General features: G+C 57.5%; 51 protein-coding genes and 1 riboswitch (1 of these 52 running past the window's edge). Of the genes, 26 read left to right on the top strand and 25 right to left on the bottom strand.

Annotated features, from left to right (window positions below; genetic code table 11):
- Positions 1-23 precede the first annotated feature (23 nt).
- From G536_RS0118050 to sdaAB, 4 genes are all read right to left on the bottom strand, one after another.
- Entirely contained in the window at positions 24-1061 is a 1038-nt protein-coding gene (locus tag G536_RS0118050; protein WP_051167033.1) for an NAD(P)H-dependent glycerol-3-phosphate dehydrogenase, read from the bottom strand.
- 58 nt (positions 1062-1119) lie between these two features.
- Entirely contained in the window at positions 1120-2529 is a 1410-nt protein-coding gene (locus G536_RS0118045; protein ID WP_026880340.1) for an efflux RND transporter periplasmic adaptor subunit, read from the bottom strand.
- 118 nt (positions 2530-2647) lie between these two features.
- Complete coding sequence (locus tag G536_RS0118040; RefSeq protein WP_022825007.1) at positions 2648-4183, bottom strand: TolC family protein; 1536 nt, start codon at positions 4181-4183, stop codon at positions 2648-2650.
- A gap of 62 nt (positions 4184-4245) precedes the next feature.
- Positions 4246-4926, bottom strand: a complete 681-nt coding sequence (gene sdaAB, locus G536_RS0118035; RefSeq protein ID WP_022825006.1) for an L-serine ammonia-lyase, iron-sulfur-dependent subunit beta — start codon at positions 4924-4926, stop codon at positions 4246-4248.
- 202 nt (positions 4927-5128) lie between these two features.
- Here sdaAB and G536_RS0118030 point away from each other — a divergent pair, with 202 nt between their 5' ends.
- Together G536_RS0118030 and G536_RS31600 are read left to right on the top strand one after the other, a co-directional pair.
- Entirely contained in the window at positions 5129-6106 is a 978-nt protein-coding gene (locus tag G536_RS0118030; protein ID WP_022825005.1) for a tryptophan 2,3-dioxygenase family protein, read from the top strand.
- 23 nt (positions 6107-6129) lie between these two features.
- On the top strand, positions 6130-7320 hold the full coding sequence (locus G536_RS31600; RefSeq protein ID WP_071837750.1) for an acyltransferase family protein: 1191 nt from the start codon (positions 6130-6132) through the stop codon (positions 7318-7320).
- 86 nt (positions 7321-7406) lie between these two features.
- Here the strand turns inward: G536_RS31600 and G536_RS0118020 are convergent, their stop codons facing one another.
- The 3 genes from G536_RS0118020 to G536_RS30895 form a co-directional block, all read right to left on the bottom strand.
- Entirely contained in the window at positions 7407-7931 is a 525-nt protein-coding gene (locus G536_RS0118020; RefSeq protein WP_022825003.1) for a DUF2911 domain-containing protein, read from the bottom strand.
- A gap of 321 nt (positions 7932-8252) precedes the next feature.
- On the bottom strand, positions 8253-9191 hold the full coding sequence (locus tag G536_RS0118015; protein ID WP_022825002.1) for an alpha/beta fold hydrolase: 939 nt from the start codon (positions 9189-9191) through the stop codon (positions 8253-8255).
- A 134-nt stretch (positions 9192-9325) separates the two neighbouring features.
- A complete protein-coding gene (locus tag G536_RS30895; protein WP_022825001.1) occupies positions 9326-10204 on the bottom strand; it encodes an AraC family transcriptional regulator in 879 nt (292 codons plus the stop codon).
- A gap of 282 nt (positions 10205-10486) precedes the next feature.
- A riboswitch (cobalamin riboswitch) is annotated at positions 10487-10681 on the top strand.
- A gap of 185 nt (positions 10682-10866) precedes the next feature.
- Here G536_RS30895 and G536_RS0118005 point away from each other — a divergent pair.
- The 4 genes from G536_RS0118005 to G536_RS0117990 all read left to right on the top strand — a co-directional run bounded on the left by G536_RS0118005 (position 10867) and on the right by G536_RS0117990 (position 13951).
- The gene (locus tag G536_RS0118005) at positions 10867-11277 is read left to right on the top strand and encodes an acyl-CoA thioesterase (RefSeq protein WP_022825000.1); all 411 of its coding nucleotides are present in this window, start codon (positions 10867-10869) and stop codon (positions 11275-11277) included.
- Between the two features lie 194 nt (positions 11278-11471).
- Positions 11472-11753 (top strand): hypothetical protein, encoded by a 282-nt coding sequence (locus G536_RS0118000; RefSeq protein ID WP_157530740.1) that lies wholly within the window; start codon positions 11472-11474, stop codon positions 11751-11753.
- 167 nt (positions 11754-11920) lie between these two features.
- Positions 11921-13498: an NAD(P)/FAD-dependent oxidoreductase gene (locus G536_RS0117995; protein WP_022824998.1), complete on the top strand. Its 1578-nt coding sequence runs from the start codon at positions 11921-11923 to the stop codon at positions 13496-13498.
- Between the two features lie 93 nt (positions 13499-13591).
- The gene (locus G536_RS0117990; RefSeq protein WP_022824997.1) at positions 13592-13951 is read left to right on the top strand and encodes a CoA-binding protein; all 360 of its coding nucleotides are present in this window, start codon (positions 13592-13594) and stop codon (positions 13949-13951) included.
- Positions 13952-14083: 132 nt separating this feature from the next.
- Here the strand turns inward: G536_RS0117990 and G536_RS0117985 are convergent, their stop codons facing one another.
- Both G536_RS0117985 and G536_RS28660 read right to left on the bottom strand, forming a co-directional pair.
- A complete protein-coding gene (locus G536_RS0117985) occupies positions 14084-16807 on the bottom strand; it encodes an exo-rhamnogalacturonan lyase family protein (protein ID WP_022824996.1) in 2724 nt (907 codons plus the stop codon).
- Between the two features lie 76 nt (positions 16808-16883).
- Positions 16884-17666 (bottom strand): DUF6250 domain-containing protein, encoded by a 783-nt coding sequence (locus G536_RS28660; RefSeq protein ID WP_022824995.1) that lies wholly within the window; start codon positions 17664-17666, stop codon positions 16884-16886.
- 208 nt (positions 17667-17874) lie between these two features.
- Between G536_RS28660 and G536_RS0117975 the strand changes: the two genes are divergently transcribed.
- Genes G536_RS0117975 through G536_RS0117965 form a run of 3 tightly spaced genes read left to right on the top strand, consistent with a single transcriptional unit; the run spans position 17875 to position 20459 of the window.
- Positions 17875-18459: an RNA polymerase sigma factor gene (locus G536_RS0117975; RefSeq protein WP_022824994.1), complete on the top strand. Its 585-nt coding sequence runs from the start codon at positions 17875-17877 to the stop codon at positions 18457-18459.
- Positions 18440-19279: a hypothetical protein gene (locus G536_RS0117970; RefSeq protein WP_022824993.1), complete on the top strand. Its 840-nt coding sequence runs from the start codon at positions 18440-18442 to the stop codon at positions 19277-19279. The genes G536_RS0117975 and G536_RS0117970 overlap by 20 nt, the downstream gene beginning before the upstream one ends.
- Before the next feature lie 13 nt (positions 19280-19292).
- A complete protein-coding gene (locus G536_RS0117965; RefSeq protein WP_022824992.1) occupies positions 19293-20459 on the top strand; it encodes an outer membrane beta-barrel protein in 1167 nt (388 codons plus the stop codon).
- A 100-nt stretch (positions 20460-20559) separates the two neighbouring features.
- Here the strand turns inward: G536_RS0117965 and G536_RS0117960 are convergent, their stop codons facing one another.
- Positions 20560-21303, bottom strand: coding sequence for a TrmH family RNA methyltransferase (locus G536_RS0117960; protein WP_022824991.1), 744 nt, complete (start codon positions 21301-21303; stop codon positions 20560-20562).
- A 35-nt stretch (positions 21304-21338) separates the two neighbouring features.
- Between G536_RS0117960 and tamL the strand changes: the two genes are divergently transcribed.
- Positions 21339-23858 carry a translocation and assembly module lipoprotein TamL gene (tamL, locus tag G536_RS0117955; protein ID WP_022824990.1) on the top strand — a complete coding sequence of 840 codons (2520 nt, stop codon included), beginning with the start codon at positions 21339-21341 and terminating at the stop codon, positions 23856-23858.
- A 98-nt stretch (positions 23859-23956) separates the two neighbouring features.
- On the opposite strand, the gene G536_RS0117950 is transcribed toward tamL, so the two are convergent.
- Positions 23957-26053: an alpha-ketoacid dehydrogenase subunit alpha/beta gene (locus G536_RS0117950; protein WP_022824989.1), complete on the bottom strand. Its 2097-nt coding sequence runs from the start codon at positions 26051-26053 to the stop codon at positions 23957-23959.
- Between the two features lie 133 nt (positions 26054-26186).
- On the opposite strand from G536_RS0117950, the gene G536_RS0117945 reads away from it, so the two are divergent.
- The 3 genes from G536_RS0117945 (at position 26187) to G536_RS28655 (ending at position 28442) form a co-directional block, all read left to right on the top strand.
- Positions 26187-26717: a GNAT family N-acetyltransferase gene (locus G536_RS0117945; protein ID WP_022824988.1), complete on the top strand. Its 531-nt coding sequence runs from the start codon at positions 26187-26189 to the stop codon at positions 26715-26717.
- A 196-nt stretch (positions 26718-26913) separates the two neighbouring features.
- On the top strand, positions 26914-27870 hold the full coding sequence (gene hemF / locus G536_RS0117940; protein WP_022824987.1) for an oxygen-dependent coproporphyrinogen oxidase: 957 nt from the start codon (positions 26914-26916) through the stop codon (positions 27868-27870).
- A gap of 14 nt (positions 27871-27884) precedes the next feature.
- A complete protein-coding gene (locus tag G536_RS28655) occupies positions 27885-28442 on the top strand; it encodes a phosphatase PAP2 family protein (protein ID WP_051167007.1) in 558 nt (185 codons plus the stop codon).
- A gap of 70 nt (positions 28443-28512) precedes the next feature.
- On the opposite strand, the gene G536_RS0117930 is transcribed toward G536_RS28655, so the two are convergent.
- The 3 genes from G536_RS0117930 to G536_RS0117920 all read right to left on the bottom strand — a co-directional run bounded on the left by G536_RS0117930 (position 28513) and on the right by G536_RS0117920 (position 30990).
- Complete coding sequence (locus tag G536_RS0117930) at positions 28513-28719, bottom strand: hypothetical protein (protein WP_022824985.1); 207 nt, start codon at positions 28717-28719, stop codon at positions 28513-28515.
- A 124-nt stretch (positions 28720-28843) separates the two neighbouring features.
- Positions 28844-29434, bottom strand: coding sequence for a riboflavin synthase (locus G536_RS0117925; protein ID WP_026880332.1), 591 nt, complete (start codon positions 29432-29434; stop codon positions 28844-28846).
- Between the two features lie 140 nt (positions 29435-29574).
- The gene (locus tag G536_RS0117920) at positions 29575-30990 is read right to left on the bottom strand and encodes a sugar transferase (protein ID WP_022824983.1); all 1416 of its coding nucleotides are present in this window, start codon (positions 30988-30990) and stop codon (positions 29575-29577) included.
- A 208-nt stretch (positions 30991-31198) separates the two neighbouring features.
- On the opposite strand from G536_RS0117920, the gene G536_RS0117915 reads away from it, so the two are divergent.
- The 3 genes from G536_RS0117915 to G536_RS30890 all read left to right on the top strand — a co-directional run bounded on the left by G536_RS0117915 (position 31199) and on the right by G536_RS30890 (position 33421).
- The gene (locus tag G536_RS0117915) at positions 31199-31852 is read left to right on the top strand and encodes a protein-L-isoaspartate(D-aspartate) O-methyltransferase (RefSeq protein ID WP_022824982.1); all 654 of its coding nucleotides are present in this window, start codon (positions 31199-31201) and stop codon (positions 31850-31852) included.
- A gap of 120 nt (positions 31853-31972) precedes the next feature.
- On the top strand, positions 31973-32491 hold the full coding sequence (locus tag G536_RS0117910; RefSeq protein WP_026880331.1) for an acyl-CoA thioesterase: 519 nt from the start codon (positions 31973-31975) through the stop codon (positions 32489-32491).
- Between the two features lie 123 nt (positions 32492-32614).
- Positions 32615-33421: a hypothetical protein gene (locus G536_RS30890; protein ID WP_022824980.1), complete on the top strand. Its 807-nt coding sequence runs from the start codon at positions 32615-32617 to the stop codon at positions 33419-33421.
- 120 nt (positions 33422-33541) lie between these two features.
- Here G536_RS30890 and G536_RS0117900 read toward each other — a convergent pair whose 3' ends face one another.
- The 5 genes from G536_RS0117900 to G536_RS0117880 all read right to left on the bottom strand — a co-directional run bounded on the left by G536_RS0117900 (position 33542) and on the right by G536_RS0117880 (position 39483).
- On the bottom strand, positions 33542-34693 hold the full coding sequence (locus tag G536_RS0117900; protein WP_157530738.1) for a TlpA disulfide reductase family protein: 1152 nt from the start codon (positions 34691-34693) through the stop codon (positions 33542-33544).
- Between the two features lie 258 nt (positions 34694-34951).
- Positions 34952-36097, bottom strand: coding sequence for a redoxin domain-containing protein (locus G536_RS30885; RefSeq protein WP_169515126.1), 1146 nt, complete (start codon positions 36095-36097; stop codon positions 34952-34954).
- Positions 36098-36173: 76 nt separating this feature from the next.
- Positions 36174-37634, bottom strand: coding sequence for an Asp-tRNA(Asn)/Glu-tRNA(Gln) amidotransferase subunit GatB (gatB, locus tag G536_RS0117890; protein ID WP_022824977.1), 1461 nt, complete (start codon positions 37632-37634; stop codon positions 36174-36176).
- Between the two features lie 168 nt (positions 37635-37802).
- Positions 37803-38645, bottom strand: coding sequence for an energy transducer TonB (locus tag G536_RS31855; RefSeq protein WP_022824976.1), 843 nt, complete (start codon positions 38643-38645; stop codon positions 37803-37805).
- Between the two features lie 103 nt (positions 38646-38748).
- On the bottom strand, positions 38749-39483 hold the full coding sequence (locus G536_RS0117880; RefSeq protein WP_022824975.1) for a DUF1963 domain-containing protein: 735 nt from the start codon (positions 39481-39483) through the stop codon (positions 38749-38751).
- Positions 39484-39787: 304 nt separating this feature from the next.
- Between G536_RS0117880 and G536_RS0117875 the strand changes: the two genes are divergently transcribed.
- Positions 39788-41602, top strand: coding sequence for a DUF885 domain-containing protein (locus G536_RS0117875; protein WP_022824974.1), 1815 nt, complete (start codon positions 39788-39790; stop codon positions 41600-41602).
- Positions 41603-41866: 264 nt separating this feature from the next.
- On the opposite strand, the gene alaS is transcribed toward G536_RS0117875, so the two are convergent.
- Complete coding sequence (gene alaS / locus G536_RS0117870) at positions 41867-44548, bottom strand: alanine--tRNA ligase (protein ID WP_022824973.1); 2682 nt, start codon at positions 44546-44548, stop codon at positions 41867-41869.
- Between the two features lie 208 nt (positions 44549-44756).
- Here alaS and G536_RS28635 point away from each other — a divergent pair, with 208 nt between their 5' ends.
- The 3 genes from G536_RS28635 to G536_RS28630 all read left to right on the top strand — a co-directional run bounded on the left by G536_RS28635 (position 44757) and on the right by G536_RS28630 (position 47316).
- A complete protein-coding gene (locus tag G536_RS28635) occupies positions 44757-45155 on the top strand; it encodes a MerR family transcriptional regulator (RefSeq protein ID WP_022824972.1) in 399 nt (132 codons plus the stop codon).
- 90 nt (positions 45156-45245) lie between these two features.
- Positions 45246-46370, top strand: coding sequence for a DNA-processing protein DprA (dprA, locus tag G536_RS0117860; protein ID WP_022824971.1), 1125 nt, complete (start codon positions 45246-45248; stop codon positions 46368-46370).
- A 112-nt stretch (positions 46371-46482) separates the two neighbouring features.
- The gene (locus G536_RS28630) at positions 46483-47316 is read left to right on the top strand and encodes an aminotransferase class IV (protein ID WP_022824970.1); all 834 of its coding nucleotides are present in this window, start codon (positions 46483-46485) and stop codon (positions 47314-47316) included.
- A 393-nt stretch (positions 47317-47709) separates the two neighbouring features.
- Here the strand turns inward: G536_RS28630 and G536_RS0117850 are convergent, their stop codons facing one another.
- From G536_RS0117850 to G536_RS0117835, 5 genes are all read right to left on the bottom strand, one after another.
- Positions 47710-48504 (bottom strand): thymidylate synthase, encoded by a 795-nt coding sequence (locus tag G536_RS0117850; RefSeq protein ID WP_022824969.1) that lies wholly within the window; start codon positions 48502-48504, stop codon positions 47710-47712.
- 62 nt (positions 48505-48566) lie between these two features.
- Positions 48567-49058 carry a Clp protease N-terminal domain-containing protein gene (locus tag G536_RS31590; RefSeq protein ID WP_071837749.1) on the bottom strand — a complete coding sequence of 164 codons (492 nt, stop codon included), beginning with the start codon at positions 49056-49058 and terminating at the stop codon, positions 48567-48569.
- Between the two features lie 210 nt (positions 49059-49268).
- Positions 49269-49565 (bottom strand): TIGR03643 family protein, encoded by a 297-nt coding sequence (locus G536_RS0117845; RefSeq protein ID WP_022824968.1) that lies wholly within the window; start codon positions 49563-49565, stop codon positions 49269-49271.
- A 322-nt stretch (positions 49566-49887) separates the two neighbouring features.
- Entirely contained in the window at positions 49888-50319 is a 432-nt protein-coding gene (locus G536_RS0117840) for a hypothetical protein (RefSeq protein WP_022824967.1), read from the bottom strand.
- A 91-nt stretch (positions 50320-50410) separates the two neighbouring features.
- Positions 50411-50632, bottom strand: coding sequence for a hypothetical protein (locus G536_RS0117835; RefSeq protein ID WP_022824966.1), 222 nt, complete (start codon positions 50630-50632; stop codon positions 50411-50413).
- A 189-nt stretch (positions 50633-50821) separates the two neighbouring features.
- Between G536_RS0117835 and G536_RS0117830 the strand changes: the two genes are divergently transcribed.
- The 6 genes from G536_RS0117830 to G536_RS0117805 all read left to right on the top strand — a co-directional run.
- Positions 50822-53122: an efflux RND transporter permease subunit gene (locus tag G536_RS0117830; RefSeq protein WP_026880328.1), complete on the top strand. Its 2301-nt coding sequence runs from the start codon at positions 50822-50824 to the stop codon at positions 53120-53122.
- 95 nt (positions 53123-53217) lie between these two features.
- Positions 53218-53784, top strand: coding sequence for a hypothetical protein (locus tag G536_RS0117825; RefSeq protein ID WP_022824964.1), 567 nt, complete (start codon positions 53218-53220; stop codon positions 53782-53784).
- 159 nt (positions 53785-53943) lie between these two features.
- Positions 53944-54294 carry a hypothetical protein gene (locus G536_RS0117820; RefSeq protein ID WP_022824963.1) on the top strand — a complete coding sequence of 117 codons (351 nt, stop codon included), beginning with the start codon at positions 53944-53946 and terminating at the stop codon, positions 54292-54294.
- Complete coding sequence (locus tag G536_RS0117815) at positions 54261-55727, top strand: SWIM zinc finger family protein (protein ID WP_022824962.1); 1467 nt, start codon at positions 54261-54263, stop codon at positions 55725-55727. Before G536_RS0117820 ends, G536_RS0117815 begins: the two co-directional genes overlap by 34 nt.
- Positions 55728-55765: 38 nt before the next feature.
- Positions 55766-57409: a DUF5691 domain-containing protein gene (locus G536_RS0117810; protein ID WP_157530736.1), complete on the top strand. Its 1644-nt coding sequence runs from the start codon at positions 55766-55768 to the stop codon at positions 57407-57409.
- Positions 57410-57613: 204 nt separating this feature from the next.
- Positions 57614-57671 carry the 5' end (the start) of an ATP-binding protein gene (locus G536_RS0117805; RefSeq protein ID WP_022824960.1) on the top strand. It continues 1040 nt past the right edge of the window, so 58 of the gene's 1098 nt are visible here — the first part of the coding sequence; the start codon lies at positions 57614-57616; its stop codon lies beyond the right edge, outside the window.

Below are 57671 nucleotides of genomic sequence, written 5' to 3'. Positions count from 1 at the left end.
AAGGCATTGCGTGGAACTACTCCTTACCTGAACTTCTCTTTCAGCAATTCTATTTCGACAGCCGGCGCAATCTTCTCGTAGAGAATGTGATACGCCGCCGACGTGATGGGCATGGGCACCATGAGCTTTTTGTTCAGCTCATAGATGCTTTTGACAGCATAATACCCCTCGGCTATCATGTTCATTTCCAGCTGCGCCGACTTCACCGAGTAGCCCCGGCCCACCATGCTGCCAAAGGTACGGTTGCGCGAAAACTGCGAGTAGGCTGTTACCAGCAGGTCGCCGAGGTAGGCCGAGCCAGACAGGTCGCGGGGCTGGGGGTTGAGGGCGTGCACAAAACGGCGCATTTCCTGCACGGCGTTGCTAACCAATACTGCCTGAAAATTGTCGCCGTAGCCCAGGCCGTGCGCAATGCCCGCCGTGAGGGCAATGATGTTTTTCATGACGGCGAAGTATTCGATGCCATCCAAGTCCTGAGCGGGGTTGGCTTTCACGTAGCGGTTGCGCAAGAGCCGGCAGAAGTCCTCGGCCAGAATGGAGTCGGGCGAGCCGATGGTGAGGTAGCTTTGCTTTTCCAGCGCCACTTCCTCGGCGTGGCAGGGTCCGGCCACCACTCCTATCTGGGTGTGCGGAATCCGAAACCGTTCGGCCACGTAGTCAGTTACCAGCACATTTTTACTGGGAATCATGCCCTTGATGGCCGAAATGACCCGCTTGTTGCGTAGCGCGTCGCGGTCCAGCTTTTCCAGCACGCCCTGCACAAACGCGGCGGGTACGCCCAGCACCAGCCAGTCGGCTTCCTTCACCACCTCTTCCAGGTCGGTAGACGGGAATACGCGGGTCAGGTCGTGGGCTACCGACGAGAGGTAGCGCGGGTTGTGACGGGTGCTGCGCAAATGCTGCACGTCGTCTTTGGAGCGCAGCCACCAGCCCACGCGAGAACCGTTTTCCGACAAAATCTTGGTGAGAGCAGTGGCCCAGGAGCCGCCGCCGAGCATGGCTATTTTTTCCAATTCGGTGGGATGTAGGAGCTGAACAATCAGGTAAAAAAGAACCGTCATGCTACGTGCGCGCAGCATGACGGTTTTGTGGGTTTTGAGCTGGCTGGCCCGGCTACAGCTAGTTGCCTTCGTCGGGGCCTTCTTTCAGAGCTTCCTTATTGAGACTTTTGGCATCCTTCACGGTCACCAAAGTGCCGTCTTTCAGCGTTTTGGCCACCGCTCGGAACGGACCGCTCACCACTTGAGTACCAGCTTGCAGGCCACTCAGGATTTCAATGTTCTGGAAGTCGCTGATGCCAGTTTTCACAGGCGTCAGTACGGCTTTACCGTTCTGGATAATGAATACCACCTCCTGCACGTCCGCCGCTTTTGGGGTTGGGGCTGCTTCAGAAGCACCGCCGCCGCCACGGCCTACGCGTACCGTCGGTGTTTTGGCGGCGTCCTTATCAGCTGTCATGGCGCTGTCGGAGCGGGTGGTAACGGCGGCCAGCGGCACGCTTAGTACGCCGGTTTTACGGTTGGTGATGATGTCCACCGAGGCCGTCATGCCGGGGCGGAACGGCACCGTAGTGCGGCCATTTACGGTGCGCTGCAAATGCCGGTACGAGTCGGGCAGCAGCCGGATGCGCACCTCGAATTCAGTAACGGCTTCGGCGGTCAGGGCATCTTTGGCGGTGTTAGCAATGCTGGTTACCAAGCCCCGGAACTTCTCGTCTTTGCTGGCATACGAGTCCACTTCCACCACGGCCGAATCGCCGAGCTGCACGTTGATGATGTCGTTTTCATTCACGTTCACCCGTACTTCCATCGAGTTCAGGTTGGCAATGCGCATGATTTCGGTACCAGCCATCTGCGAAGTACCCAGCACCCGCTCCCCTTTCTCTACGTTCAGCTTACTCACCGTGCCGCTTACCGGCGCGTAGATGGTGGTTTTGTTGAGGTTTTTGCGAGCATCATCCAAGCTGGCCTGAGCGCTGGCTACGTTGCTTTGCGCGGCCCGAATACTCTGGCGGGCACTGTTCAGCTCTTCCTGCGAAGCTTCGTAGGCAGCTTTAGCAGCCTCATAGTCAGCCAGTGAAATCACCTTTTGCTTGTAAAGCGAGGCGTTGCGGCGATAGGTTAGCTCGGTTTGCTTGGCACTAGCTACCAACTGCTGCAAGCGGGCCTGGGTCTGGCCTACATTGGCTCGTTGCGTGTTCACCACGGCCGACTGCTGGTTTACCAACGCCTGATAGTTGTCGGGACGGATGCGCAGCAGCAACTGGCCCTTCTTCACCGAGTCGCCTTCCTGTACGTACAGCTCAGTAATCTCACCCGATACGTCGGGCGAAATCTTCACTTCCGTTTCGGGCTGCACCTTGCCCGAGGCACTTACCTGCTCCACAATGTTTGCGGTAGTAGCCTTGGCCGCCGTCACCTCCGTACCGGTTGGCTTGCCCCACCAGCCCTGTTTTTTTCCCACTACAAAGCCACCAATCAGCACTACGGCCAAGATTAGAAGAGTGTAGAGTAAGCGGTTATTTTTCATGTATTTCAATGAGTGAATGAGCAAATTAGGAATGAGTGAATGTGAGGTGCTGAATACTCGGAACGAATAAGTGAACAGCATCCGCTCATTCCCCATTCGTTCATTCACTCATTGGTAGCTAAAGCGCCAGAGGGCGGCCTTGGTAGAAGTCGAGCACTTTGCGCCGGAAAATAAACTGGTACTTGTTCTGAATCATCGTCGATTCGGCAGTAGCCAGGTTGTTTTTGGCAATGTTGAACTCGGTGCCGTTGAGCAGACCGTTGTTGAAGCGGATTTCGGCGTTGCGGTAGGCGGTAGTCAGGGCTTCCACCTGCCGCCGTGAAGCTCCAAACTGGCGCTGGGCGGCCAAGGCATCGGCGTAAGCCTGCTGAATGCTCTGGCGCAGCGTCAGCCGAACCTGCTCGGCATTTAGGCGGGCCTGCTGCACCCCAATCAGGGAGCGTTGCACGTTGGTGCGCACCTGCAAGCCGTTGAGAATCGGAATGTTCAGCGAGAATTGCAGCTGCCGGCCCAGGTTCTGGTCGATCTGATCCCAATAGTTTGGCGACAAAGTGGTGGTATTACGCTGGTACAGCAGTACGTTCAGCGGAATAATGGGCCCACCTCCCGGCTGCTCCACGAAAAATGTGGTTTTGCGCGCCGTAGAATCGTTGCCAACTGAGGTAACGGTGCGCGCCGACGAGTAACCCGTAAACACGCTGCCCCCAAACACCAGCCGCGGCAGGTAGGCCCCGCGGGCTACGTCTACGGTGGCCTCGGCACTGCGCACGCGCAGCTCGGCGGTTTTGATTTCGGGCAGCAGCGTCAGGGCGGTTTGGTAGGTGGTAGCGGGATCTTCGCTGAGCGGGGCCTGCTCGTCGGGGTCGGCCAGCTCGGGCACCTGAATCTGGAAGCCTCCCTGCGACGCCTCATCCAGGTTCATGAGTTGCATAAGTTGCAGGCGGGCAATATCACGCTGGTTTTGGGCCGTAATTACGCTCAGCTCGTCGGAGGCTAGTTGGGCCTGGCTGTCGAGCAGGTTACTTTCGGCCACCGAGCCGGCCTTGAGCAGCTTTTGGGTGCGCTCCACCTGCTGCTGGGTGCTGTTGAGCCGCGTTTGGTTGGACCGAATCAGTTCCTCGGCCAGCACCAGCTGCAAAAACTGCGACGCAATATTCAGCGAGAGGTCGTTGCGGGATTTTTGAATGTCGCCCAGGCTAGCCTGGTAATCCAGAGTGTTGCGCTTGATGGTGTTGCGCAGCTGGAACCCCTGAAACAGCGTAACCTGCGTGGAACCTGAAAAGTTGTTGGAGCGGGTGGTCTGGTTCTGGAACGCGAAGGTCAGCGGGTTTACGCCCTGGCCGTAGTTCCAGGTTTGGGTGCCGTTGAGGTTGGCCGTGGGCAGCAGCGCCGCCTTGCTTTGCCGCAGAATGGCGCCACCGTTTTCGGCCGTCAGCTGGTTTTGCCGCACGGTGAGGTTGTTTTCCAGCGCGTAATCAATGGCACGCTGGAGCGTCCAGGGACCGGTAGCTACTTGGCTGGCTGCCAGTGTGCCGGCAGGAGGCTGTGTGGGCGGCGTGGTTTGGGCGCTTACCGGGCCGGCGGCGCCAAGCAAAAGCGCCAGCGCCCCGGCTAGGGGCAAAGTGCGCGGTAGCAGCGTAGCAGTTGGGTTCATATGTTTAGCGCTTGATGCTTGTGCTTGGTACCTAGTGCCTGGGATAATCAGCTCACCAAGCACTAATCAATAGTAGGAATGTAGGTCACGCGGTGCACCCAGCTCAACTGACGCAGGTAGGCCAGTGTGATGTCCTTGATGCTGGAATCCATTTCAATAAACTGCCGGGCCACGTCGTTTTTACCTTTCCGCGACACGAGCATGGTGGCAATATTACAGTCGTCGTGGGCAATAACCGAGGCAATGAAGGCAATAGAGCCCTTGGCGTCGTCGGCATCGAGAATGAGCGTGTGCAGGCTACCGGAGAAGTCCGACGGAAAGCCGTCTACCTCCACTATGCGAATCACGCCACCGCCCCGGCTTTGGCCTAGCACTTCCACTGCCAGTCCGGTGCGCTCGTCGCGCAGTTGCAGCCGAATCGTGTTGGGGTGCATAGTAGAAGCGTTGCCCACGCCCTGAAACGTGTAGTGCAACCCAGCCTGTTGGGCGTGGTCGAATGCCTCGCGGATGCGCACGTCGTCGGTGGCCATGCCCAGTAAGCCCGCCACAATGGCGCGGTCGGAGCCGTGGCCCTCGTAGGTGCGGGCGAAGGAGTTGTAGAACGTGATGATGGCGTGGGTGGGGGTGCTGCCCAGAATCCGGATGGCTGCCCGCGCAATGCGTACCACGCCCGCCGTGTGCGAAGAGCTCGGCCCAATCATAACGGGGCCAATCATGTCGAAAATACTGCTTTTCTCAGCCATAAGACGGGGTAAAGGTATCAGATTCGACGGGGATACCAAGGGCCGTATCCGTAGTTGTATTCTAGTAAGAGAGGAAGCCGGACGCTAGTAGCCGTAAAGATGCCTCACGCCCGGCAGGGGTTGCCTGTGGCTGGCAGATTTGCCTGCTTTTTCGTTCTTTGTAACAGCATTTATGCTACCACCCCTCCATCACCCTTCATTTATGTCTACCCTTCAGGACGACTTTTCGCCCGCGGTGCTGGAACAGCTGCGCCGGCTACAGGAGAAGTATGCCGCTGATGGTCAGGATCTTTCTGCTTACCTGGAAGGTCTTTACTACGCCGACTACGTTAATTACTGGGACTACATCAACCTCGACACGCTGTTGAGCTTGCAACGGCCGCTCACCCAGATTCCCGACGAGCGGATTTTCATTATGTACCACCAGATTACCGAGCTGTATTTCAAGCTTTGCCTCTGCGAGTACGAACAACTAGGCGAATTGCAGCATCCCACGCTGCAGGAAGTGGTGCTGCGCGTGGGCCGTATCAACCGCTACTTCGAGAATCTGATTGATTCGTTTGATGTGATGGTAGACGGCATGGACAAGCAGCAGTTCTTGCAGTTCCGTATGGCCCTGATGCCGGCCTCGGGCTTTCAAAGCGTGCAGTACCGGATGATTGAAATTGCCAGCACCGCCCTCGACAATTTGCTCGACAAGGAAAAACGCCGCCTGTTAGGTGAAGCCGCCGCTCACGACGAGCTATTGGGCTGCATCTACTGGAAAGCCGGCGCTACCATCGAAGAAAGCGGCGCCAAAGCCTTAACGCTGATTCAATTTGAAGAAAAATACACCTTGCAGCTAGCCGCTCACGCCGCTCATTATCAGCAGCGCAACCTTTGGAGCGTGGTGCAGCGCCTGCCCCAGGAAGACCACCACCACCCCCGCTTGCTGCGCCAGCTCAAGCAGCTCGACGTGAACGTGAATGTAAATTGGCCGCTCATGCACTTTAAATCGGCGGTGCGCTACCTAGAGCGCGACCCTACCGCCATTGCGGCCACCGGCGGCACCAACTGGAAAAAATATCTGCCTCCCAAGTTTCAGCGCCGCATTTTCTACCCGCAGCTTTGGAGTGCTCAGGAACTGGAAGACTGGGGCAAAGGCTGGGTGGAAAGCGTGCTGGAAGAAGTACGTGCATAGACAGTATTGGCCTTCAATACTTCATGTCCTCACCCCCTTCTTCTGACTGCGCAGTCCCGTCGACTACGCAATACTTCCCCGCCTTAACTGGTATTCGGGCGGTAGCCGCTTTTATTGTTTTACTGTTTCACTTAAACCCATTAACATATGCGTATCAGCCCTATGTGCTGATCCGGTGGCTTAATTATTTTATTGAGCAGCTGCATGTTGGTGTTCCTATTTTCTTTGTCTTAAGCGGCTTTTTACTAGCTAACCGTTATATAACTAGTACTGAGCTAACAGCTAGTTGGCTAAAGTTATACTTATGGAAAAGGTTTATCAGAATATATCCCATCTATTTTATTTTGACTATCGCCACGTTTTTGCTAATACAATATACCCTCGAAGCTAATGCCGGCGCTTGGCACGCGCCAGGTTTCTCCTATAAGGATAAAATAGCTACTGTTTTTTTAAACGTGACTTTATTAAAAGCATTTTTCAAAACCTATCTAACAACGGGTATTTCTACTGCGTGGTCACTAACCGTAGAAGAGAACTTTTATTTTCTGACACCTTTTTTATTTGTAAGTCTACGGCGTAGCAGTAGATACTTACTACTATACCCCATTATGTTGGTAAGTACCGGAAGCCTACTCGTCTTCATAGCATCCTTGAGCCCACGCTATATTTATGGCTTTATGGACTCTATGAATTTTATGCTACGCTTCACATTTTTTGGCCGATGCGCAGAATTCATGAGCGGCATTGGCTTAGCACTTTATATTTCTAAAGTTGCTAGAAGATCGTCAGTATCAAGCACCTTCACTATGATTGGCGTCTTGGGAATAATTTTCTGCATAATATTGCTAGCAATAATAAAATTCAACCACGTTCCAACACAGGTATGGCCGACCTCAGGCTGGTCAATAATATGCCAAAATTTCATTCTTCCTCTTTTCGTATCTACTTTATTTTACGGGCTGATATGCGAGAAGAGTTTTATTCAAAGGGTATTAAGTACGCCACTATTCTCTATTCTCGGGAAAAGCTCATACGTTTTATACCTTATTCATATTGGTCCGATTGAAAACGCTTTTACCTATTATATTTCTGATAACGTCTTATTAAAATTAGTCACCTATTATTTAACCTCAATTTTGATTTTTACATGGATTGAGGAGCCAATCAGAATAAGATTATTACGCCATAAGCCTTTTTATTTCTCATTGAAATAAATTCATACTAATACAAACGAGTCGGCCGCTGCTCTTATCAGTGAGATAAGGAACAGCGGCCGACTCGTTTGCACTCAATCTTACGCTTACTTCACCGTGAAGGCGGCCTGCGTGTTGTCCCAGGCCAGGGTGACGGTCCCGGCTTTATCGGCGGCAATGGTGAACTGCTCGACGGGGGTGGCGGTTTTAGTAGGTTTCACTTTCACGCGCAGGGCATCCTGTTTTTCATCGTACTTGAAAGCGCCCCACTGCTTGGCGGTTTTGTTGAAGATGATGGTCCACTCCTGCTCGCCGGGAATAGTAAACAAAGCATACGTACCGGCAGGCAGTGTTTGGCCGTTGATTTTAAGGTCTTTTTTAGCCTCGAAGGTGGTCGCCTCATTGGCCCCGGTACGCCACACTTTGCCGTAGGGCTCCAGTTCGCCAAACGCCTTGCGCCCTTTCAACGAAGGGCGGCTGTATTCGATGGTGAAGTTGGAGCCGGTGACGGTAGCCGGGGGGCTAGGCCGCTTGGATTTGTCATCGGACATTTTGCCTTGCGCCAGCGCGCTGCCAGCTAACAGAACGCCCCAAACAAAGAGTAGCAGAAATTTCCAGGGGTTGTTACGCATAATGAAGTGAGGAAAAAGAGTTGGAAAACGTGAACAGTAGCAGCATACTACCGGGCATAGACGTAGGTTACCAGCCAAAGACGTATGCCTGCGCCGCAAGTTGGCAAATAGCCTGCCATACCATCCTATGAGGTCAAGCAAGTAGATAGGCATTAAGCCCTCGGACTGTATAGCCGGCACAATATACTTAACTCCGGCAGTCAACAAGCCAGCACTAGCAAAACCTAGGTGGCAGGCCGGCAATCTGTTAGATGAGCATGCTGCATTGTTCCCTGTTTCTACCGTCTTCCACACTCCACAGAAGCTCCTAATCTTTTAAGATTAACGAGGCCCCTGCTGCAAAAAGCTCAACACCGCTTTCAGTACCTCAGCTGGCTTTTCCTCATACATGTAGTGGCCACTATCTAGTATACCAACCACTTCCACGTTTTCCGCCACGTAAGGTAAGCTCATCTGGAGGTAGCTATATGACACGCAGCTTCCGAGGCCCAGCACCGGCATGGCTAGGCGGCCGTAGGTGCCGGCATCAACTATGTCCTGCTCGAAAGTTTGGTACCAGGCATTGGCAGCCCGGATACTGTCGGGCTCGTTGTACGCAGCAGCATATACTGCCCGGTCGAAGGCCGACATGCGGCTATCGTCCAGCATTACGTAGGCAAACAAGTAGTCTAGCAAGAGGTGAAACCGCCCGGCTAGTAGTTGCTCCGGCAACTCTTTCACTTGATTAAACGCCATCCACCAGGCATACGGGTACTGACCGTCCATCTTCTCCTTAAACGCTCCAGCAGCCGGCAGCAACGGCATCTGCCGCATTCCTTCGCTCGGGTGCGCGCCGTCAGCTATAATAAGCCGGTTGGTGGCCTGCGGATAGTTGAACGCAAAGCTGGCCGCTACCATCCCACCAATGTCGTGGCCCAGCAACGACGCCTTGGCAATACCTAGGTGGCGCAACAGCTCATAAATATCCTGCGCCATCGTCTTTTTGTCATAACCCGCGGCGGGCTTGTCGGAACTGCCCATACCACGGATATCCACCAGCAAAACGCGGTAGTGCTGGGCTAACTCGGCAGCAATAGGGTGGTAGGAATACCAGGTTTGCGGCCAGCCCGGCAGGCAAACCAGAGCGGGGCCACTGCCCCCTTCAACGTAGTGGAGCCGCACTCCATTAACGGTAGCATAATGGTTGGTGAAACCGGGCAGGTGCTTGACGAGTTCCTCGTCGGAGTAGGCCGCTGGAGTGGCGGAAGAAAAGGTGTTCATGTGCGCAGAAATGAGGGTGATGCCATTGCCGGAAGGCAGTGGCTTTAACTACCTCAAAGGTCTGCTGCTGCTTTGCGGCTGGACACTTGATTCTTGCGCTTTACTTGCCACTTCTTGCGCTTTTCAGGCGTTACCTACCCTCGTTGAAACGCCCTAGGGCTCTGGCCGACCACCCGCTTGAAAGCTGCCGCAAAATGAGTTGGTGAGGCAAAGCCCAACGCGTCGCCAATGGCGGCTACCGGTAGCGCACCAGCCCGCAGTAGCTCCCGTGCCCGCCGGATTTTCCAGTCCAGCACATATTGGTAAGGCGAGCGGCCGGTGGTTTGCTTGAAGCGGCGGGCAAAGTGAAACACGCTCAGATTGGCCAGCCCGGCCAGCACTTCCAGCGTGATAAGTTGGTCGGCGTGAGCTTCCAGATACTCATCCAGCCGGGTCAGCACCGCGGCCGGGAGCCCCGCTCCTACCTGGCCGGCCAAGCGACGCTCGAACGTGGCGTGGCACTCAATCAGGTGGTAGCAGAGCGTGGTTGCTAAGGACTCCGCATATAGCTGCCCGAGTGTATACGACTGACTAGCAGCGGCCAGCAAGTGCTGCCCAAGCTGGGCCAGCAGCCCATCCTCGCACCGAAACCGTTCGTGCAACGTGAAATAGCGCAAGTCTAGGTCGCGGCGGGCGCGGGTTTCCAGCATCGGCGCGTCCAGGTTTAGTTGAATGATTTCCACCGGACCATCCCAACCAAAAGAGCCATATTCGCCGGCCGGGTACACGCCTACATCCCCGCCCCGAAACTGGTCGGTTTCCACGCGGTGCCCAGTTTGGCGGCTGGTTATCACGGGCTCGGTGCCTTGGTGTACCAGCACCAAGTGCTGCTCATGGGCGTGCGCCGGCAGGCTCATGGCCTCCAGCTGGTAGCGTTCCACTCGAATGCCCGGCCAGGCCAGCGGCGCACTGCTGACCAAGGCTGGGCGTTCGTACATTTCGGAAGTATAGGTATAGCGAGTGGGAGCCGACATAAAAGCAAATAACAGGACAAATGCCGACACTGGCATCAGGTGAAAAGGTTGGATCAACTACCTTCTCCCAGCCTGCGCGCCTCGTCAACGGATGTCCTTCCGACGGGAAAACAGTGCCTTCCAGGGTACCACCCAGAATGGTTCGATTGCGCCGGCAATAAAGAAGGCTGGTGCCAGGCAGCGTTTCCACGTGCTGCCTGTTTGATACCGGCTCTTTCTACTGGCTAAGCCGTAAACCTCATGCTTCCTTCTACCTTTGCCGCCGTTGTTCTTTGCTTGATTTGAATTCAGACGACGCAAGGTTTCCGGATGATACCGGAATTAATAGGGAACCGGGTGCAATTCCTGGACAGACGCGCTACTGTAAGTAACACCTAGTTTTCACTTGAGTACAGACCCATTGGCCGGCGCTAGCTGACCGAGAAGGGCAGTGAAAATGTTACGAGTCAGGAGACCTGCCTTGCGCTGCATGGATAAGGCTGCCTTCGCGACTAAGGCCCTTGTTTGGTACTGAAAAGCGCGGGGCCCTATAAGGCTGTGCTGCCTACTGGCAAATGCCGGCTGGCTAGCTATGCGTTTTTCGTTCCAGCTCGGTGCCCAAGCAACAGACAACCCAATCAGGCCAGAGGCAGTGGAATCTTCATTTTCAATCCTTCCCGCTGATGTCTGAGTTACTCGACCAAAAAATTGCCCGCGCCGAAACACGCGTTTTCAAAGCCGTTTTCCCTAATACCACCAACCACTACGACACCCTGTTCGGGGGCACTACCCTGCACATGATGGACGAGGTAGCCTTTATTACGGCCACCCGGTTCAGCCGCCTCAAGATGGTCACGGTGTCGTCCGACAAAGTGGATTTCACTCACCCGATTCCCGGCGGCAGCCTCGTGGAGCTGATTGGCAGCGTGGTACGGGTGGGTAACACCAGCTTGCAAGTGCGCGTAGATTTATTTGTGGAGCAGATGTACTCCGAAGAGCGCCACAAAGCGGTTTCGGGGCTGTTCACCTTCGTAGCAATCGATCAGGACAAGCGCCCAATACGAATTTTACAAGAGCAAATCACGCCCGCGTAGTATTTCTTAACAGAGGACAACCAGCTCATTACCAGTTAATAAACTGGAAACCAACCGTAGCTCGCTGTGTCTAGCACTATATACTGAACCTTTTTTGCTTCTGTCCCGGTTTAGAGGGCCCAATAGCATTCCACTACACTGACTTTGTTTGTTTAACAATGGACCAGCAGTACCAACCTGATTTAAAGGCACGTTTGGAAAAATCATTTGAAGAAGCCGATGAGGCCCGCGAGCAGCTCACCGAATCGATGGCCAACGCCGTAGCTACCAACTGCGACTTGCTGCACCACGGCCTAGTGAGCGCCAAAGGCCTGGAAGTCACCACTGAAATGTACCGGCACATGCTGGGCAAGCTGCTGCGCAACAGCTCTGGCGAAGTACGGGCCCAAGTGCTCGACACTTTCAACCAATCCATGGAAAAATTCTGGCCTCGCAAAAAAGCGGACAGCGCCGAGTCTTCCTTCCGCAACGAATAGGCCACCCAGTCAACTGGTCCTCCCTGGCAGGCAGTTAGCCGCACCTCGTGTGTAGCGGCAGCTCTAGCTAGGGAGGACCGGCTTTTTGCAGCCGGCCTGCTTCGTACCTTTGCATTTCAATTTTCATTACCCCCTGGTTAAAAGGATAACCACCTTTCGCCTGCTGTATGTCTGACTTCAAGCAAGAAATCGAGGTGTTGCTGCCGCCGGCAGAAGCCTACGACGAATTTGCGCGCTACCGCGCACTGCTGGCCGCTGCGGGCCTAACCCCCGGCGAAGCCGATTTTGTGCACCTGCGCAAACGCTCCATTGACGCCCGTGGGCGGCAGCCGCTAGTGCGCCTACGCGCTGATATCTACCCAACGGCCCCTCCTGCTGACTTATTCGGCCCGTGGTTTCAGTACCCCGATGTCAGCCAAGCCCGGCGCTCGGTGCTGATTGTGGGTGCCGGCCCGGCGGGGCTGTTTGCGGCGTTAAGGGCCATTGAGCTGGGTATTCGGCCGGTGGTGCTGGAGCGGGGCAAGGATGTGCGCACCCGCCGCCGCGACTTGGCCGCCCTCAACAAGGAGCACCTCGTCAACCCCGATTCCAACTACTGCTTCGGGGAAGGCGGCGCGGGCACCTATTCCGATGGCAAGCTTTATACCCGCGCTACCAAGCGTGGCGACGTTGGCCGCATCCTGCGCCTGTTGGTGCAGCACGGCGCCACCCCCGATATTCTGGTGGACGCCCACCCCCACATCGGTACCAACAAGCTGCCGCTGGTGGTAGCCGCCCTGCGCGACAGTATCCGGCAGGCCGGCGGCGAGGTGCGCTTCGATACCCGCGTAACCGACTTGGTGCTGGAAAACCAGCGGCTGCGAGGCGTGGTTACGACTTCGGGCGAGGCACTGGAAGCCGATGCCGTTATTCTAGCCACCGGCCACTCTGCCCGCGACATCTACGAGTTACTGCACCGGCGCGGCGTGCTTATCGAGGCCAAGCCGTTTGCGCTGGGCGTGCGGGTCGAGCACCAGCAGCAGCTGATTGACCAGGCGCAATACCGGTTGCCGGAACGCGGACCGTTGCCGGCCGCGTCTTATTCGTTGGTACACCAAACGCAGTGGCAGGGCAAGCAGCGGGGCGTGTTTTCGTTCTGTATGTGCCCTGGCGGCTTTATTGTGCCGGCGGCCACCGCGCCCGGTGAGGTGGTAGTAAACGGCATGAGCCCCAGCCGCCGCGATTCGCGGTTTGCCAATTCCGGTATCGTTACGGCTATTGAGTTGGAAGATATGGACCTTCGCCAGCATGGTGCCCTAGCCGGCTTACGGCTTCAGGAGCAAATCGAGCAGCGCGCCTGCCGCTTGGCTGGCAACACCCAGCTAGCCCCGGCGCAGCGCCTCGGCGACTTTCTGAAAGGCAAGGTATCAGCAGAATTGCTGGAAACTAGCTACCAGCCCGGTTTGGTGCCCGTGTCCATGGACGACGTGCTGGGTGCGGGCTTGGCGGAACGACTACGGCAGGGCTTCCGCAACTTCGGGCAGAAAATACCGGGCTACGCCACCAACGCCGCCCAGATTGTGGGCGTGGAAAGCCGGACCTCCTCCCCCGTCCGCATCCCCCGCGACCGGGACACCCTGGAACACCCTGAGGTGCAGGGCCTGTTCCCGTGCGGCGAAGGTGCAGGCTACGCCGGCGGCATTGTGTCGGCGGCCATGGACGGTGAGCGGTGCGCCGAAGCGGTTCTGGCAGCCATTCGCGGTTAGCTGCGACGCCACGATTTGCGTAATAGGTTTATTAATTAGGTTGATTTCACCTCACCAAAAAGCTAACAGCCACCGGCTACTAGCTAACAGCTTATGAAAAAGACTCTCGTTCTCGGCGCCAGCGACAATCCGGCCCGCTACTCTTACCGGGCCGTGCATCAACTGAAAAACCACGGCCACGAAGTGGTACCCGTCGGCATCCGGAAAGGCCAGGTGGCAGGCCTCGACATTCACACCGACCGGCCCACGGCTGATGAGGTGGATACCGTAACGCTGTACGTGGGCCCACAAAACCAGCCCACCTGGTACGACTACATCCTGGATTTGAACCCTAAGCGCATCATCTTCAACCCCGGTACCGAAAACCCCGAATTGGAGCGCCTGGCGCACGAACGGGGCATCCGGACGGAAGAAGCTTGTACGCTGGTAATGCTCAGCGTTGGGCAGTACTAATAGCCGTTCTCTTGGCTCATTAAAAGGCCCTTCGGACTATCTGGCTCTGCTGAGTGTCGGACAGTCCGAAGGGCCTTTTTAATGAGCTTACACCTAATCATCGGCTGGCTTTTGCCAGAACCACAACCGTTACTAGCCTGGAATTACTTCTCCAACTAACGCTAGGCACTGGATGGCGGCCAATCCCCACTGCGCTACCGCATTCGTTGAGACGTCTGGAATTTCTTCCACCGGATTCAGTACCTGTGGGCCTTGCAGCTGGCGGGCAGGCTGATGGCTGGTGAAGCCGCCTGAGGCGTGGTAAAACTCATGCCAAGCGCGTTCTGCCAGCTTTCTATCTTTCTGCTGTGCCGCCGCATACGCCGTAAGTCGCGAGTGGCCCTGCCGAAGGTTGAGCTTGCCCAACGATTCACCGAGCCGAGCCGCCTGCTCTGTTTCTGAGGCGTTGTATAGCTCGCAGTACGCCAGCCATGCTTGCTTGAACGCTGGCATATCCACCAGGGCTACCAGTTCCGCGCAGACTTCGGGCAGTCCAAACACGGCGTTCAGGTGCTGGGCGTACGGCTTGGTATCGGTTGATAAACGGAAGTTGCCGGTTTCCACATCCAGCAGTGCACTGCCGGTGAAAAAGCCATGGGGCTGCGCCGCTAGGGTGCGCATGCTGTTGAGCAGCTTCTGTTTGATTTGCGAGCTGCCGGTTCGCTCCCACTCAGTGAGCCAAGCGGCCGCAATAGCGCCCCAGTCGGTGCCGAACGAGCAATACGCTTCGGTGGGTGTGGTCCCTGATTTGCGCGGGTCGTCTTGGGGGAGCTTGCGGCCGGGTTGGATGGCGAGCAGCGCCTTGGCCGCGGGCACCTGTTCGCGCAGCAAGTCCCCCACCCGCTCATCGGCCGTCAGATAATAATAAAAGCGGCGGTTGGCGGCGGTGCTGATACGTAGCTGCTTGGCACTGTCGCCCCAGTGCAGCACGTTGTGCCGGGAGCCTAGCGGTGCGAATTGCCCGAGGTGGTGCACATCTACCTCGCCGGTGTGGCGCGTCATGGCTTCTGCCATCCGGAATACGTCGGCGCGGCCGGTGCGCAGGAAGTAGTACCACAGCCACATATCGGTGGACAGCTCGGAGTTGTCCCAGGCAAAGCCACCGATGTCATACTTCCAGACGTGCCGGCTTTCGTCGTAGCTGTGCATCACGTCGCCGTAGTTCCAGAACCCGTACCAGGAACGCTGATCCACCTGCTTCTTGTAGAAGTCGAAGTACTTACCTAGTTGCTGTTCGATGGCGGCCTTGGCGGGCACGGCCGGGTCGGGCACGCTCCAGTTGCCTCCAAACACGGCTTGGGCTTGCAGATACGCGGGAGTGCAAGCCAACACGGGCGGTGCTTGCAGCACTTCAGCCAGGGCAGCCAGCTCGGGGGCTGATGGCGTAGCGGGCAGCGCCCACAGCATCAACTCACTGGTGCGCGCCACGCCTTTTGGGGTTCCAAAACCGGGTTCGTAGTCTTCGTAGGTGATATCGAGGCCTTCGCGCTGCTTGGCGAAGGTGTCCTGCCCTAAGCCATCGTGGTAGAAGCGCAAATCCATTGGAGGCGCGTCGGGGGCCCACAGCCACAGGGTAACGTCGGCCTGGGCGGTGGCGGCATTGCGGATGTCGAGCTGGGCAGGGTGGCTCTGCCAGAAGTTCCGGATGCCAAACGCAAGGCCGCCCGTGGGGCTCCCAGCGTAGGCCAGGCCCGCGGCGCGGCGGCCAGTGGCAGCGTTGAGCCAGGTAAACCCTGGGCGGGTGCGCTTGCGCACCGTGAACGAGTCGGCGGAGGGCTGCACCAGCGTATAGTCGCCGAAAGCGGGAATGTATTCCAGGTTACGGGCCACCGCCGCCGGAAATTCCTTGGTATCTGGGGTGGCTTTGCCGGCCACTTGCGCATCAGTAATGGCCGGGCCGGGGTCGCGCCGCAAGCCGGTCAGGCCTCGTACCGCCTCCGCAAAAACGCTTTTGTCTTCGCCTACAAACCGAATATGCCGGTCGTGCAAAGGCGCGTTCAGCGGCACCGTGCAGCGAATTCCCAGGCCTTTGATAAAGTCGCGGGATTCGTCGCCATCGTAGGTAATTGTGTGCATGATGCGCACGGCCTCACTACCCGCGTAGAAGTACAAGCGCAGCACGAAAGGCAACCACGCGCGCTGGCCCTGGCGGTGCTTGCCTTCCAGCTTCACCACAACCCGCACCGGCCCGGTTTGCTCCACGGTTAAGCCACTGATTTCGCCAGTGAATTCCTGAGTGTGCACCGCGCCGGCCTGTTCGGTGTCTACGCTGTCTTGGGTGAGCAGCACCAGTCGGCCGTTGGTTACCAGTGCCTGCCCGCCCTGGCTGATGCTCAGGAAGGCAGTACCCTGCTTGCTCACTTGACACTGGATTTTGCCGGTATCAATGGTTACAGCGGTGGCTGATTCCGTGATGTGGATGCCGCCAGACGTAGCGGCTTTGCCGGCCCGAAGTGACAAACCAGCCGAGCGCGCCGGCTCCAAGTAGGCCGCGTGGCCCGACCATTTGAGGGAGCCGTCGGGCCAGAACGCCAGCGGCCAGCTTTGCACCGCCAGTGCCTCGCCCTGCTGGTTGCGCAGGGTGAATCTGGTACTAGGCTTGTGTTTGCCTTTGGGCCAGGGCACGCCCCAGGTAACGCCCGCAGCCCGGCGTAGAGGGGCATCGGTTAGCCAGCGGAGCGGCACCTGGTTGGTTGCGTCGGCAGTTGAAGAGCCCTCAGCCAGGACTGCAGCCCAAGCCGGCACCAAAGAAAGTGAGGCCCCAGCAAACAGGGAACTTCGAACGAAGGCGCGGCGGGAAAGAAGAAATGGCGGCACTACGGGGAAGTAAAAAGTAAGTTAAGAAGAGGAGCCACAGAGCACTTATTCGGTGGTCGAACTGGCTATGACGCCTCTATTCCAGCTGGTACACGCGCAAGTCCGTTATTTCTTGGCGGGACTTGGTGGCGCGGAAACCGAAGTACCCTTCCGGCAACGGGGCCGGGTCTTGGTAGGTGAAAAAACAGCGGCCATCCACCCAAAAGCTGGTAGTACCGTTCTGCACCACGGTTTTGATTTTGTATTCGTGGTTGGGGGCCAACAGGTGCGCAACGTCGGTGTACTCTTGTAGAAGCGTGCGGGTGCCATTGCGCTGATATTTGCGAAAGCGCGTGGTGGTGTTGGTATTGCCGCCCATGCCCACATAATACATCGGAAGCTGGTCGTAGTCTTCGAACTTGCCGCTGCGTTTGGCGAGACTAGTGCCAGTAGGCTCACTGGCCATCCAGAACTGGTTCAAGTCTGAAAGCCGGTCGTTGGGTTGGTTTGCTACCAGCACCTTGCGGGTGTATTCAATTTGCAGGTTGCCGCGCAGTGGTTGTTTTAGCCAGACTGTCACGCCGCCTTGCGTATTCAGCACCAGCTTGCCTTGTTTGGCATACACGCTGGAATTGGGCAGCGGCTCTATTTCTACGCGCCACCGCAGCGTATCCAGCGTGTTGAACTGGTCAGCGAAGAGCAGCTTTTTGCGGCTTCTGGCAGGTACTGTCGCGCTGTCGGCGGCCGGCATAGGTTTAGGAGCGTGGTTGGCGGCAAGCGCAACGCAGCAAGCTGCTCCTACCAGAGCGTACCCCGCCACGCTAGGCCGCGTACCCGTAACACTTTTGTTGGCGCGCATAAACAAGGAAAAGCCTTTCATGGCCGGCAATATACTCCTGTAGCCCGCCCCGCCGATAAAACCCGTTCTACGCTCCCTGTGGTGGCTTTGCTTACCTAACTTCTGGCCGCACTTAAAACCGGGGTTGCATGCAGTACAATTTATTTTTCTTTTTCAGGCAACCCTTCCCCCCAAGCTACCATCTACCCCACCAAACGCGCTAGTATTGTTTGAACTTTAGGCCTACCCCGTGACTGATGCTGACCTCATAGCTGCTTGCTGCCAAGGCAGTAGCCGCGCCCAAAAGCTGCTCTACGAGCGGTTCGCGGGCATGATGCTGGGCGTGTGTCTGCGCTACCTGCGCCGCCGCGAAGATGCGGAAGAGGCCCTGCTCAGCGGCTTCGCCAAAACGTTTCGGGCCCTGACCCAGTACCGGCACGAGGGCAGCTTCGAGGGCTGGATTCGGCGGATTATGGTGAACGAGGCCCTAGGCATGCTCCGCCGCAAGGAGCCGCTGCACCTCGCCATCGACGACCTGACGTACGACGTACCAGCCACGGCCGCCGAAGCCGAAAGCCAGCTCAACGCCGCCGACATGCTGGCGCTGCTGGCCGACCTGCCCGCCGGCTACCGTACGGTATTCAACTTGTATGCCCTGGAAGGGTATACCCATCCTGAGATTGGCGAACTGCTGGGCATATCGGAAGGTACCAGCAAGTCGCAGCTCAGCAAGGCGCGGGCCATGCTCCAGCGCCGCCTGGTAGCCGCCAGCCAAACGGCCACTCCTTCCTCCAACGCTTCACCGAAAGAACTCTATGCAACCGGAAGATATTGATAAGCTGTTTCGGGACCGACTGGAGGGCCACGCGCCCACCCCGCCGGCCTACCTCTGGAACCAACTCGAAGAAGAGCTGCAACCCGCTAAAAAGCGTCCCGTGCTTTGGATGTGGGCCACTGCTGCCGCCGTAGCCCTGCTGTTGGTAAGTGGCATTCTGTGGCTGCAATTGGGGCATACTAGCGGCCCCGCTCCGCTGGCTACTACCACGCAACCCGCTGCCACTAACTCGCAAAAACAGGCCGTTGCTGACACAGAAAAAAAAGAAGAAATAGCCGCTACCACCCAGGCAACCCCACCCACCAGTTCCGCATCTAGCCCCACAGAAGCAGTTGCTGCCAAGGACCCAGCCGCACTACCTCACCGCTCGAAAAGCGTGCACGCCCCAGAGCAAAAACAGCTGGCCGCCACAAGCGGCCCGCGCAACCAGGAAAGCCGCCGGGCTTCCGCCGCCTTGAAACCACAGCCTACGCCTCCTGCCCCCGAGGTTCTGGCCGCTACCACCCCCACGACGCAACCGGAGCGTTCGGCCTTGGTAGCTACCCCGGAACCTGCTCCCCGGCCGCAGGTAGCCACTGTTGCCTTAGCCGCCGCTCCAACCGGCCCGATTGAGGTGGAAGTACGGCGCGGCACCGAAACGCCAACGGTAGCTACGGCCGCCAGCGAAAACCGCCGCAGCCTAGGGGGTATTCTGTTACGCCAAGCCCGCAATGTGGTAAAAGGCGACCGGGTAAGTCTGGCTGAGACCGGACTACCCGAAACTGTAACGGTGGAAGCCCGTGTAGCCGGCCGCACCATAACCAAAGTGATTCAACTCTAATCTTCCCTTCGTCATGAAACGCCTCTCCTCCTTGCTAGCCGCCTCCCTGATGCTAGCTCTGGCCTCTCCTTCCTTCGCTCGCTCTACCTCTGCTCGCCCTGCCTTCCCTGCCCACCACCTTGATGATACTATTGTGGTGAAGCTACCCAACCAGGCCACCATGACGCTGTTCGTGAAAAACAAGCAGCAACTGCGCGAAATGCGGGCTTACAAGCTCGATTCACTGATCCTGCTACTCGACACCTACATCACGCAGGCCGAAACGGCCGGTAAGAACTCCAAGTCGGAGCAGGTGACCATGGAATTCTACCCTGCCAAGGACCAACCCGGCAAGCAGGTGCCCGAGCAGATCCGCATTACGATGCGCAACGACCAAGGCAGCAAAAGCACCCGTAGCGGCGACAAAGTGGAAGTGAACATGGGCCGCGTGTTTGGGATGAAGGTGGAAGAAAACGCCGATGGCAAGGGCGGCGACCGGGTATCGGTGCACGTAGGCGACTACGGTAAAGATTCTCTGGCCACGGCCAAGCGCAAAGCCAAAAGAGAGGCCGAGCGCAACCGCGCCGTGCACAACAACTTCACCATCGACCTGGGCTTGAACACGCTGACCGATGTCAAGGCGCAGCCCGGCCAGATGGAGCCCGACCTCAAGCCCGTCGGCTCGCGCTACGTTAGCCTCAACTGGCTCTACGATATTCGGGTGGGTAAAGTAGGTTCGCCTTTCCACCTGATGACGGGCCCCGAGCTGTCGTTCAACAACTATATGCTCGACAACAACGCCCGCTTTATCAACACCAACGGCGTCACGACCATAGCCTCCGAATCGGACCGCAGCCTGGACAAGAGCAAGCTGGCCGTTACGACCCTGAACCTGCCGCTGATGGCTTCGCTCCGCTTCAAAGGCAACAACGACAAAGACGGCTTCCGCATCGGGGCGGGGGGGTTTGCTGGTTACCGGTTGGGCTCGCACACCAAAATTAAGTACAGCGAAGAGGGCCGCACCCGCAAAGACAAAGACCGGGGCAGCTATAACCTCAACGACTTCCAGTACGGCCTGCAAGGGTTTATCGGCATCCGCAGCCTGGAACTGTTCGGCAAATACCACCTCAACGACCTGTTCAGCAACGACCGGGGCATCCAGGCCCAAACCCTCAGCTTCGGCATCACGCTGCTCCACTAGGCGGCGAAATAGTGAGTTAGTGAAATGGTGAGGTTGCTGTTCGTCTTGCGCCACTTGCGCAAGACGAACAGCAACCTCACCATTTCACTAACTCACCATCTCACTTATTCCGGTGAAAGTTATCCAGCAGGATGGCAGCGGAAATGGCTACGTTCAGGCTTTCGGCCTGGCCACGGCCGGGGATGTGCAGGCGCTGGGTGAGGTGGGCCTCCACTTCCGGCGTGAGACCATGCGATTCGCTACCCATCACCAACACGCCGGTTGGTTCCAGCGTGAGTTGATGCACATTGTCGCCGTGCAGGTCGGCCCCATATACCGGCAGATCGGTGGGCAAGGTGGCTAGCCAAGCGGGCAGGTCGCGCTGCCAAACGGGCACGCGGGTGAACGAGCCCATGGTAGCTGCTACGGTTTTCGGGGCCCAGGGGTCGGCGCAGGTGTCGCTGAGCACCACGCCGGGTAGGCCGTACCAGTCGGCTAGCCGGATAAGGGTGCCCAGGTTGCCAGGGTCGCGCACTTGGTCGAGGGCCAGCAGCAGGCCACCTGAGGCGAGTTGCAGCGGGGGCTCGGCGGGCAGGCGGGCAATGGCCAGGGCGGTGTTGTTGGTAGCCAGGGTGCCAAGGCTGGTTAGTTCGGTTTCCGTTAGTACCTCCACGGGTACATTGGAAAGCTGGGCAGGTAATTTTGCGGCAAATTCCGCCGTTACCAGCACACGTTCCGTTTGAAGTCCGGACCTTAGCAGTTCCAGCACGCTTTTGCCACCTTCCACCAGAAAGGCTTCGTGCCGGAGCCGATACTTTTTCAGGTGCAGCGCGTGTACGTATTTTGCTACTGCTTTTGAGACCATACGCTTCAGTAAACGGACGCCCAACCGGGCCTCGAATGATACATAAGAAAAAAGGGCCGGCGCTTACCGGGGTACTTAGTTTGCTGCTGATTCTGCTGGCCGTGGGGTGCTCGCCCCTGCGGCTGCTCGGCCCCAACCAGCAGCTACTCAGCAAGATAGAGCTAAAAGGCGTAAAGCAGGCTGATGCCGAGCGCCTCGAAGCCCTGTACCGGCAAAAGCCAAACAGCACCTTTCCGCTGCCAAAACTAGCAATCTATCAGCTAGGGCGCACCTTCTACAACGCCGACCGTATCCAGCGCAAGCTCGATAGCACCCGCGCCGAATACGGCCGGGAAATACTGGCCGCCCGCCCCGACTCAGCCAAAGTAGGTCGGCTGCTTACCCGCCGTGAGCGGCGCACCACCCGTCTCCAACTGGTGCTCGACAAGGGCAACGCCATTATGCGCCTGGGCGAGGCACCCGTGGTGTACGATTCGGCTCTAACCCGCCAGACCACCGAACAGCTGGCTACGTTCTTGAAATCCAAGGGTTTCTTTCGCAGCAGGGTCAGCTACTCCGATACAGTAGCCGACAAGCGCTTTTCGATAGGCCGGCTGCTGGGCGGCCCCGACAGCCTGTACCGCCGCCGCGTAACGGTGACGTACTCCATCACCGAAAACGCCCCGTTTCACTACTCCCAGCTTGACTACGACATTGCCGATTCGGCGGTGGCCAACCGGGTGCTAGCCTCGCAGCCCGCCAGTTTGCTGCACGTAAACGACCAGTACGACGAAGAGCTGATTGGCCAGGAGCGGGCCCGCATCGAAACGCTGCTCAAAAACGACGGCTATTTCGATTTCCGCCAGCAGTACATCACGCTGGAAGCAGATACCAGCTTTGCGCCAACCACCGTGCGGCTGCGCACCATTGTAGCCAGCCCCGGCCCTGGTTTGGACCACGCGCGCTACACTATCCGGCGAGTACGCTTTATTACCGATGCGGGCACGGTGCGTTTCGGGCAGAAACGTGACACGCTGGTGCAGGATTCCACGCTGTTCCTGGCCTTTGAGCACCGCATCAGCCCGCGCCTGCTCAACCGCAAGGTAACCATCGATGCCGGCGACTATTACAGCCTGACCGCCACCCAGACCACCCAACGCCAGCTCAGCCAGCTCGACGTGTTCCGGTTTGCCAGCGTCAACTACCAGAAAGTACGGCCCTTAACCGAGCAGGACAGCCTAAACCGCCAGCTTGATGCCAACATTGCCGCCTCCCCGGCCAAGCGCTACCAGGAAACTGTGGAATTCGGCGGTACCTACGTGGCGGGGCTACCGGGGCCATTCGGTAACATCCGCATCAAGGCCCGCAACCCGTTTGGCGGAGCCGAAGTGCTGGAACTAGGCCTTCGGGCCGGCTTGGAAGGCCAGTACCGCCGCGGCGACGACAACAGTCCAGATGGCTTGCCAGACAACGTACTCACCACCCAGCTTGGTGCCAACATTAACTTGATTCTGCCGCAGTTTCTGGTGCCTTGGCGCACCAACCGCTTTTTGTCGCGCTACAACCCGCGCACCCGCTTCAACGTGGGCTATAACTACGTAAAAAGGCCGGAATACACCCGTACCACCCTGGAAGGTACGTTCGACTACATCTGGCAGCGCACCCCCTTTCACCAACTAGTGTTCACGCCGATTGACGTAAGTCTAGTTAACGCGTTGCGGGTGGATCCGCTTTTTCTTACCTCGCTACGCAGCCAGTTCCCCGACAACCCCTCGGTGCTAGTGGCATTTCAGCGCCAATTCATTCCGAGCTTCAGCTTCACGTCGCTCTACAATTCCAACGACTTCAACGAAACGCTTAATGCCGCGTATTTCCGGTGGTTTGTAGAAATTGGTGGCGTCACGAAACCGGTGTATCAGGATGCGCTGGGCAACATTCCGGTGTATGATTTCTATAAAGTCAATGCCGACTACCGGCGCTATTTCAAGCTGGGACCCAGGTCATTTTTCGTGTACCGGCTGAACGGTGGGGTAGTGCAGCCGCTACGCCGGAACAGCACCGTAATTCCGTACGAAAAGTACTTTTTTGCGGGCGGTACCAGCAGTGTGCGGGCTTGGGGCCCGCGGCGCTTGGGCACGGGCTCCAACACCACTTACCAGGTTGACCTGACACCCGGCCCCAGCGCCCTGCAGCTGGATGAGAACGGCAACCCCATCCGCAACTACAATTACGAGCAGCCCGGCGAGTTGCTGCTGGAAGGCAATATCGAGTACCGCTTTCCGCTTTATAGCTTCATCAACGGCGCTTTGTTCACCGACTTTGGCAACGTGTGGAACCTGCGCCGGGTAGGTCCTACGGCGTCGCAGTTCAATGCCAACCGCTTTTACAAGGAGTTTGCCGTCGGCTCCGGTTTCGGTTTGCGCTTCGACTTCACATTCCTGATTTTGCGCCTCGACGTAGCTACCAAGGTGTATGACCCCACCGCCCCCGGTAGTAAATGGTCCATCCGCGACTTTACTATATTCAACAACCGCAACCAAACCGCCCTCAACCTTGGCATTGGCTACCCCTTCTAGCGGTGAGTTAGTGATTTAGCGGCTTAGTGAGTTTGATGCTTTGGTTGCTCAACGTGCATTGTAGAACGTCAAGCTCACCAAGCCGCTAAATCACTAACTTACCACTTCACCAACTCACCTATAGCGGCGGCTACTTTGTCGGCGTTGGGGAGCATTTGGCGCTCTAAGTCCACATTGAGGGCAATGGCGGGCAGATTGGCAGCGCCGAGGGTGAAAACCGGAGCGTCGAGTTGGCGGAAGCAGCGGCGCTGGATACGGCCGGCTAGGCTTTCGGCGAAGGAGTTCATGAGCGGCTCCTCAGTGAGTACCAGCGCCTTGCCATGGCGGCGCACGGCGGCTTCTACTGCCTCAAAGTCAAGCGGGTTAAGGGTGCGTAAGTCCAGGATTTCCACTTGGCCGGGGAACTGGCGGCTGGCGGTTTTCGCCCAGTACACGCCCATACCGTAGGTAATTACCACGCAGGTTTCGCCGCTAGCCAACTTTTGCGCGTCGGCAGTCTGGGCTATGGCGGCTTTGCCAAGCGGAATGACATAGCCGGCGGCGGGCTCCACGGTTTTGGCGTCTTCGGTACCAGGAACTTTGCTCCAATACAAACCTTTATGTTCCAGCATTACCACCGGGTTCGGGTCGAGGAAGGCGGCGCGCATCAAACCTTTCATGTCGGCGGCATTGCTGGGGTATACCACTTTGATGCCCCGGATGTTGAGCAGCGTGCTTTCAATGGAGCCCGAATGGTACGGCCCGCCACCCCCATACGCCCCAATCGGCACCCGAATCAGGCTCTGCACCGGAAACTGCCCGTTGGATAGGTAGCACGACTTGCTCAGCTCTTCCACCAACTGGTTGAGGCCGGGCCAGATGTAGTCGGCAAACTGAATTTCCACAATAGCCTTGGCCCCCACGGCGCTCATACCGGCCGTGCTACCCACAATGTAGGCCTCTTGAATGGGCGTGTTGAACACGCGGGCGTCACCGTATTTTTTAGCCAGCAAGGCGGCCTCCCGGAACACGCCGCCCAGCTCTCCGCCCACGTCCTGCCCATAAAACAGTGCCTCCGGAAACTCCCGCAGAATATCATCAATGGTATGCAGGGCCGCGTCTACCATCAGCGCTTTATCGGCGCCGGCGGGGCTCCGCTCGCCAGCTTCTTCGGTCACGGCGGGCGGCGCAAACTCGTGGTCGGCGTAGGTAGCGGGGTCGGGCGCGGGGGCAGCCAGGGCACGCTGGTAGTCCGCTTCCACCGTCGTGCGTGCATCGGCGGCCAACATGGCTAAGGCAGTTTCAGTGAAGCCGAGGGCTACCATTTGCTGATGCAGACGCGGGAGTGGGTCGAGTAGGTTGTGGGCGGTGAGGTTGTCGCCGCGGTACCACTCGCGCCGCACGCCACTGGTGTGGTGGCCCAGCAGCGGGCACTTAGCGTGCACCAACACTGGGCCGCGGCGCGCCCGCACGTAGTCGAAAGCTTCGGCCATACCGGCGTAGCTGGCTTGAAAATCGGCCCCGTCGAACTGCAAGCGGTGCAGCCCTTTGAAGCCGGCGGCAAATTCGTAGGCATCCATGGTCCGCATTTCACGGCCAGTAGCCGATATGCCCCAGTCGTTGTCTTGCACCAGATAGATAATGGGTAGTTGGTGCAGCACGGCCATTTGCAGTGCCTCACTCACCTCGCCTTCCGTCATGGCCCCGTCGCCAATCGAGCAAACCACCACGGAAGCAGCATCATTAGCTCCTAACTGGCTTTCTAGGTACTTGATGCCGTGGGCCATACCGGTAGCTGGAATGGCCTGCATGCCGGTGGCCGAACTTTGGTGCGGTATCAACGGAAAACCTTTGCGCCGCAATGAGGGGTGACTATAGTAGGTGCGGCCGCCGCTGAACGGGTCGTCGCGCTTGGCCATGAGTTGCAACATCAGCTCATAGGGTTGCAAACCCAACCCGATCAGCATAGCGTCGTCGCGGTAATATGGCGTTACGCAGTCAATAGGACGCAGGTGGAAAGCGGCGGCCAGCTGCACGGCTTCGTGGCCGCGGGCGGTGGCGTGTACGTATTTGGCCGTCACGGCCTTGTTTTCCTCGTAGAGCCGGGCCATTTCAGCGGCGGTGTGCATCAGGCGGTAGGCTCGTTGCCAAGTGGCCTGGGTGGGTTGGGTGGTATCGAAGGAGGGTTCCAGAATGGGGGCGGCTTGGCTTGACATAGAGTGGCGGTGGGTGGCGCGACGAAATTACAGGTTCAAACCGGAAGTATGGGTTTGGATGAAGGGATGCAGGCAGTTGGTATGTTTGCAGCGTAACCCATACGTCAACAACGCCCCCCTCGTCTGCTTGCCCATGCCCACTGAACTCTCTAGTAAACACGCCACTGCGGACGACATTCCGGTGCTGGTAGCTTTGGTAAACAGCGCCTACCGGGGCGAAGCGTCCACCCAGGGCTGGACCACCGAAGCACACTTGCTCGATGGCCAGCGCACCGATGCGGCTGCCCTCCTCGATTTGCTAGCCGCTCCTAAGGCCACCATTCTACAATGCGCCGCCCCCACGGGCCAGCTATTGGGCAGCGTGTACCTGCACCCTGAGCCCGACGGAGTGCTATATATGGGCATGCTGTCGGTGGCGCCCAAGCAGCAGGGCCAGGGCATCGGCAAATACCTGCTGGAAGCAGCCGAAGCGTATGCTCACCAAAATGCTTGCTCTAGGATTCGGATTACTGTTATTTCGGTGCGGACAGAGTTGCTGGCCTGGTACGAACGGCACGGCTACCGCCGCACCGGCGCCACTGAGGCCTTCCCCACCGACACTCGGTTTGGCATCCCCCGGCAGCCGTTGGAGTTGCTGGTGCTAGAGAAGCAGCTAGCGAGGTAAAGGCCTAAAGTAGCTATGAGGACCACATATGCGTGGAACGGAAAAAGTAACCGTTCTATAAAGTATCCGAGGCCTCTGCACGTCTCCGAAACCAGTAAAGCCGTACCTTCGCAGCCTTGAAAACTGCGGCGGCGCTACGTAGCGTCCGTTTCTGAGCGGGCCCGTTGCTTGCTCACCACGCGCCGCCTTGCCTGCTATGTCGAATCTTACTTCATTCCCTACTGCTGCTCCGGCTGCCACCTTGCGCGCCAGCGTAGAAGCTTGGCTACGCGAATTTCAGGACTGGCTGTGCCAGCAGCTGGAAACCACCGATGGCACTGGCCGCTTCCAGGAAGACGCCTGGCAGCACCACGGCGGCGGTGGCGGCCGTTCTCGCGTGCTCACCCACGGCACTATTATCGAGAAGGGCGGCGTGAATTTCTCGGCCGTGCAAGGCACGATGACTGAGCAGGCGGCTCGCGTACTGCTCATGCCTACTCCCGAGTATTTCGCCACTGGCGTATCGGTAGTGCAGCACCCACGCAGCCCGCTGGTCCCCATCTCGCACATGAACGTGCGGTATTTCGAAGCCGGCAACGGTGAAGCCTGGTTTGGCGGCGGCCTCGATTTGACCCCAATTTATGTGAACGAAGCGCAGGGCCGCTGGTTTCACGAGCAGATTGCTGAGGTGTGCGCTCGGCACAACCCCACCTATTACGCCCGCTTCAAGCAGTGGGCCGACGACTACTTCTACCTGCCCCACCGCCAGGAAACGCGTGGCATCGGCGGCCTCTTCTTCGACCGACTTACGGTAGGCAAAGACGGCGACGCCGACGCACTATTTGCGTTTATCCGGGCCGTCGGCGAGGTTTTCGGGCGCACTTACACCGAACTGATGCGCCAGAATGCCAACCTGCCCTACTCCGAGCAGCAGAAACAGTGGCAGCTGGTGCGCCGGGGGCGCTACGCCGAGTTCAACCTGGCCTTCGACCGGGGCACGCGCTTTGGGTTAGAAACCGGGGGCCGCACTGAAAGCATCCTGATGAGCTTGCCGCCCCAAGTGGAGTGGCACTACAACTTCCCCATTGCGCCCAATTCGCCCGAAGCTGCCACGCAGGCTTGGCTCCGCAAAGGCGTAGACTGGCTTACCGAAACGCCCCGCCCCGCTTGCTAGAAGCTCTAAAATCCTTGGATAACTGGCTGCTGCTGGCTGCCAACCGCCACCACGCCCCCTGGCTGGACAAATGGATGGTGTTCTTCACCGAACGGTTTGTGTGGTTTCCAGCCTACTTCGTACTGCTGGTGATGCTAGCGTATCTGGTGGGCCGCCGGGCCTGGGTACTGCTGCCGCTGCTAGGCGCTACCGTGGCCTTGGCCGACATTATTTCCAGCCGCCTATTCAAGCCCTACTTCGCCCGGCTCCGCCCCTGCCACGACCCCGACCTCTCGGCTATCCTGAATATGGTAAACGGCTGCGGCGGGCAGTTTGGGTTTATGTCGTCGCACGCAGCCAACGCCTTTGCCCTCACGGTGTTTATGGCGCTGGTGCTGCCCCGGCGCTACCGGGTGGCCCAATGGCTGCTGCTGGTGTGGGCCGTCATCGTAAGCTACAGCCGCATCTACCTGGCCGCTCACTTTCCTTCCGACGTGCTGGCCGGCGCTGTACTTGGCAGTTTGCTGGCCTGGGGATTCGCCACGCTCTACAAACGCCTGACCAGCACGGGCCCGCTTAGTAAGATTTTCTAAGCAAGACTATAGAAGCCACAGAAAAGCCGCCACCAAGCTATTGACGGCGGCTTTTCTGTTTGGTGCAGTACTATTTAGCGGGTTTGCGGTTGCCGGTGTGGCCGTCGCCCCGGTCGCCCTGGCCAGGCTTGCTAGTGTGCTTGGAGTTGTGCTGGTCGTCCTGCGACAAGGAACGGTTCAGATCTACTTCGCTGGTAAATTGGCCGCGTGCGTTGCGGCGCACATAGCGCTTGTCGCCAGGCGTGGGTTCTATTTGTTCGCGCTTGGATTTCGGCATGGCGGAAGAAAGTAACAAGTTGACGATCCACTTGATACGCACTTTTCACTAAGCAGGTTAGCCTCTTGCTTACCGGGTTGCCGATCTGATAATAGCCCCAGAAGCCTTCTCCCCTTCAAACATCTTACTTACCCAGCAGCTTGGCTACGTACTTACCCACAATATCGAATTCCAGGTTCACCTGATGACCGGGGCGCAGGTCCTGGAACGTGGTGTGCTCGTAGGTGTAAGGAATGATGGCGACCGAGAAACCGTCGTCGGTGGAGTTGAAGCAGGTGAGGCTGGTACCGTTGATGCAGATGGAGCCTTTTTCTACGGTTACGCGGCCGGGGCCCGGCTCGTGACGGAACCGGTACAGCCACGAGCCGTTCTGATCCTCCACCGATTCACAAATGGCCGTGAGGTCGACGTGGCCTTGCACGATGTGGCCGTCGAAGCGACCATTGGCGGCCAGGCACCGCTCCAGATTCACGCGGCGGCCGGTTTGCCAATGTGCCAGGTTGGTTTTTTGCAGCGTCTCGTCGATAGCCGTTACTACGTGCGTGCCGGCGGCGGCATCCACGGCTACTACGGTCAAACACACGCCGTCGTGCGCCACACTCTGGTCGATTTGCAGTTCAGCCGCAAAAGGCGAGTTTACGATGAAATGAATGTTTGTGCCCTCACGGCGCACATCTTGGATGGTCCCGAGAGACTCTATGATACCAGTAAACACTGTTGAATTGCTGTTTGTAGTGATGATATAACCTAGCGTTTCGCCGTGGTCTGATGCAGTAAACAATCGGCACCAAGGAAATGATTTTCAACGAGGCTCTACAAGTAAGCTGCTCTTATTCGCAGCCGCCACGCGTTAGCCTACTTACCTCGTCCTTCAATGATGATTTTCAGGGTATAGAGCAGCACCCGGAAGTCCATGGCCAAGCTCATATTTTCGATGTAGAGAATGTCGAATTTTAGACGTTCTACCATCTGGGCCACAGTTTCAGCGTAGCCATATTTCACTTGCCCGAGGCTGGTGAGGCCCGGCCGGACGCGGTGCAAGTGGCGGTAGTGCGGGGCCAACTGCACAATCTGGTCGATGAAGAACTGCCGCTCTGGGCGGGGTCCTACAATACTCATGTCGCCCTTGATAACGTTCCAGAACTGCGGCAGCTCATCCAACCGAACCTTGCGCATGAACCGGCCCCAGGGCGTAATGCGCGGGTCGTGGTCGGAGCTAAGGGAAGGGCCCTGCTTTTCGGCGTCGGTGTACATCGAGCGGAACTTGTAGATGCGGAACGGGTGCCCGAACCGCCCGATTCGCTCCTGCGAGTAAAACACCGGCCCCGGCGACGAGAGCTTCACCATGATGGCCGTAAAAGCATAAATGGGCCAGGCTAGCAGTAGAAACAACACCGAAGCTCCCACATCAATAATGCGCTTAGTAACTCGCTGCCACGGCGGCAGCAAATCCTGCTTGATTTCAATGAGCGGCGTACCGAAAATATGGCTCACTTTCACCGAGCCCAGCAGCATCTGGTAAAGGTCGGGGAGCACGCTGATGCGGGCCGGAGTGCCTTCTAGCAGCGTCAGAATCTCCTCTACCACGCGGTGTTCTGAGGGCTCGATGGCAATAACAATTTGCTCTATTTTCAGAGCCCGCACCAAGGCAGGCATGCGGTGGTATGAGCCGGGAGCAGGCAGCAACGCGGCCAATTCGGGGGCAACGGTGTCACTCACCGGCGCAAACCCCACCAGCCTCAAGCCCAAATGGCGGCTGTTGCGGCGCAACTCATGGTAGGTTTCCAGGGCCAGCGCGTTGGAGCCTACCAGCAGCGTATTAAAGAAGATGGTACCGTTGCGCACTAAGCTCTGCACGCTGCTTACGGCCCAGGTGCGCAGCACGGCCGTAATAGAGAAATGCAACAGGAAGTACGCCGAAATGGTTTTGTAGTACGACTTGTAGTTCTGCACGCCTTCGTCATCGAGCAGCAGCACAAAGAAAATAACCAGCCCGCCCAGCACCGAAACCTGCCCGAGTCGGATGATTTCAGATAGGCGCGACTTGCGAAAAATGTCGCGGTATTCACCAATAAGGGTATAGAGCAACGTCCAGAAAACCGCAATCATCAGGGCCGAGCCCGTGAGGTCGAACACGAGCCCGCCCGTAAACTGATAACTGGTCAGTTCGTCGAGCAGATATTTGCGCACGATATAGAAACATACCCAAGCCAAAAGGGCCGCCAGAAAGTCGGCGGCTATCAGCTTCAGTAGTTGCAAGGTGCGAATCAAAGGGGCGCAGATTGGGGCCGGCACGAGAGCCAGCCAGTGATTTTATGAGGGCGAATGGGTAGCTTCGCACCGAAACAAATGCCTTAGCAGGCCATAACAGCCCGTTTTTTAACGGGCCAAAGGTAGGGCAATAAACCGGAAACAAGGAAAAGCTGCACTATTCCTTTGTTTGCATCAAAGACCTTACCAGAGGACCTGATTTTACTGCATGCACGCCGACACCTACCGACACCGCGGCCAGCGCCGCACCCTCGTAGAAGAGCTTCGCCGCAAAGGCATCCGCGACGAGCGGGTGCTGGAGGCGCTGCTGGCCGTACCACGCCATGCTTTCTTTGAAACAGCTTTTCAAGCACACGCTTATCAGGACAAGGCCTTCCCGATTGGTGAGGGCCAAACCATTTCGCAGCCCTACACTGTGGCCTACCAAACGGCCCTGCTTGCGCCCGAATCGCACCACCGGGTCTTGGAAATTGGAACCGGCTCGGGCTACCAGTGCTGCGTGCTACTGGAACTCACGCCCCTCGTCTACAGTATTGAATATCAGCCCGTACTGTTCGAGCGCACCCGGCGGCGGCTGGCACACCTGCACCGCCCGGCGCAGCTGTTCTGCGGGGATGGCTCGCTGGGCTTGCCTGAGCACGCCCCATTCGACCGGATACTGGTAACGGCTGGCTCCCCAACCCTGCCCCGCCCGCTGCTCCGGCAGCTACGGGTGGGCGGCTGCCTGGTCATTCCGGTGGGCGACGCGCAGGTGCAGCGCATGGTACGGGTAACCAGGGTGAGCGAAGAGGAATTTACCCGCGAGGAGTTCGAGGAATTCCGCTTTGTGCCGCTGTTGGGCCGGGCCGGCTGGGCAAGCTAGAAGCCACCAATCACTCACGCAGCAGTATTGCTGAACGGCCAACCAACCATCTGAACACAGAATGCTACCCCCGTACAGCTTATCTTTGCACTCTTACTTTCTTCGAGATTTTCCCGCATGATGCGCAAACAAAGGCCCGTTAAAGACTCGTTCGTGATAATGACCGAGCTGGTATTGCCCAACGACACCAACACGCTCAACAACCTGATGGGAGGCCGCATGATGCACCTCATGGACATTGCCGCCGCCATTGCCGCCCAAAAGCACTCCAACCGTATCGTGGTAACGGCTTCCGTGGATAACGTGTCATTTCGGGATGCCATTCGGCTGGGCAATGTGGTAACGTTGCAGGCGCAGGTGACGCGGGCGTTCAGCTCCAGTATGGAAGTGCACATCGATGTGTGGGCCGAGGACATTCCGAGCGGCACCAAGATGAAAACCAACGAGGCCTTCTTCACCTTTGTGGCCGTGGATCAGTCGGGCCGCCCGATTGACGTGCCGGAAGCCGTACCGGAAACACCGGAGGAGATTCAGCTTTATGAGGGCGCTCTGCGCCGCCGGCAGCTCCGGCTGGTACTCGGGGGCCGCATGAAGCCTGCCGACGCCACCGAGCTAAAGGCGTTCTTCGACATTGAATAGAGTGTGATTGAGCCGCCTAGCAGTTGAGTAATTGGTATGCTTTGCTGCTCAGTTGCTTTTTGTTGTCGAAATACTTGAAATTCGGTCACTGTGCGGGCCCACTTGCTTACTCAGCTACTCATTATGGCAACTGCTGAATCCCTGGCTTTTTTTCAGAATTTTTATACTGACGTGTCGTTATACGTGGTAGCGGAGCCGGCCGTGGCGCCGGTGCCTCTAGCCGTAACGGCTCCTGCGCCCGCCCCGACACTGGTCGTCTCCGCGGCTGCTCCGGTACCTGTGGCCACGCCGGCCGTGGCTCCGGTGCCAGTGCCCGTAGCTCCCGCCCGACTCCCTTCTTTGGCAAACATGCCGCTTAGCTCGCCACCAGCACCGGTAGCCCCTGCCCAGCCAGCCCCCGCACCAGCCACAACACCAGAGCCGGCCGGACCGCTATTTGCGGTACCAACCCTGGCCGAGCTGCCGGCCGCCCCAGCTGCTCCGGCGTCGCAGCCAGGCCGAGTGCAGCCTACGCCCACTCAGTCGCCGGTGGCGCATATTCCATATGCCACGCTGGGCAGCAACCCTAATGGCCTGATTCTATTGGTACGCTTGCCACCCGAAGAGTTCCGGAAGTTGCCGCGTAACGTATTCCTCAACAACATTCTCAAGGCCATCCGATTGGTGATGGAGGATGTGGTCCTGGTGAACGTGGAGCACGAGAAGTTTCCGGTGGCTTTGTGCACTTTGCGTAAAACTCTGGCTGCTAAACAGTTCCTAGCCTTTGGCAAGAATTTACTTGATGTAGCCGTATACACCACTCAGCCCTACGAGCCGGTCCTCCTCTTCGGCGACACGGCCTTCCTCGGGGCCAGTGAAGTGAAGATGTTGGAATACGACGCGGGCCGCAAAAAGCAACTCTGGCACTCCATGCAACGGATGTTTCTTTAGATTGGGTAATTGCTCAACACTAAGCTTTCGTTAAACATGAAACGGCCCGCCTCCTTGGAAGCGGGCCGTTTTGTATTTACTAATTGTTTGAATAATTCAGCAATCAACTATTGCCCCTTTTTACTTCATCACCGAAGCCAGTTTGGCCTCCAAGGCCTCGCCGCGCAGGTTTTTACCGATAATGCGGCCTTGAGGATCGAGCAGGATGGACGCAGGGATGGACTTGATGCTATAGGTCTGGCCCGCGGCGCTTTCCCAACCTTTCAGGTCCGATACGTGCTTCCAAATGAGGCCGTCGGCTTGGATGGCTTTCAGCCACTTGTCCCGGTCCTGGTCGAAGCTCACGCCATAGATTTCGAAGCCCTTGCCTTTGTACTTATTGTAGGCTTTCACCACGTTCGGGTTTTCGCGGCGGCAAGGGCCGCACCAGCTAGCCCAGAAGTCGATGAGTACGTACTTGCCACGTAGGCTGCTCAGCGGCAAGGCTTTACCATCGGGAGCAGATAGGTTGATTTCCGGGGCCTGCACGCCCACGGCGGTGGAACGCATCGGCTCCAGCTTGGCCACCAGAGCTTTGGTGTAGCGCGAATCAGGCTGTGCAGTTTTGAACACCGTCGTCATCGAGTCGGCAAAGGCAAATTGCTCGTCGGGGTTGATGAGGTTGGCCACCACAAAGCTCGACACCACCGACTTCGGATTCTGGCGCACCATCGTTTTGATGCTTTCAGTGCCGATGGCCTGTAAGGCGTAGAATTTCTTTTCAATCACCTGCATCGAATCAGTGCGGTTGGCTTGGGCGTTCTGATTGTAACGCTGCTCCAAGCGGCCCATCTGCATCTTTGACTGCGACATGGTGCGGTTGAGCTGTTGCAGCATCTCAGAATCAGGCGAGCCTTTCACGGTGTAGCTTTCCGCTAGTTTCTGCGCATCGCCGGTCAGGGCCAGGCTGCTACCATTGGCCAGAGCCACCAGCACTTGGTTTTGGTCGTTGGTTTTCACCTGATACAGTCCCGCTTCGGGCACCGTACCGGTGAATTTGAACTGGCCTTTGTCGTCCACGGTGGCGGTATCGCGCGAGATAAACTGGGTATCACCCAGCTCGGCGAGATACACCTTGGTGCCAGCCGGCGCATTGGTGAGCTGGCCGGTTACCTGGTAACCGGTGCCCGCGTTGGCAGCCGTGCCGGTGGTGGGCGGCGTGGACTTATTGCAGGCGTTGGCCATGCCTAGCACAGCTCCAATCAACACTACACTTTTCATTTTCTGTATCATCTCAGGCGAAGAGGCCAGCACCAAGCCGGCACACTGGTTTAGCTAAAGTCGGGATTTGAGGATGCAAGTTGCCGATTTCGGCGGGAATGCAAAAATACTTCCCCTGCGTCCTATCGGTTGTGCTACACCTAATCAGCTACGCTTAGTTCCAGCGCCCCTTTTCACCCAGCCGGCTACAGCTTTAACAAGGCAATTTATCCCGTTAGCTTGGGCAGCGTGAGGACAGCGGACAATTTATAAAAGGCTATACCGTGCAGATTACGGCAGCAGTTCTGCTAGCTTTTGTGCCAAGGCTGCCCCGCGCAGGTCTTTGGCGATGATACGCCCCTGCGGATCGAGCAGGAAAGAGGTGGGGTATTGATATATATCGTAGACGGTGCTGGCTACGCTGGTTTCGGAGGGCACGTCCCACACCTGGGACCACGGCAGCTTATCTTGCTGGATGGCAGTGGTCCAGGCGTCTTTCTTGCTATCCACCGAAACCCCGTACACCTCGAATCCTTTCGGCTGATACTGCCGATACAAACGTACCAGTGAAGCATTTTCCTCGCGGCACGGTTTGCACCAGCTGGCCCAAAAATCAACAAGCACATACTTGCCACGCAGGCTACTAAGCGCTAGGAGCTGACTTTCGGGCGTGGGCAGCTGGATGGCAGGCGCCACCTGCCCAACCACCGTAGCCCGCCGCATAACCTGGTACCGTAAGAGTTGCTTGGTGTAGGGCGAAGTGGGCCACTGCCGGGCGTAACGAGTGGTAGCCGAGTCCACGAAGGCAATGTCACCGTTGCCACCGCTCAGAAAGGAAGCCGCCACGAAAGGCGCAACGTACGACGACGTACTGGCCACGCGCTTGGAGGCGGCCGTCATGGCGGCAAAGCTGGCGCTCCACTCCTGCTCTATTTTGCGCAGGGCCACCGTGTCGGTGGTGGCTTGGCGTTGCTGGGCCAGTTCGTCCACGCGCTTCAGAATACGAGCATGCTCCCGGTTCATGGCTGAAAGCGCTACCACTTCTTTTGAGCCGGTTACTTCCCCTGTGCGCCACAGTTGGGTGGCGTCGCCGCGCACCTGCAAGTGGCTGCCGGGCGTTAGGGCCAGCCCCGCCGCTTGCTCGCGGCCGTGCACCCGCAGGTTGCGCAGTACCGGGCCAGCCACGGCGCCCCGCACCCGAAAACGACCGTCGGCATCGGTCAGGGCTGAATCCAGCGGCACATGCTTTCCCGCAACAAAATCAGTGATGTACACGCGCGTACCAGCGGGCGCATTGGTGAGCTGCCCGCGCACTTCATAGTTGGGCTTGGTTGAGCGAACGACGGCTTTGCGCCGGGGTACTTGTTGGGCGGTAACTGGCAGGGAGGCGGTGGCTGCCAGCAATGCAATCCACGTACGTAATACAACTATCTTCATTGGGGGCATATTAAAACAGAAACCGTCCAATTGATACCAATTGGACGGTTCGGGGTTGCATCCGAGGATGCGGTGATTAGGCCTGCTCCAGTTTCTGGCGTAGCAGTTGGTTGGCCATTTTTGGGTCGGCCTTGCCCCCGGTCAGCTTCATCAACTCACCCATGAACATGCCGGTGAGCGACTTTTTGCCGGCGCGGTACTCGGCTACTTTGGCGGGGTTGGCGTCCAGCACCTGCTGAATCATGGCTTCCAGGGCCCCGCTGTCTGACTGCTGCAATAGGCCTTGGGCTTCGGCCGCGGCGGCGGCGGTTTGCGCGGGGTTATCGAGCAGGTACGGGAAGAGCTGCTTGCTGGCTACCGAGTGGCTGATTTTATTGTCGTCAATCAGCTGGATGATGTCGGCTAGGTGTTGGGCGGTCAGCGGAAAATCGGCCATTGTGATGGCGCGCTCGTTCAGGAACGACTTCACGGCGCCTTGCACCCAGTTGGCGGCAGCTTTGGCATTCGGGGTGAGGCGGGTCAGCTCATCGAAGAACAACGCCACATCCTTCTCCACGGTCAGCACCGAGGCGTCATAATCTGAGAGGCCCAGCTCGCCGGTGAAGCGGGCGTAGAGTTGCTGCGGCAAGGCGGGCAATTCGGCCTGCACCCGGTGCAGCCAAGCATCATCAATGATTACCGGGGGCAAATCGGGCTCCGGGAAGTAGCGGTAGTCGTTCATGGTTTCCTTGCTGCGCTGGCCGCCGGTAGTACCGGTGGTAGCGTCAAAGCCACGAGTTTCGCTGTCGATAACCTCGCCGCGCTCCAGCATTTCAATCTGCCGTTCGATTTCGTACTCAATGGCGCGCTGCACGTTTCGGAACGAGTTCATGTTCTTGACCTCCACCTTGGTACCGAACTGTGCGGCCCCGTGCAGCATCACCGACACGTTGGCGTCGCAACGCAACGAGCCTTCTTCCATGTTGCCGTCGCAGATTTCCAGGTACTCCACCAGCTTCTTGATTTCGGTGAGGTAGGCGTAGGCTTCCTCCGAAGTCCGAATGTCCGGCTCCGACACGATTTCAATCAGCGGCACGCCCGCGCGGTTCAAATCCACGAGGGTTTCCACTTCGCCGGCCAAGTGCATGCTCTTGCCCGCGTCTTCCTCCATGTGAATGCGCGTCACGCCAATCTGCTTGGTCGAGCCGTCGGAAAGGCGTACTTCTACGTGGCCTTCGTAGCAGATGGGCGTCTTGTCCTGGGTGATTTGGTAGCCCTTCGGAAGGTCGGGGTAGAAGTAGTTTTTGCGCGCAAACAGGTTGTCGCGGCGGATGTGGCAGTTGGTGGCCAACCCCATTTTGATGGCATATTCCACGGCCGTGCGGTTCACGCGGGGAAGCGTACCAGGGTGGCCCAAGGTAATGACGCTCAAATTGTTGTTGGGCAGCGCGCCGTACTCATTTTCGTCTGAGGAGTACATTTTGCTGTGCGTGAGCAGCTGCGCGTGCACTTCGAGGCCGATGACGGGCTGGTATTTGGCTTTGATGCTTTCGTCCATGAATCGCTAAGTAGCGCTGATTAGGTTGATTGCGCTGACTAGGCTGCAAGTTAAGCACTATCCGGCCCTCGCAACCGACAAAAGGCGAAGTCAATGTTCCAGCGGTTACTTTTTCAAGTTGCAGACGCATCGTGCGGCCCCAACATTTATACCGTGCACCAGCCGTTATTACTGTTTTGGTAGTTGGGAAGGTTTATTCCTTCCGATAGTGAAGTCGATGGGCACCGTATAGCTCACAACTACGGGCCGACCATCCTGCTTACCTGGTTCAAACCGAGGCAAGTTTTGCACCACGCGTGCAGCCTCTGCGTCCAATAAGGAATGAATACTTTTCGCAACCCGCACATTGCTTACCTGCCCCAACGTGTCCACCACGAAACTCACAAACACTTTGCCCTCAATTCCTTGCCGAATTGCTTTACCAGGATAGCGGGTATGGCTGCCAATGAATTGTAAAAGAGCCTGCGGGCCGCCCGGGAAAGTTGGCATCATCTCGTACTCGAAAAACACAATGGCTTGCCCCTTCTCGTCGAAGCACTCCCCTACCATCCGCTCGTCGTTTACGTACACTTCACGCCGCTTGCGCTGGCCATTGGGGTAGCGCAGGTCCCATTCGCCTTGGCGCTTGCCTGCTACGTATTGCCGCCGCGACTTCAACGCCCCATCCGGGTGATACATCACCGCTTCGCCTTCGCGCTTATCGTGCACGCTCGTGTACCGCCACTCTAGCTGGCCGTTCTCATACCAACCTTCGGCCGTTCCGTTTACTTTTCCTTGCTTGAAATGCTCGAAGGGGGTTACGGATCGTTTTGCCCCGCTCGGGTAAAACACTCGCCTCAGACCGCCCACGCTATCCTCATACTCAATTTCTGCCCGATAGTCGGCGCCTTCGGCAGACGGTAGTGCCTTATGTTGTTTATCGAAATACTGAATTTCTTTTGCGGGTAGTTGCTGCGCGGAAGCGCTGTAGCCGACCACAGCCAAAGCAAGCAGGAATAAGTACTTTTTCACGAAATAAAGGAGTATTGCTAGCGTATCTGGCAGTAAAGGTAGAGGCTGAGTTTTTCTAGGTGTGCAGGTCACCAGTAAAAGTGCCTTGTGAATTCGCAATTGTTTACATGCACTGAAGTTGAAACGAAATGCTAGTTGCTTCCTCAGGGTCATAGAAAAAGTAAAGCAGTCCAGAATCACCCCACATGAAGTCTTCTGTGCTATCAAATTGCATCAGAAATTCTCCGGTTGGGTAAGCATCCTGCAACAAGTGCGCATAGCCTCCCACCCAAGAGCCTAAGTTCTGCTCCCCAATAAGCGCTTCTACCGCCTCGTTATAAACTGACTGCCACTTTTCTGGTGCCAGTTGGCGACATATGGCCAACGTTTTCGAACTGATGTATTCTAATTCGTCATCATCAGGTAAAGCAGGCTCCGAATGCAGTTCTATGTAGCTGAAACCAATAGAAGGCAGGGCTGCGGGGCGCGGTAACAGCACCTGTTTTTCGGGCTGCACTGCGGGGTATATTTTAATGCTATACTCTTTAGGCTCACTTTCATCGAAAGGCAGGTTCCCTTCATAGTAGTTGTGATAGAATTGCACTACCTGCGCGGGGAAAGGCCATATGCTGTTGCTTTCACTTACCAGTTGAAAGATAAGCTCCAAAGGCTGTCTGGTGTCAGGATTCACCGGCCACTCCTCACCTACCTCGAAGTATGGGTCGCCACCGATGTGCGACATCAATTGCGAAGAAATGGGAGGCCTCTCGCCTGGCACGACCCGCAACATGGTTTTCTGTACTAGCAATTGTTGCAACTGCTGATCTAGTTGCTGCTTTAATTCTACTGTATTATTCATGTTAAGTAAGCTGCTATAGAGAACTGTAGTATAGCAATAAACAGCCCACCCCTCCACATACTATACAACAGATACTTTCTTATCAAAGCTTGATGCCCGGCTCGGTTTAGGTTCGGTAGTATAGCAATGCGGTGCCAGCATCTGGCTCACTTGCTCCCTGCTTTACTAACGCCTCCTAACACCCCAGCCGTATGCTCGCTGCTAGTCGGCAATGAGAAATATCAGTTCATATGCACTACAGTAATTATAAAATATAAATATTAAATATCATATATTTTGAATCAGGCCCTCTTTCATCTATTACATGAAAAAAATTATCCTTCGCTCGCTGGCAGTTCTGCTACTGGTAGTAGCGGTATTGGCTGTCAATACTATTTGGTTTAAGCCCTTCTTCATTCGGGCGTTCTACGAGAAGGTATTTGTGAAATTTGCGTTCGACTCGCCAGAGATGCTTTCCCAGCTGCGGCTGGTGGAAGGGATAGGCATGCAGGGCCATAACCGCAAGCTAAACGACGTATCGGAAGCAGAGGACAGCCGGCAATATCAATTTCTGCGCGAAACGCAGGCCACGCTGCACAGCTACGACACCACGGGTATGCGGGGCCAGGACCGCCTCAACTATCAGGTGCTCGATTGGTATATGGCCAACGCAGCCGCCGGCGAAGCTTTTCGCCACCACAATTACCCCGTCAACCAGCTGTTCGGGGTACAAAATGAGTTTCCAAACTTTATGGCCAACGTGCACCAGGTGCACAACCGCCGCGACGCCGACTACTACAACGAGCGGCTGGCGGCCGTGCGCATTAAGTTTGAGCAAGTGCTGGAAGGGTTGAAAATCCGGGAGCAGCAGGGCATAGTACCGCCTACATTCATAATTGACAAGGTATTGGCCGGAATGTCGGCCTTCGTGGCGCAGCAGCCCGAGCAGAGTATTCTGTACACCTCCCTGGCTGAGAAGCTGAAAAAAGCGAAAGACCTCGACCCAGCCGCTCAAGCCGAGGTGCTGGCCGAAACCAAACGGCAGATTCAACGCAATGTATACCCGGCTTACAACCAGCTGATAACCTACTTCACGGCCCTGCGCCCGCGCTCGACCAACGACGCGGGCGTGTGGAAGTTTCCGAATGGCAAAGCCTACTACGCCCATTGCCTGCGGAGTTATACCACAACCAATCTCAGTGCCGCTGAAATTCATGCGCTGGGTCTGCGCGAAGTGGCCCGTATCACCGCCGAAATGCGCACCATTCTGCAAGCCGAACGAGTGGCCGGCGCCGACAGCGTGGGCCCCACCATGGCGCGGCTGGGCGAAGAAACCCGGTTTATGTACCCAGACACCGACAGTGGCCGCACCCAGATTCTCGGTGACTACCAACGCATCCTGACCGAAGTAGGCCGGGACCTGAGCAGCGCGTTTCGTATTCAACCCAAAGCCCAGCTTGAGGTGCGCCGCGTGCCGGTATTCAAGGAGAAAACGTCGGCCGGCGCGTACTACGAACGAGGGGCGCTCGACGGCTCGCGGCCGGGTGTATTTTATGCCAGCCTCTACGACGTGAAGGCCACGCCCAAATTTGGCATGCGCACCCTAGCGTACCACGAAGGTATTCCGGGCCACCATTTCCAGATTGGCATTCAGCAAGAGTTGAAGGGCTTGCCCACCTTTCGTTCCGTAGTACCTTTCACCGCTTACACGGAGGGCTGGGCCTTGTACGCCGAGCGCGTGGCCTCGGAGCTTGGCTTCGAAAAGGACCCGTATGATAACCTAGGACGCCTACGGGCCGAGTTGTTTCGGGCTGCCCGCTTAGTGGTAGATACTGGGATACACGACCAGCGCTGGACCCGCGAGCAGGCCATCAACTACCTGCGCCGCACGACGGGCATGGCCCAGTCCGACGTAGAGGCCGAGGTGGAGCGCTACGTTATCATGCCCGGCCAGGCCTGCGCCTACAAAGTGGGCATGCTCAAGATCCTGGCGCTACGTGAGCAGGCCCAGCAGGCATTGGGAACAAAATTCGACCTTCGTGATTTCCACGACGTCGTTTTGAAGAATGGTGCCTTACCACTAGATGTGCTGGAGCAGGTAGTAAACGACTACATTGCGGCCAAGAAAACGGCGGCCTAAGATTTGGCTAGAACCGCCTTAGTTTGGTTTTAGCTACGCGAGACTTAAGCAGCTTCAATTTACCTGCATAGGTCATGCAGAACGCAGCGAAGCATCTCGCCTGCTGACACGAGAATAGTAATCTAGCATCAGCAGGCGAGATGCTTCGCTGTGCTCTGCATGACGTGCCTTGTTTATTTACCTACTTTTCTAAATACAGCTAGTAACCAAGAAGCCCGGCTGCGCCATATGCAGCCGGGCTTCTTGGTTATTGGCGGTATCGTTTTACAATGACTTAATTACCAGTTCCTCGGCCTTGCTGATAGCCGCGCCTAAACCGGCCACGTTCTTGCCGCCGGCCGTGGCGAAGAACGGCTGCCCGCCGCCACCGCCTTGGATTTCCTTGGCCAGTTCGCGGACCAGCGTGCTGGCGTTGAACTTGCCGGCTTTGGCCAGCTCGTCGTCGAGCATCACGGCCAGTTGCGGCTTACCGTCGATTTCGGCCCCGAGAACGGCTACGAGGTTAGGCACGGCCTGGCGCAGGTTGAAGGCCAGAGTTTTGAGGCCATCGGCCGACGTAACCTGCACCTGTGCGGCTAGGAAATTCACGCCACCAAGCGGTTTAACTTGCCCTGCTAGCTGTTCTTTCTGCTGGTTGATGCTTTGCTGCGCGAACTGCTCAATTTGTTTGCGCAGGCCGGCGGTTTCCTCGCTCAGCTTCTCGATGCTGGTGAGCAGCTGCTGGGGGTTGCCGAGAGCCTCGCGCACCTGAGCTAAGAGGTCGAGTTGCTGATTCACGTAGCTTTCGGCAGCCTCGGCGGTTACGGCCTCGATGCGGCGCACGCCGGCGCCCACGGCGCTTTCGGCCGTGATGCGGAAGTAGCCGATGTCGCCGGTGGTGCGCACGTGGGTGCCGCCGCACAGTTCCACCGAGAAGTTGCGGTCGAAGGTGATGACGCGCACGAACTCGCCGTACTTCTCACCAAACAGCGCGGTAGCACCGAGGTTTTTGGCGTCGGCAATTGGCACGTTGCGGCGCTCATCGAGCGGAATTTGCTGGCGGATCTTCTCGTTCACGATGGTTTCCACCTGCCGCAGCTGGTCGTCGGTTACTTTGGTGAAGTGCGAGAAGTCGAAGCGGAGCAGCTTCTCGTTCACCAACGAGCCTTTCTGAGCCACGTGGGCGCCTACTACGTCGCGGAGGGCGGCTTGCAGCAGGTGGGTAGCCGTGTGGTTGCGCTGGATTTGGGCGCGGCGGGCGTGGTCGTAGCGGGCCGTAAACTCGGCATCTAAATCCTGCGGCAGCTCCAGCAGCGTGTGCACAATCAGGTCGTTTTCCTTCTTGGTGTCCAGCACGCGCACCTTGCTCAGCGGCGACTCCAAATAGCCGGTGTCACCAATCTGGCCGCCTTGCTCGGCGTAGAACGGCGTTTGGTCGAGCACTACCTGGTACTCGGTTTTGCCTTTGCGGTCGGTGCGGCGGTAACGCAGGATGCGGGCCGGGGCCTCGTCCTGGTCGTAGCCCACGAAAGCCGGCTGCTCCTCCGATTCCTTCACAATGGTCCAGTCGCTTTGCTCGGCTTCCTGGGCGTTGCGGCTGCGGCTTTTCTGGGCTTCCAACTCCTTTTTGAAGCCTTCCTCATCCACAGTTAAACCTTTTTCACGAGCAATGAGGGCGGTAAGGTCCAGCGGGAAACCGAAGGTATCGGAGAGTTCGAAGGCAGTTTTGCCGTCGATGCGGTTGCCGTTGGCCTTGGCAGCGTCTTCGAGAGCATCAAGGCGACGCAAACCGGTTTCCAGCGTTTTCAGGAAGGCAATTTCCTCTTCCTCAATCACGCGCTGCACAAACTGCTGCTGTGCTTTCAGTTCGGGAAAGATGTTGCGCATCTGGTCGGCCAGCACCGGCACCAACTTATATAAGAACGGCTGCTTCTGATTCAGCGAAGAGAAGGCATACCGCACTGCCCGGCGCAGGATGCGGCGGATAACGTAGCCAGCCTTCACGTTGCTCGGTAGCTGGCCGTCGGCAATGGTGAAACTGATAGTGCGGATGTGGTCGGCAATAACCCGGATGGCAATGTCGGTTTTCTCGTTCTCGGTAGCGGGCTGATCATTCACCGTGGCCGGCGAAGTACCGTGGTATTCCAGGCCTACTTCCTTGGCAATGAACTGGATAAGCGGCTGGAACACGTCAGTGTCATAGTTGGACTTCACGCCCGACACGGCCATCATCAACCGCTCGAAACCCATGCCCGTATCGACGTTCTGCTGCGGCAGTTTCAGCAGCGACTTATCGGCGCGACGCTCGAACTCCATGAATACGTTATTCCAAATTTCCACCACTTGCGGGTGGTCGGCATTCACCAGTTCTCGGCCCGACTTGGCGGCAACTTCGGCCTCGTCGCGCAGGTCAATGTGAATTTCAGTGCACGGACCACACGGACCAGTATCGCCCATCTCCCAGAAGTTATCCTTCTTGTTGCCGGGCAGAATGCGCTCCTCGGCTACGTACTGGCGCCACAGGTCCTGCGTTTCGGTATCGGGGCCCAGGCCGTCGCCTTTGTCGCCCTCGAAGTAGGTGACGTAGAGCCGGTCTTTGGGCAGCTTGAATACGTCGGTGAGCAATTCCCAGGCCCAGGCAATGGCGTCCTTCTTGAAGTAGTCGCCGAACGACCAGTTGCCGAGCATCTCGAACATGGTGTGGTGGTAGGTGTCGTAGCCTACCTCTTCCAGGTCGTTGTGCTTACCCGACACGCGCAGGCATTTCTGGGTGTCGGCAATGCGCTTGAATGGCGCGGGCTTGTTGCCGAGGAAGTAGTCTTTGAACGGGGCCATGCCCGAGTTGATGAACAGCAGCGTCGGGTCGTCCTTCACTACAATCGGGGCCGAGGGCACGATGTGGTGGCCTTTAGAAGCAAAGAAATCCAGGAATTGCTGGCGGACGTGGCTGGCGGTGGGCAGTGACATAGGGTCTGGCACCAAGCTCTAGCTTGGCTGGTGGTTGGCTTCGATGGAACATAGCCGCCGTAACTTTGCGGCGGCCGGTATTTTGGCTACTTTTCGCAATTAAAGTTAATAGCGCTGGTGGCAAAGGTAGCCGGCCTAACTTGGAAAGCGAAACGCTGATTATCATCCAAACAACGCACGAAGCAAACCCTTCGCTACCGCCTACCCCATGCCTTATAAAGAGCGCGACATCGAGAAGCAGTACTTCACCATTGGCGAAGTGGCCGCGCAGTTCAACGTGGCGCCGTCGCTGATTCGCTTCTGGGAAACCGAGTTCGAGGAGCTCCGGCCGCGCAAAAGCAAGAAAGGCAACCGCCTCTACACCCCCCAGGACATCGACATCTTCCGCACCATCTATCACTTGGTAAAGGAACGCGGCTACACCATTCCCGGCGCCCGCGAAATGATTCGGCAAAAAGGCCCACAGCTCAAGGAGAAAATCGACGTAATTCAGAGCCTGGAAAAAGTCCGCAAGTTCTTGGTAACCATGAAGAAAGAGTTGGACACAATTGGTAAAGCGGAGGAAGCGCACCCCCTAGCCCCCTCGCCAAAAGGCGGAGGAAATTAGCCCTATTATCAACTTATTATCTCCTGCCTCTTAACCCAATTAGTTACTAACCTCTCTTTCGGCCAGGGAGTCAGGGGTGAGATCCGCTATATGAACGATACAGACACTCTGCTTTACGAAGTCGCGCTTACCCTATTCCCCAACATCGGCCCGCAAATGACGCGGCAGCTGATGAGCTACGGCGGCTCGGCCAAGAACGTGCTACACCTGCCGCCGGGCAAGCTGCGCAAGGTACCGGGCGTGGGTCCGGCCACGGTAGCCGTACTGACCGGCGCCGACCGCACTACCGCGTTGAATCAGGCCGAGAGCATCGTGCGGAAAGCGGAAAAAGATGGTGTGCAGGTGCTATTCTACACCAGCAAGCAATTCCCGACGCGCCTCAAGCAGATTGCCGACGCACCCGCCCTACTGTATTACCAAGGCACCGCCGACCTCAACCAGCCCAAAACCCTGGCCATAGTGGGCACTCGCAAAGCCACCGACTATGGCCGGGAGCAAACCGAGCGGCTGGTACAAGGGCTGGTGCAACACCGCCCGTTGATAGTAAGCGGCTTGGCCTACGGTATCGACATTGCAGCCCACCGGGCCGCTTTGCAGGAAGGGCTGGAAACCGTCGGCGTTATGGCCACGGGTCTGGATGTACTCTACCCGGCAGTACACCGCAAAACCGCCGAGAAGATGCTCACCCAAGGCGGTTTGCTCACCGAATTTCCCTTCGGCACCCAGCCCGACAAGTACAACTTCCCCTCGCGTAACCGCATCATTGCTGGCCTTTCCGACGGCACGGTGGTAGTGGAAGCGGCCCGGAAAGGCGGCGCGCTCATCACCGCCGACCTGGCCCTGGGCTACGACCGGGACGTGCTGGCCGTGCCCGGCCCGCTGGGCTCGGCGGCTTCCGAGGGCTGCCACGAGCTAATTAAGGCCAACCGCGCCGCGCTGTACTCCGAGCCTCAAGACCTGGAGCAGCTGCTGAACTGGGATGCCGCGCTACACCTCAATGGCAAGTTCAAAGGCCCTACCACCTACGACCCCGCTGATTTTACGCCCGCCGAGTTCAGCGTAATTGAAGTGATGCAAGCCACTAAAGAGGAGCACATCGACAACCTGGCTTGGAAAACGCAGGTCCCCATGCATCAAATAGCGTCCCTCCTATTAGGGCTGGAGTTCCGAAACGTAGTAAAGGCATTACCCGGCAAACGGTTCAGCCTAGTATAAGGCATATCTCCCGGCAGGTGTAAGCGGCATAGATGAACAGTTGCCGGTTTGTGGCTGTTGTAGGTACCCGAACCGCCAACCGTATCCATTCCTCATCCGCAGCCCTCAACGCATGCTCCTTTACAACGGCCAGTTGCTTTTTGAAGAAGATTTTGCGCTGACACTGCCGAACCGGGGCCTATTTTTCAACGACGGTTTTTTTGAAACACTGGTGTGGGCCGAGGATACCATCCGCTACTTGCCCCACCATCTGGCCCGGATGCAGCGGGCTGCCGATGTATTGGGGCTGGAGTTGCCGCCGGAACTGGCATCTGCCAGCCACCTAACCCAAACGTTAGGTAAGCTAGTAGCGGAAAACATCCTGCCACAAGCTAATCCCGCATACCGCCTGCGGCTTCAAGTCTGGCGCGGCGGCGGCGGCCTGTACACGCCAGAAACCACTGCCTGCAATTGGCTGGCAACTAGCCGCTCATTCCACCCTAATAACGCGCCAGCACTAACGGCAGGGTTTGCCGAAACCGTACGGACGCACTTTTCACCGGTATCCGGCTGCAAAGGCCCAAACAGCCTTACCTACGTGCTAGCCGCGCGTGAGCGGACCCAACGCCGCCTCGACGAGCTACTACTACTTGATGCCGCGGGCCACGTAGCGGAAAGCGTAGCCGCGGCCGTATTTTGGATTAGTAAGAACCAACTCTATACCTCGCCACTCGAAACTGGCTGCGTAGCAGGGGTGCGGCGGGCTCACCTATTGGCTATTGCCCAGCAGCACCACGTACCAGTTGCGGAGGTACTGGCGCAACCGGCGGTGCTAGAAGCCGCAGAAATGGTATTTACAGCTAACGTGGCCGGTATTCGAGTGGTACAACAACTAGGAGCCGTAACGCTTGCATCCGAGCACGCGCTTCTGATGCAGCTCCGGCAATGGGAAGCTCATCCTAGCTAAATCGACACTACTGCTCCGTAGGCCGGCAGCGCAATTTCAACCAGCTGTCCTCGAATTCTGCTAAATCCTGTTGGGTTACGTTGTTTGCCCACAACACATACGCATGGTTATAGTTGCGGTTATAATGACGATTATCAAGGGAATAGAGGGCAATCCAAGCTCTATCCCGGCGTGAGAGCGGACTGGCAGGCGTGGTAGCAATAGCGTAATTCATGCCCTAAGCTACGTAGCAATAGTTACATTTGGATTTTTACACTACAATTTAATTATAACAAGAATAGCGATTTTATATAATCGCCTGCCAGTGAGGTTTTTCGCTGTACCATCGAAGATCAAAAAACAGCCCACCAGATAAATAAGGTAGGCTATTTGAATATAAATATATCGCCCTTCCTATACCGCTACCGGTGCTTTAATGGCTGGCCACGGCTCGTAGTTAGTTAACTGAAAATCCTCGATCTGAAATCCGAAAATATCTTTCACGTCGGGGTTCAGATGCATCTGGGGCAACGGGCGCGGTTCGCGTGTGAGCTGAAGCCGTGCCTGCTCTAAGTGATTGCTGTATAGGTGAGTGTCGCCGCCGGTCCAGATGAACTCGCCGGGTTGCAGACCGGTTACTTGGGCCATCATAAGGGTAAGCAGGGCATAGCTGGCAATGTTGAACGGCACACCCAGAAACACGTCGGCGGAGCGCTGATACAGTTGGCAGCTCAGCCGTCCCTCAGCCACATAGAACTGAAATAAAGCGTGGCAAGGTGTGAGGCGCATGGCCGGCAGGTCGGCCACGTTCCAGGCCGATACCACCATGCGGCGCGAATTGGGCTGGGTTTGGAGCAGGCGCACCATTTCGGCTATCTGGTCGATGCTCTGGCCGTCGGGGGCTTGCCAGCTACGCCACTGCTGGCCGTAGATGGGGCCGAGGCTGCCATCGTCATCAGCCCATTCCCGCCAGATTTTCACACCCACTTCTTCCAGGGAGTTGTTGTTGGTGTCGCCTTTCAGGAACCAGAGCAGCTCGTGGATGATGCTTTTCAGGTGGGTTTTCTTGGTGGTTACCAGCGGAAATCCCTCTTGCAGGTTGAAACGCATCTGGTAGCCGAACACTGAGAGTGTACCGGTGCCGGTGCGGTCGGTTTTCTGGGTTCCGTGGTCGAAAATATGCTGAAGGAGGTCGAGGTATTGGCGCATGAGGGAAGCAAGATGGAATGTGGCTTCAAAAATAGAGAAACTCCAGCAGGCGCAATAGTTTGCTAATTCCCTCTTGCTAGTGTGGTAGGTGAACTTTTAGCTAAATAGTTTAACAATACATTGAAGGTTAACCCGAATTCAGCACACACTCGTGCTCCACTGCTGTTAGGGTTAACGAGCAGAGGCATTAAAGTGTGAATAGCCTCCAGTTCTACTGCATTCAGTTCTCTTGCTACACGCCCCATCCTTCCGAATGATTCTTCCAGCTCAAGAGTCAGAGGTATACTACCAGTAGGCGGTGGCTGACTGGGATTAATTCGGTTTCCAGCGAGCGTGGTTTCTAGGCGCTGTTGGAAAAGCATCGGACTCACTAACAATTGGTTTAATGCCACTGCTGCCGAGCTATCAGGAACTGTTAGAATCGCCAGCATAAAATGTCCTACATCAATATAATCGTTCTGCAATCGTATTGCTTCTAGTCGGCTCTCGCTAATAATACTTTTAAGGCTTGTGGAGAAGGGAATAGACTTGAATCGTTTGAAAAATGAGAACATATGGCTTTTAATTGACGCCGCAAACTCTGCCAAAGTAAGGTTAACACGAACTGCACTAAACACACCATAGCAGTATTATGTAGCGTAAGCTTCCGTTTGCGGCGAAGTAGCGCAGACTTAAAGCAGCCGTCAAAATAGAAAAAGCCGCTCTGATGGAGCGGCTTTTCTTGTTGTGCAACTCAGTAGCACCCGTAATGACCGGGCTGTAGCTTACCGCTTGCTGATTTTATTCAGCGAAATACTTCTTTGCTGGTTGGATTTGAAATGACGAGGTTCCTCGGCTTGCAGGGCGCGGTGCTTGGTGGCGCGGCCGGTCATGCGCTTGCGCCACATCTGGAATGAAGTAAGCTTCATTTCCCGCCGCATCAGGGCAATGACGTCTTTTTCGGCCAAGCCAAACTGTGCTTCAATGGCCTCGAACGGCGTGCGGTCTTCCCACCCCATTTCCATAATCCGGTCGATGTCGGCGGCTGATAAGTGCTCTAAGGGCGAAGGCTCGTGGCTCATAGGTTGCTGGTGGTTTTAGGGAAGGCTCCGGCAGCTTAGGCCTGCCAGACATTCCATTACAACAAACTTTCAGCGGATTTGTCCAGTATTTTAGCGTTTTATGTGGTAGCAGCTTACTGGTACTTATAGCTCATTTTCAATTCTTCTGTTGTTACACCAGCAGTTGGCTCAAACCGTAATTGCTGTAACAGTGAATTGGGTTTGCTGAACCATACTATTGCGTCCGGTTACCCCTCTGGTATCGTATTTTCTATGGCAGCTAACTCTACTGCTATTCAGCGATAGAGTTAACTGCCATATGAAGCTACTTTCGTTTATACGTTTACTTTCGACTTAGCCCTTCAATTACTGCCAGAGATTCTTTATCGGTTTGCAAAAAATTCAGCACGCATACCGAAGTTGTGAATCCCGCCTTACTGTCTTTGAAGAGGAAAACGACGTACGACAATCCAAGACCAAAATAAAAATCACACATTGAACTATAGGAAGCTACACGAATTGTTTTGCCTCGTTTGATTCGGCCTTTGAGCACTTTTTCCACCCGCAGATGTGGGATGTAACCATATCTGAAAGGTGGTCGAACAGGATTGCTGTATAAATCCATCTGCACTGTATCAGCTAGAGAGACTACCTGGCCTTTCACCACATAATCCGCCTTCTTAAAATTCTCCTGAATAGTTGTTGTAGCACAGCTACACGCGTTTGCCGCAGAAGCACAGCACAAGGAGGCTAGTGAAAGGAGGAATATTTTCATATCGGGTATTGGGGATAAAAGCAAAACGCACAAACCTTCAAATGAAGATTTGTGCGTTTTTTGAGTTTTCTAGCTAAGAACAAAGTGCTTTCTACAGCGACTTCACGGCCGGAGCGGCAGCGGGGGCTGGCGTAACGGCGGCAGTTTTGGCGCCTTTCTTCATGCAGCACGAGCTGCCCATAGCGGTTTTCTGAGCTTCCGAGCACTCCATTTTAGCGGAGCCTTTTTTGCCTTTCTTGGCGTCTTTGTCGCCGTGGGCAGAAGCGGTACCAACGAAGGCGAACAGGGCGAGAGCGAGCAGAGCGTTTTTCATGAATTGGAAGTTGAAACAAGGAAACAAAACGAGGAAAGCAACGGTTGGCTTGCGTAGGCCACCTGCTGGCTCTAAGATAGTAAAATAGCACGAAGCTCCAGCTTCGCGCCCTCATGCACGTTCTTTGTTGCCACGGTGCGCTTCTGCTCGTGCAACGCTGCGCCAAGCTGGAGCTTGGTAGTACTTTCTATGCCGCTTCGCAAACTCAGTTACAGTGTGTTGCTCGCCTTGGCCTTGGTGTCGGGGCTAGCGTTGTTTTTCGTGGCGCAGCTGCGGTTCAACTACAATTTCAACGACTTCTACCCCGCCGGCGACCCGGACCTGGACTACTATCAGCAGTACTCCACCCGCTTCGGCAACGACAACGACTACGTGCTGCTGGGCATTGAAGCCCCGGCCGGCCAAACCGTGTTCGAGCCCAGCTTCCTGATTCGCGTCGATTCGCTGACCCGCTTTATCCAGCGGCGGCGGCACGTCACGCAGGTATCCTCCCCCACTACGGCCAGCAACCCGGTGGTGGAAGGCCTGGGGGTGTTCAACATCCCGTATCTGCGGCCCCAAGAACCCAGCCGCCGTGCCCAGGACTCGGCGCTTGTGTATCGCACGCCGGGCCTAGTAGGCAACCTGATTTCCAAGGATGCGCGGGCTGTCACCATCCTGTTCCAGACCTCGCCCAACCTCAGCAAACCGCCCGGCGACTCACTGCTGGCGGCGGTGCGCACTGAGCTAGCCCGGCAGAACTTTCCGGAAAGCGAGTACCACATGGCCGGCAAAATGGTGGCCCAGTCGGTGTTCGTGGACCGGCTGCAAATGGAGTTGATGGTGTTTATGAGCCTGTCAGTGGTGCTCGTGACGGGGCTGCTGTGGCTCACGTTCCGGACGTGGTGGGGCGTGGTATTGCCGCTGGTGGTGGTGCTGGGCGCCATTCTGTGGGGCCTGGGGCTAATGAGTGCCTGCGGCGTCAGCATTGATTTGATGACGGCTTTGCTGCCGGTGATGCTGTTCGTGGTGGGCATGTCGGACACCATTCACATCATCACGCGCTACGTAACCGAGCTGGGCTATGGGGCCAGCAAAAAGGATTCGTTGTGGATTGCCCTTAAGGAGTCGGGGTTCGGGTCGGGGCTGTCGGCGCTTACTACTAGCATCGGCTTCTTCACGCTGATGACCAGCACCATCCGCCCGATTTACAACTTCGGGCTGTTTACGGGCATTTCGGTGCTGCTCACATTTGCGCTCAGCTTCACGCTGCTGCCGGCTATGTTGCTGCTGTTGCGCAAGCCGCAGCTGCGGGTGCCGCGCGAAACCGGCCACAGCTGGGACGGCGTGCTGGGCGGGTTGTTCCGGAAAGTGCTGGCGCGGCGGCAATGGGTGGTGGCCATCAGCGCGTTGCTCCTGATTGGGTCGGTAGCCTCGGCCTCGCGCATCCGCATCAATTCCGCACTGCTCGACGACCTTTCCAAGAACGACCCGGTGAAGCTGGATTTCCAGTTTTTCGAACGGCAGTTTGCGGGCGTGCGGCCCGTGGAGCTGGATTTGAAGCCGGCTGCCGGGCGCAGTATCTACGACTTAGAGGTGCTGCGCGAAATCGAGGAAATCGAAACCTACCTGACTAAGGAGTTTGGGCTCAACTTCGTGGCCTCCCCCGTCACGCTGGTAAAGTCGGTGCGCAAGGCCTTGAACGGCGGCCTACTGAGCGAGTACCGCCTCCCCGATTCCGAGGCCGAACTGCGGCGCATCACCAGCAAAATCAGGCTATTCCGCAAGAAGCCGGAGTTTAAGGCCTTGGTGCTGCCCGACGGCACCGAAGGCCGCCTGACGGGCCGCATGCCCGACGTGGGCAGCATCCGGGCCGACAAGCTAAATGACGAATTCCGCACGTTTCTACGCGAAAAAATCGACCCCAGCATCCTGCAAACCCGCCTCACTGGCTCGGCCAACCTCATCGACAAAAACAACGAGAACCTGACGCTCAACATGATAACCGGCATGACCATCGATATTGTGATGGTGACGCTCATCGTGCTGGCCTTGTTCCGTAGCTTGCGCATGACGCTGGTCGTACTCATCCCAAACCTAGTGCCCATCCTGATTGTGGCCGGCGTGATGGGGCTGGCGGGCGTAAGCATGAAGGTGAGCACCAGCATCATCTTTACCATTGCTTTCGGTATTGCCGTCGATGATACCATTCACTTTATCAGCAAGTTGAAGCTGACGCTGCTCAAGGAGCCCAACCTATTTAAGGCGGTGCGCCACACCTATTTGCTGGCCGGCAAGGCGGTCATTGTCACGTCGTTGATCCTGGTGGGCGGCTTCTCCACCCTGATCTTCTCGTCGTTTGACGGCACGTTTTACGTGGGTCTGCTCATCGGCCTCACGCTGCTGTTTGGCGTAGTGGCCGAACTAACCTTGCTGCCGATTCTGATTCTGGCCTTTTACCGGCACAAGCCCAAGGAAATCCGGAAGCCGGTGCCCGCGCTGGGCGGTTGAAGCTGACGTCTGGTTTCACACAGAACGTTCTGCGTCCTCTGCGCAACCCTCAGCGCCCTCTGCGGGCTAAAAAACCCTTGCGCATATTTGCAGATATGAAACGTATTCTGCCTTTCCTCTTCCTGCTCTCCTACGCCGCCCACGCCCAAACGCCCGCTCCGCCCGCCGACCCGCTAACGCCGCTCATTCAGCAACGGGAAGAAATGGTGCGGCAATACGAAGCTGCCAACGCCCAGCGCAACAGCCTGTTCGGCAACAAGCCCAGCAAGAAAGACCTGGAGGAAGTGGTAACCGCGCTGAAAGGCATCATCCGCAAAGACACCGAAATAGTGCGCGCCGTGCAGGCCGAAACCCTGCGCCGCACCGCCGCCGTGCAAGTGGAAAACCAGCAGGTGAAGCAGCAGGTAACCGTGGCCCGCACCGACCAAAGCAGCACCCAGCAACGTTTCTACGACCTGCAAAACCAGATTACCAACCTGGAACTCCGCGACAAACAGCGCCAGAAGAAGCTCGTAGACCTGCAAGCCACCGCCGACGAAGCAGTAGCCGCCCGCACTAGCCGCGACCTGTTGGCCGCCGGCCTGGCCGCCTTCAGTCTGGGTTTGCTGGCGTACGTAGTGAAGCTGCGCGGCCAGAAATCAGCACCCAAGCGGCGGAAGTAGTCGGCCAGTGTTCAAAGGCCCGTCATGCAGAGGCGCAGCCGAAGCATCTCGCGTGCTGACGTTGCAGTGCTAATTCAACGATTCGCGCGAGATGCTTCGGCTACGCCTCTGCATGACAGTCGATTTATATGATTAGAGGCAAAAAATAACGCCCACTCCATGCTTGTTCCCGCCGCCGACTACCTGACCTACGCCGAAGCGGTGGCGCTCTATAACGACCTGCGGGAAATAGACATTATAGCCTTAGTGAAGTCGGCGGGGCCGCCTACGTTTCCTTACGGGGAGGGCATGTACTACCAGCTCTGGATCGAGGAAACCGAGGCTGAGGCGGCGCGGGAGACGGTAGAAGCCTTTGAGGCTGAGAGAGGCAGCCTGCGGGTACTGCGCTGTCCGAAGTGCAAGGCCCCCGACCCGCTGCCCAGCCCTAATACAGCTTGGTGGAGACGGCTGTTCTATGCGGGCACCGTCCTGCACAAATGCCCGAACTGCGGCGCGGAATTTCCAGTCTGAACCACTACTTTGCTGGGGTCTACCGCTCCGCTTCGGCGGGCATAACCCCTGCCTCCTTGACCTGGACCGAAGAACAGGCCCGCGCCCTGATAACCGACTCCGGCACCCTGAAACGGGGCCTCGAACTAGCCGGCCCCGCCAAATGGAGCAACCTAGGCCAAACCGCCACCGCCGCCTGGGGCGAGTGCAAAGGCAGCGGCTCTAAGCCCTACCAAACCAGCATCGACCTCACCGAGCCCGCCTTTAAGTGCTCTTGTCCGAGCCGGGTGTTTCCGTGCAAGCATGGCGCCGGTTTGCTGGTACTGCTAGCCCGCCAGCCGCAGCTTTTCGGTGGTACAGTTGCCCCTTCCTGGCTGGAAGAATGGCTGGAAAAGCGCCAGCAAACCCAAGACAAGAAACCCACTAAAGCCCCGCCTAAAGCATCCGCGCCCCAAGAAGCCCTGCTAGATTCGTTAGACGCCCCGGACGCGGAAACTGCCACCAATGACACCTCCGGCGCTAAAGCCTCGCAGGCGCTGCAAAAGCGGCTCACCCGCATGACGCAGGGCGCGGCGGAGTTGGAAGAGTGGCTGCTTGACCTGGTACGCGCCGGTACGGCCGTGGCCAAAAGCCAGCCGCGCAGCTATTGGGAAACGCCCGCCGCCCGCCTCGTTGACAACCAATTGCCCGGCTTGGCCAGCGTGGTGCGCGAGTTGCCGGCCATCTGCCACAGCGGCCCCGACTGGCCCGACCAACTCCTAACCCGCCTAGGGGAGCTGTACGTGTTGGTGCGCGCTTTCCAGCGCCTCGACCACCAGACATCGGAGGCCCGCGAGGAGATTTTGCAGCAAATTGGGGTCAACCTCAAGAAAGAAGACCTGCTGGCCCGCCAGCCCACCGTAACCGATGAGTGGCAAGTGCTAGGCCTGCACACCGAAGAGGAAGACCGCCTGACCGTGCGCCGCGCCTGGCTGTGGGGCCGCCACACGGACCGGTACGCGCTGGTGCTGGAATACGCTTTCGGCAGCCAACGCTTTGCTACTGCCTTGGTGCCCAATGCCGTGTACGCCGGCGAGTTGGTTTTCTACCCCGGCCTGTTGGAGCTGCGTGCTATTCCGGTGGCCCTCACCGTGCTGAACCCCGCCCCGCCCGACCTCGACCCACCCGGCCAAAGTCCCGCGCAGCTCCTCGATGCCTACGCCACCACCCTGGCCCGGCATCCGTGGCTGCGGCAATGGCCTGTCACCCTGCACGACGTACTGCCCACTTACCTTCCCACCGACGACGCGTGGGTGCTGCACCACGCCACCGAGCCGGTGGCGCTGCCCCTGCGCCTCGCCCCGGAAGCGGGGTGGCAGTTGCTGGCGGCCAGCGGCGGACAGCCCATGCGCGTGTTTGGGGAGTGGAACGGCCGCACCCTGCACCTGCTGACCTACTTCGAGAGTGCGCAATAAAGCGGATACCACAACCCTCTGACAGCCCGAGCCGCACAATGTCTAGCTCTCCAACGACCTCCCTCCCGCAACCGCACTGGCCGCAGCTGCTCCGCGTGGCCCTGCTGGGTACGCGCCAAAGCGGGGAGCCCGTGCCCGCCGTATTCGACACTGCCGCCAGCAGCCCCGAAGACCGTGAAAAGCAGCTCCTGCTAGCCGCCGGTACGCTGGCTTTGATGCGGCGCGCTGGTTATCAGCCACCCGTGGCGGCCCCAACTCCTGCACCAGCGCCGCCTGACCCAGTGCCCCCTCTTGGCCCGCTAGGCAGAGCCTGTTTGCTTCGCATGCTGGAAGACGGACAGCATACGGAGATGCTGCCCGAGTATTTAGAGCAAGTAGCCGCCGCAGGGCGCCGGGTACCCGATACGATCCTGCATCTGCTGCTGCACCATGCGGCCAGTTCGTCGGAAACGGCTGTGGTACTGGCTTCGGTGGCTGGTACTCGGGGTCGGTGGCTGGTTGCCCTCAACCCGGCGTGGCACACGCTGCTAGCTGCCCCGTCTGCTTCCGATGCGGATACCCTTGGCCTGGAGCCTTGGGAAACCGGCACGCTGCCCGCGCGCCGCACTTGGCTGCGGGCCCGTTTCGAGCAGGACGCCGACGCGGCCCGCGCCTTGTTGCTGGCCGCCCTGCCCACTGAGCCCGCCAAAGCCCAAGAGGCTTTCCTGGAAATCCTGGCCGACTATCTGCGCCCGGACACTGAACTCGCGCTAGAAACCCTGCTTCGGGCGCGGGGGCAGGAAGTGCGCCGCCAAGCCGCCGCGCTGCTGGTGCGGCTGCCCAACTCGGCGCTGGTGGAGCGGCTGTGGGCGCGGGCCGCGCCGCTGCTCGAAGTGAAGCGCGGCTTGCTGGGCCTGGGCAAAAGCACCCTAGAAGTAACGCTGCCTACAACCTGGGACAAAAGTTGGCTGGCCGATGGCATCGAGGAGAAAAACGACCAGTACGCCTACTACTCGGGCACCGGCAACCGGGCTACTCCGCTGGGGCCCAGCGCCATCCGGCTGGGCAACATGCTGGCCTTACTGCCCCCTGGCCGCTGGACTGCCCACTTAGGCGTTTCAGCTGATGACTTGCTGGCCGCGGCCTTGGCTTCGGAGTGGGCGGTGCCGCTGCTGCCGTGCTGGGCCATGAGCACCCTCACCCACCTTGACTCCGATTTTGCGGTGGCCTTCTTGAAGCTGTGGCTGCACCAGCGCCCCACCCTGCAAAAAGCCCACCTTGACCGCAGCATTGATTGGGCCGCTCTTACCGAACTGCTGCCCGCCGCCACCCGGCAACAGCTACTACTCAAGCCTATGCTGCTACGCATCCGACGCCAAGAACCTCGCTGGACCGACGACCTGCTGCAACTACCCACGCCTTGGCCCCACGAGCTAACCACCGAAGTGCTGCAAAGCCTGAGCGCCAAACTAGCCAACTCGGCCACCCTCGAACGGTTGCACTCCGACCTCTACCAACTCAGCTACTTCATCAGCCAACACCTCGCCCCCGCTATCCACCTCACCGACGCGCCCCTAGTAGAAACCACCCTTCTCGCCCTCCCCGAAGTGCACAGCACCTTCCAAAACAGTATCCACAACATGCTCGAAACCCTCCGTTTCCGCACCCAGTTAGCCACTTCCCTAAAAGAAGCTACAAGCTAAAACTAGTTCCCCTCCTCAGCTGAGGAGGGGTTAGGGGTGGTTGACCTGCCGTTGAACGACAACTAGTTTTAGCTTCTAGTTCTAGCTGCTCAACCACCCCTAGCCCCTCCTCATCTGAGGGGAACTAGCTTCTAGCTCCCTAATCATTCTAGCTTTAGCGCTCAGCTTCCACCTTCTTCTGTCACCCCAACCTATTCCTATTATATGTCCGCCACGCCAACTGAGAACCTGCTCCGTCCGCATGCCGAAGTGCTATATGCCG

The organism is Hymenobacter norwichensis DSM 15439 (genome assembly GCF_000420705.1).
Classification (GTDB): Bacteria; Bacteroidota; Bacteroidia; order Cytophagales; family Hymenobacteraceae; genus Hymenobacter; species Hymenobacter norwichensis.
The sequence above is the reverse complement of the archived record's forward strand: the minus strand, read 5'-3'. Positions and strand labels throughout refer to the sequence as shown.

What these genes read in the sequence shown, in the direction of transcription:
- G536_RS0118050 (WP_051167033.1), bottom strand. Translation starts at nt 1,061, where the DNA reads ATGACGGTTCTTTTTTACCTGATTGTTCAGCTCCTACATCCCACCGAA.
- G536_RS0118045 (WP_026880340.1), bottom strand. Translation starts at nt 2,529, where the DNA reads ATGAAAAATAACCGCTTACTCTACACTCTTCTAATCTTGGCCGTAGTG.
- G536_RS0118040 (WP_022825007.1), bottom strand. Translation starts at nt 4,183, where the DNA reads ATGAACCCAACTGCTACGCTGCTACCGCGCACTTTGCCCCTAGCCGGG.
- sdaAB (WP_022825006.1), bottom strand. Translation starts at nt 4,926, where the DNA reads ATGGCTGAGAAAAGCAGTATTTTCGACATGATTGGCCCCGTTATGATT.
- G536_RS0118030 (WP_022825005.1), top strand. Translation starts at nt 5,129, where the DNA reads ATGTCTACCCTTCAGGACGACTTTTCGCCCGCGGTGCTGGAACAGCTG.
- G536_RS31600 (WP_071837750.1), top strand. Translation starts at nt 6,130, where the DNA reads ATGTCCTCACCCCCTTCTTCTGACTGCGCAGTCCCGTCGACTACGCAA.
- G536_RS0118020 (WP_022825003.1), bottom strand. Translation starts at nt 7,931, where the DNA reads ATGCGTAACAACCCCTGGAAATTTCTGCTACTCTTTGTTTGGGGCGTT.
- G536_RS0118015 (WP_022825002.1), bottom strand. Translation starts at nt 9,191, where the DNA reads ATGAACACCTTTTCTTCCGCCACTCCAGCGGCCTACTCCGACGAGGAA.
- G536_RS30895 (WP_022825001.1), bottom strand. Translation starts at nt 10,204, where the DNA reads ATGTCGGCTCCCACTCGCTATACCTATACTTCCGAAATGTACGAACGC.
- G536_RS0118005 (WP_022825000.1), top strand. Translation starts at nt 10,867, where the DNA reads ATGTCTGAGTTACTCGACCAAAAAATTGCCCGCGCCGAAACACGCGTT.
- G536_RS0117995 (WP_022824998.1), top strand. Translation starts at nt 11,921, where the DNA reads ATGTCTGACTTCAAGCAAGAAATCGAGGTGTTGCTGCCGCCGGCAGAA.
- G536_RS0117990 (WP_022824997.1), top strand. Translation starts at nt 13,592, where the DNA reads ATGAAAAAGACTCTCGTTCTCGGCGCCAGCGACAATCCGGCCCGCTAC.
- G536_RS28660 (WP_022824995.1), bottom strand. Translation starts at nt 17,666, where the DNA reads ATGAAAGGCTTTTCCTTGTTTATGCGCGCCAACAAAAGTGTTACGGGT.
- G536_RS0117970 (WP_022824993.1), top strand. Translation starts at nt 18,440, where the DNA reads ATGCAACCGGAAGATATTGATAAGCTGTTTCGGGACCGACTGGAGGGC.
- G536_RS0117965 (WP_022824992.1), top strand. Translation starts at nt 19,293, where the DNA reads ATGAAACGCCTCTCCTCCTTGCTAGCCGCCTCCCTGATGCTAGCTCTG.
- G536_RS0117960 (WP_022824991.1), bottom strand. Translation starts at nt 21,303, where the DNA reads ATGGTCTCAAAAGCAGTAGCAAAATACGTACACGCGCTGCACCTGAAA.
- tamL (WP_022824990.1), top strand. Translation starts at nt 21,339, where the DNA reads ATGATACATAAGAAAAAAGGGCCGGCGCTTACCGGGGTACTTAGTTTG.
- G536_RS0117950 (WP_022824989.1), bottom strand. Translation starts at nt 26,053, where the DNA reads ATGTCAAGCCAAGCCGCCCCCATTCTGGAACCCTCCTTCGATACCACC.
- G536_RS0117945 (WP_022824988.1), top strand. Translation starts at nt 26,187, where the DNA reads ATGCCCACTGAACTCTCTAGTAAACACGCCACTGCGGACGACATTCCG.
- hemF (WP_022824987.1), top strand. Translation starts at nt 26,914, where the DNA reads ATGTCGAATCTTACTTCATTCCCTACTGCTGCTCCGGCTGCCACCTTG.
- G536_RS0117930 (WP_022824985.1), bottom strand. Translation starts at nt 28,719, where the DNA reads ATGCCGAAATCCAAGCGCGAACAAATAGAACCCACGCCTGGCGACAAG.
- G536_RS0117915 (WP_022824982.1), top strand. Translation starts at nt 31,199, where the DNA reads ATGCACGCCGACACCTACCGACACCGCGGCCAGCGCCGCACCCTCGTA.
- G536_RS0117910 (WP_026880331.1), top strand. Translation starts at nt 31,973, where the DNA reads ATGCGCAAACAAAGGCCCGTTAAAGACTCGTTCGTGATAATGACCGAG.
- G536_RS30890 (WP_022824980.1), top strand. Translation starts at nt 32,615, where the DNA reads ATGGCAACTGCTGAATCCCTGGCTTTTTTTCAGAATTTTTATACTGAC.
- G536_RS0117900 (WP_157530738.1), bottom strand. Translation starts at nt 34,693, where the DNA reads ATGATACAGAAAATGAAAAGTGTAGTGTTGATTGGAGCTGTGCTAGGC.
- G536_RS30885 (WP_169515126.1), bottom strand. Translation starts at nt 36,097, where the DNA reads ATGAAGATAGTTGTATTACGTACGTGGATTGCATTGCTGGCAGCCACC.
- gatB (WP_022824977.1), bottom strand. Translation starts at nt 37,634, where the DNA reads ATGGACGAAAGCATCAAAGCCAAATACCAGCCCGTCATCGGCCTCGAA.
- G536_RS0117880 (WP_022824975.1), bottom strand. Translation starts at nt 39,483, where the DNA reads ATGAATAATACAGTAGAATTAAAGCAGCAACTAGATCAGCAGTTGCAA.
- G536_RS0117875 (WP_022824974.1), top strand. Translation starts at nt 39,788, where the DNA reads ATGAAAAAAATTATCCTTCGCTCGCTGGCAGTTCTGCTACTGGTAGTA.
- alaS (WP_022824973.1), bottom strand. Translation starts at nt 44,548, where the DNA reads ATGTCACTGCCCACCGCCAGCCACGTCCGCCAGCAATTCCTGGATTTC.
- G536_RS28635 (WP_022824972.1), top strand. Translation starts at nt 44,757, where the DNA reads ATGCCTTATAAAGAGCGCGACATCGAGAAGCAGTACTTCACCATTGGC.
- dprA (WP_022824971.1), top strand. Translation starts at nt 45,246, where the DNA reads ATGAACGATACAGACACTCTGCTTTACGAAGTCGCGCTTACCCTATTC.
- G536_RS28630 (WP_022824970.1), top strand. Translation starts at nt 46,483, where the DNA reads ATGCTCCTTTACAACGGCCAGTTGCTTTTTGAAGAAGATTTTGCGCTG.
- G536_RS0117850 (WP_022824969.1), bottom strand. Translation starts at nt 48,504, where the DNA reads ATGCGCCAATACCTCGACCTCCTTCAGCATATTTTCGACCACGGAACC.
- G536_RS31590 (WP_071837749.1), bottom strand. Translation starts at nt 49,058, where the DNA reads ATGTTCTCATTTTTCAAACGATTCAAGTCTATTCCCTTCTCCACAAGC.
- G536_RS0117845 (WP_022824968.1), bottom strand. Translation starts at nt 49,565, where the DNA reads ATGAGCCACGAGCCTTCGCCCTTAGAGCACTTATCAGCCGCCGACATC.
- G536_RS0117840 (WP_022824967.1), bottom strand. Translation starts at nt 50,319, where the DNA reads ATGAAAATATTCCTCCTTTCACTAGCCTCCTTGTGCTGTGCTTCTGCG.
- G536_RS0117835 (WP_022824966.1), bottom strand. Translation starts at nt 50,632, where the DNA reads ATGAAAAACGCTCTGCTCGCTCTCGCCCTGTTCGCCTTCGTTGGTACC.
- G536_RS0117830 (WP_026880328.1), top strand. Translation starts at nt 50,822, where the DNA reads ATGCCGCTTCGCAAACTCAGTTACAGTGTGTTGCTCGCCTTGGCCTTG.
- G536_RS0117825 (WP_022824964.1), top strand. Translation starts at nt 53,218, where the DNA reads ATGAAACGTATTCTGCCTTTCCTCTTCCTGCTCTCCTACGCCGCCCAC.
- G536_RS0117820 (WP_022824963.1), top strand. Translation starts at nt 53,944, where the DNA reads ATGCTTGTTCCCGCCGCCGACTACCTGACCTACGCCGAAGCGGTGGCG.
- G536_RS0117815 (WP_022824962.1), top strand. Translation starts at nt 54,261, where the DNA reads ATGCCCGAACTGCGGCGCGGAATTTCCAGTCTGAACCACTACTTTGCT.
- G536_RS0117810 (WP_157530736.1), top strand. Translation starts at nt 55,766, where the DNA reads ATGTCTAGCTCTCCAACGACCTCCCTCCCGCAACCGCACTGGCCGCAG.